General features: G+C 70.3%; 42 protein-coding genes, 1 tRNA gene and 1 pseudogene (1 of these 44 running past the window's edge). 26 read left to right on the forward strand and 18 right to left on the reverse strand.

Features of this window, described 5'->3' with window-relative positions:
• The 4 genes from CAP_RS15955 to CAP_RS15970 all read right to left on the reverse strand — a co-directional run.
• The coding region (locus CAP_RS15955) for an ABC transporter ATP-binding protein (protein WP_231511507.1) at positions 1-996 on the reverse strand (996 nt) is incomplete at its 3' end.
• Positions 993-2,375 carry an ABC transporter ATP-binding protein gene (locus CAP_RS15960; RefSeq protein ID WP_063748701.1) on the reverse strand — a complete coding sequence of 461 codons (1,383 nt, stop codon included), beginning with the start codon at positions 2,373-2,375 and terminating at the stop codon, positions 993-995. The genes CAP_RS15960 and CAP_RS15955, both read right to left, overlap by 4 nt.
• Positions 2,372-3,391, reverse strand: coding sequence for a hypothetical protein (locus tag CAP_RS54975; RefSeq protein ID WP_156040852.1), 1,020 nt, complete (start codon positions 3,389-3,391; stop codon positions 2,372-2,374). The genes CAP_RS15960 and CAP_RS54975 overlap by 4 nt, the downstream gene beginning before the upstream one ends.
• Positions 3,392-3,460: 69 nt before the next feature.
• Complete coding sequence (locus CAP_RS15970) at positions 3,461-4,087, reverse strand: DNRLRE domain-containing protein (protein ID WP_044241530.1); 627 nt, start codon at positions 4,085-4,087, stop codon at positions 3,461-3,463.
• A 540-nt stretch (positions 4,088-4,627) separates the two neighbouring features.
• On the opposite strand from CAP_RS15970, the gene CAP_RS15975 reads away from it, so the two are divergent.
• The gene (locus CAP_RS15975) at positions 4,628-5,443 is read left to right on the forward strand and encodes an MOSC domain-containing protein (RefSeq protein ID WP_044241532.1); all 816 of its coding nucleotides are present in this window, start codon (positions 4,628-4,630) and stop codon (positions 5,441-5,443) included.
• Here the strand turns inward: CAP_RS15975 and CAP_RS15980 are convergent.
• Entirely contained in the window at positions 5,433-6,716 is a 1,284-nt protein-coding gene (locus CAP_RS15980; protein WP_044241535.1) for a hypothetical protein, read from the reverse strand. The genes CAP_RS15975 and CAP_RS15980 overlap by 11 nt on opposite strands.
• Positions 6,717-6,953: 237 nt before the next feature.
• Between CAP_RS15980 and CAP_RS15985 the strand changes: the two genes are divergently transcribed.
• From CAP_RS15985 to CAP_RS15995, 3 genes are all read left to right on the forward strand, one after another.
• On the forward strand, positions 6,954-7,313 hold the full coding sequence (locus tag CAP_RS15985; protein ID WP_052375357.1) for a hypothetical protein: 360 nt from the start codon (positions 6,954-6,956) through the stop codon (positions 7,311-7,313).
• A 238-nt stretch (positions 7,314-7,551) separates the two neighbouring features.
• On the forward strand, positions 7,552-8,349 hold the full coding sequence (locus tag CAP_RS15990; protein ID WP_044241538.1) for a lysophospholipid acyltransferase family protein: 798 nt from the start codon (positions 7,552-7,554) through the stop codon (positions 8,347-8,349).
• Between the two features lie 253 nt (positions 8,350-8,602).
• Positions 8,603-9,706: an SH3 domain-containing protein gene (locus CAP_RS15995; protein WP_044241540.1), complete on the forward strand. Its 1,104-nt coding sequence runs from the start codon at positions 8,603-8,605 to the stop codon at positions 9,704-9,706.
• A gap of 83 nt (positions 9,707-9,789) precedes the next feature.
• Here CAP_RS15995 and CAP_RS16000 read toward each other — a convergent pair whose 3' ends face one another.
• Entirely contained in the window at positions 9,790-10,875 is a 1,086-nt protein-coding gene (locus tag CAP_RS16000) for an NHL repeat-containing protein (RefSeq protein WP_156040854.1), read from the reverse strand.
• Positions 10,876-11,012: 137 nt separating this feature from the next.
• Positions 11,013-11,858: an aldo/keto reductase gene (locus CAP_RS16005; RefSeq protein ID WP_044241542.1), complete on the reverse strand. Its 846-nt coding sequence runs from the start codon at positions 11,856-11,858 to the stop codon at positions 11,013-11,015.
• A 117-nt stretch (positions 11,859-11,975) separates the two neighbouring features.
• On the opposite strand from CAP_RS16005, the gene CAP_RS16010 reads away from it, so the two are divergent.
• The gene (locus tag CAP_RS16010) at positions 11,976-12,611 is read left to right on the forward strand and encodes a glutathione S-transferase family protein (protein WP_044241544.1); all 636 of its coding nucleotides are present in this window, start codon (positions 11,976-11,978) and stop codon (positions 12,609-12,611) included.
• A 1,185-nt stretch (positions 12,612-13,796) separates the two neighbouring features.
• Here the strand turns inward: CAP_RS16010 and CAP_RS50460 are convergent.
• A complete protein-coding gene (locus CAP_RS50460; protein ID WP_156040855.1) occupies positions 13,797-14,435 on the reverse strand; it encodes a hypothetical protein in 639 nt (212 codons plus the stop codon).
• 37 nt (positions 14,436-14,472) lie between these two features.
• Here CAP_RS50460 and CAP_RS50465 point away from each other — a divergent pair, with 37 nt between their 5' ends.
• Entirely contained in the window at positions 14,473-16,740 is a 2,268-nt protein-coding gene (locus CAP_RS50465; RefSeq protein WP_156040856.1) for an ADP-ribosylation family protein, read from the forward strand.
• Between the two features lie 87 nt (positions 16,741-16,827).
• Here CAP_RS50465 and CAP_RS16025 read toward each other — a convergent pair whose 3' ends face one another.
• Positions 16,828-18,417, reverse strand: coding sequence for a phytoene desaturase family protein (locus CAP_RS16025; protein WP_052375362.1), 1,590 nt, complete (start codon positions 18,415-18,417; stop codon positions 16,828-16,830).
• 541 nt (positions 18,418-18,958) lie between these two features.
• On the opposite strand from CAP_RS16025, the gene CAP_RS16030 reads away from it, so the two are divergent.
• From CAP_RS16030 to CAP_RS16045, 4 genes are all read left to right on the forward strand, one after another.
• Entirely contained in the window at positions 18,959-20,395 is a 1,437-nt protein-coding gene (locus CAP_RS16030; RefSeq protein WP_231511508.1) for a L,D-transpeptidase, read from the forward strand.
• A gap of 71 nt (positions 20,396-20,466) precedes the next feature.
• Entirely contained in the window at positions 20,467-21,846 is a 1,380-nt protein-coding gene (locus CAP_RS44730) for an HTTM domain-containing protein (protein ID WP_156040857.1), read from the forward strand.
• Between the two features lie 54 nt (positions 21,847-21,900).
• Positions 21,901-23,211, forward strand: coding sequence for a pyridoxal phosphate-dependent aminotransferase (locus tag CAP_RS16040; RefSeq protein ID WP_052375364.1), 1,311 nt, complete (start codon positions 21,901-21,903; stop codon positions 23,209-23,211).
• 46 nt (positions 23,212-23,257) lie between these two features.
• Positions 23,258-23,821, forward strand: a complete 564-nt coding sequence (locus tag CAP_RS16045; RefSeq protein WP_044241549.1) for a PH domain-containing protein — start codon at positions 23,258-23,260, stop codon at positions 23,819-23,821.
• A 351-nt stretch (positions 23,822-24,172) separates the two neighbouring features.
• Here CAP_RS16045 and CAP_RS16050 read toward each other — a convergent pair whose 3' ends face one another.
• Complete coding sequence (locus tag CAP_RS16050) at positions 24,173-24,943, reverse strand: hypothetical protein (protein WP_044241551.1); 771 nt, start codon at positions 24,941-24,943, stop codon at positions 24,173-24,175.
• A gap of 109 nt (positions 24,944-25,052) precedes the next feature.
• Between CAP_RS16050 and CAP_RS16055 the strand changes: the two genes are divergently transcribed.
• A complete protein-coding gene (locus CAP_RS16055) occupies positions 25,053-25,847 on the forward strand; it encodes a BtpA/SgcQ family protein (RefSeq protein WP_044241553.1) in 795 nt (264 codons plus the stop codon).
• A gap of 54 nt (positions 25,848-25,901) precedes the next feature.
• Here the strand turns inward: CAP_RS16055 and CAP_RS16060 are convergent, their stop codons facing one another.
• Positions 25,902-27,779: a DUF8728 domain-containing protein gene (locus tag CAP_RS16060; RefSeq protein ID WP_052375365.1), complete on the reverse strand. Its 1,878-nt coding sequence runs from the start codon at positions 27,777-27,779 to the stop codon at positions 25,902-25,904.
• A gap of 143 nt (positions 27,780-27,922) precedes the next feature.
• Here CAP_RS16060 and CAP_RS16065 point away from each other — a divergent pair, with 143 nt between their 5' ends.
• The 3 genes from CAP_RS16065 (at position 27,923) to CAP_RS16075 (ending at position 34,854) form a co-directional block, all read left to right on the forward strand.
• Positions 27,923-29,305, forward strand: coding sequence for a hypothetical protein (locus CAP_RS16065; RefSeq protein WP_052375366.1), 1,383 nt, complete (start codon positions 27,923-27,925; stop codon positions 29,303-29,305).
• Positions 29,306-29,380: 75 nt separating this feature from the next.
• Positions 29,381-33,385, forward strand: coding sequence for a DUF4215 domain-containing protein (locus CAP_RS16070; RefSeq protein WP_052375367.1), 4,005 nt, complete (start codon positions 29,381-29,383; stop codon positions 33,383-33,385).
• A 14-nt stretch (positions 33,386-33,399) separates the two neighbouring features.
• A complete protein-coding gene (locus CAP_RS16075) occupies positions 33,400-34,854 on the forward strand; it encodes a cyclic nucleotide-binding domain-containing protein (protein WP_044241555.1) in 1,455 nt (484 codons plus the stop codon).
• A 131-nt stretch (positions 34,855-34,985) separates the two neighbouring features.
• Here CAP_RS16075 and CAP_RS16080 read toward each other — a convergent pair whose 3' ends face one another.
• Positions 34,986-35,561: a hypothetical protein gene (locus tag CAP_RS16080; RefSeq protein WP_231511509.1), complete on the reverse strand. Its 576-nt coding sequence runs from the start codon at positions 35,559-35,561 to the stop codon at positions 34,986-34,988.
• 306 nt (positions 35,562-35,867) lie between these two features.
• Between CAP_RS16080 and CAP_RS44735 the strand changes: the two genes are divergently transcribed.
• Positions 35,868-36,608, forward strand: coding sequence for a hypothetical protein (locus CAP_RS44735; protein WP_052375368.1), 741 nt, complete (start codon positions 35,868-35,870; stop codon positions 36,606-36,608).
• Positions 36,609-36,617: 9 nt separating this feature from the next.
• Here the strand turns inward: CAP_RS44735 and CAP_RS16090 are convergent, their stop codons facing one another.
• The 4 genes from CAP_RS16090 to CAP_RS44740 form a co-directional block, all read right to left on the reverse strand.
• On the reverse strand, positions 36,618-37,712 hold the full coding sequence (locus CAP_RS16090) for a hypothetical protein (protein ID WP_044241557.1): 1,095 nt from the start codon (positions 37,710-37,712) through the stop codon (positions 36,618-36,620).
• Between the two features lie 45 nt (positions 37,713-37,757).
• A complete protein-coding gene (locus CAP_RS16095) occupies positions 37,758-38,702 on the reverse strand; it encodes a hypothetical protein (RefSeq protein WP_044241558.1) in 945 nt (314 codons plus the stop codon).
• Between the two features lie 20 nt (positions 38,703-38,722).
• Positions 38,723-40,246: an RNA polymerase factor sigma-54 gene (rpoN, locus tag CAP_RS16100; RefSeq protein ID WP_044241560.1), complete on the reverse strand. Its 1,524-nt coding sequence runs from the start codon at positions 40,244-40,246 to the stop codon at positions 38,723-38,725.
• Between the two features lie 551 nt (positions 40,247-40,797).
• On the reverse strand, positions 40,798-41,415 hold the full coding sequence (locus CAP_RS44740; protein WP_052375369.1) for a response regulator: 618 nt from the start codon (positions 41,413-41,415) through the stop codon (positions 40,798-40,800).
• A 529-nt stretch (positions 41,416-41,944) separates the two neighbouring features.
• On the opposite strand from CAP_RS44740, the gene CAP_RS16110 reads away from it, so the two are divergent.
• The 6 genes and pseudogenes from CAP_RS16110 (at position 41,945) to CAP_RS16130 (ending at position 46,914) form a co-directional block, all read left to right on the forward strand.
• A tRNA-Leu gene (locus CAP_RS16110) sits at positions 41,945-42,026 on the forward strand.
• A gap of 180 nt (positions 42,027-42,206) precedes the next feature.
• Positions 42,207-44,237, forward strand: a pseudogene (gene secA / locus CAP_RS16115) (preprotein translocase subunit SecA); the annotation flags it as partial.
• A 357-nt stretch (positions 44,238-44,594) separates the two neighbouring features.
• Complete coding sequence (locus CAP_RS56030; protein WP_442340131.1) at positions 44,595-45,254, forward strand: SEC-C metal-binding domain-containing protein; 660 nt, start codon at positions 44,595-44,597, stop codon at positions 45,252-45,254.
• A gap of 17 nt (positions 45,255-45,271) precedes the next feature.
• On the forward strand, positions 45,272-45,928 hold the full coding sequence (gene fsa / locus CAP_RS16120) for a fructose-6-phosphate aldolase (protein ID WP_044241564.1): 657 nt from the start codon (positions 45,272-45,274) through the stop codon (positions 45,926-45,928).
• Between the two features lie 5 nt (positions 45,929-45,933).
• Positions 45,934-46,452, forward strand: a complete 519-nt coding sequence (gene ybeY, locus CAP_RS16125; protein WP_231511510.1) for an rRNA maturation RNase YbeY — start codon at positions 45,934-45,936, stop codon at positions 46,450-46,452.
• A gap of 159 nt (positions 46,453-46,611) precedes the next feature.
• Complete coding sequence (locus CAP_RS16130; protein ID WP_044241566.1) at positions 46,612-46,914, forward strand: HU family DNA-binding protein; 303 nt, start codon at positions 46,612-46,614, stop codon at positions 46,912-46,914.
• 316 nt (positions 46,915-47,230) lie between these two features.
• Here CAP_RS16130 and CAP_RS16135 read toward each other — a convergent pair whose 3' ends face one another.
• Positions 47,231-48,187: a hypothetical protein gene (locus tag CAP_RS16135; RefSeq protein ID WP_156040858.1), complete on the reverse strand. Its 957-nt coding sequence runs from the start codon at positions 48,185-48,187 to the stop codon at positions 47,231-47,233.
• Between the two features lie 422 nt (positions 48,188-48,609).
• Here CAP_RS16135 and CAP_RS16140 point away from each other — a divergent pair, with 422 nt between their 5' ends.
• From CAP_RS16140 to CAP_RS44745, 3 genes are all read left to right on the forward strand, one after another.
• The gene (locus tag CAP_RS16140; RefSeq protein ID WP_044241569.1) at positions 48,610-49,806 is read left to right on the forward strand and encodes a class I SAM-dependent rRNA methyltransferase; all 1,197 of its coding nucleotides are present in this window, start codon (positions 48,610-48,612) and stop codon (positions 49,804-49,806) included.
• Positions 49,803-50,603 carry an HAD hydrolase family protein gene (locus tag CAP_RS16145; protein WP_044241571.1) on the forward strand — a complete coding sequence of 267 codons (801 nt, stop codon included), beginning with the start codon at positions 49,803-49,805 and terminating at the stop codon, positions 50,601-50,603. Before CAP_RS16140 ends, CAP_RS16145 begins: the two co-directional genes overlap by 4 nt.
• A 293-nt stretch (positions 50,604-50,896) precedes the next feature.
• Positions 50,897-52,804, forward strand: coding sequence for a serine/threonine-protein kinase (locus CAP_RS44745; RefSeq protein ID WP_081864942.1), 1,908 nt, complete (start codon positions 50,897-50,899; stop codon positions 52,802-52,804).
• 149 nt (positions 52,805-52,953) lie between these two features.
• On the opposite strand, the gene CAP_RS44750 is transcribed toward CAP_RS44745, so the two are convergent.
• A complete protein-coding gene (locus tag CAP_RS44750) occupies positions 52,954-54,216 on the reverse strand; it encodes a CxxC-x17-CxxC domain-containing protein (protein WP_052375372.1) in 1,263 nt (420 codons plus the stop codon).
• A gap of 347 nt (positions 54,217-54,563) precedes the next feature.
• Here CAP_RS44750 and CAP_RS16160 point away from each other — a divergent pair, with 347 nt between their 5' ends.
• Positions 54,564-56,129, forward strand: coding sequence for a KOW motif-containing protein (locus CAP_RS16160; RefSeq protein WP_044241573.1), 1,566 nt, complete (start codon positions 54,564-54,566; stop codon positions 56,127-56,129).
• A gap of 19 nt (positions 56,130-56,148) precedes the next feature.
• Positions 56,149-57,671 carry the 5' portion of an ABC transporter ATP-binding protein gene (locus CAP_RS16165; RefSeq protein ID WP_044241575.1) on the forward strand. Its footprint extends 289 nt past the window's final position, so only the first 1,523 of its 1,812 coding nucleotides appear in the window; it begins with the start codon at positions 56,149-56,151; its stop codon lies off the right edge, out of view.

Here is a 57,671-nt window from a genome sequence, read left to right on the forward strand (position 1 = left end):
GGGAGCGCCGGGGGCGGCGGGGAGGGCGGGAGCGCCGGGGGCGGCGAGAGTGACAGGGGGGCGGGGGCCTTCGGCGGCGGCGAGGGTGGGCATGGCCGCGAAGAGGGCGCGGGTATAGGGGTGGTAGCGCCGCTCGGAGACGTCCTGGGTGGGGCCCATCTCGACGATGCGGCCGAGGACCATCACCGCCATGCGGTGGCTCACGTACTGGATGACCCGCAGGTCGTGGGAGATGAACAGGTAGCTGACTCCGAGCTCGTCCTGCAGGGCTTCGAGCAGGTTGATGATCTGCGCCTGCACGGAGAGGTCGAGGGCGCTGACGGGCTCGTCGCAGACGATGAAGTCGGGCCGCACGGCGAGGGCGCGGGCGATGCCGACGCGCTGGCGCATGCCGCCGGACAGCTCGTGGGGGAAGCGGTCCATGAGGTCGGGGCGGAGGCCGACCTTCTGGAGCACGTCGGCGACCTGGGCGTCGGCGTCGCTCGGGTTTGCGGCGAGGCGGTGGATGGTGAGGCCCTCGCCCACGATCTCGCGCACGGTCATGCGCGGGTTCAGGGAGCCGTAGGGGTCCTGGAAGATGAGCTGCATCCGGCGGCGGGTCTTGCGCAGCTCGGACTCGGTCATGGTGGTCAGGTCGCGGCCGTCGAACATGACCCGGCCGAGGGTGGGCTCGACGAGGCGCAGGACGGTGCGGCCGAGGGTGGACTTGCCGCAGCCGGACTCGCCGACGAGGCCGAAGGTCTCGCCCTTGCGCACGTAGAAGGTCACGCCCTCGACGGCGTGCACGAACTGGGTCTTGCCGAAGAGGCCGCGGCGCACAGGGTAGAGCTTGGAGAGCTTCTCGGCGTGCAGGATGGGGCGCTCCCGGCGGGCGCGGCCGACGGAGGGGACCGGCTCGTCGTGCTGGGCGTCGTCGCTCGCCGTGTCCGAGAGGTCGCGGGAGCGCTTCGTGCTCTTCACGCTCGACGGCGGTGTGCTGTCCGCAGGAGGGCTCACCGGGAGTCCTCCGGGCGAGGAAGCGTCACGGGACGGGGGGCGCCGACCAGGATGCAGCGGGCCTCGTGTGGCGTGCCCGCGTGGGAGGCGTTGTCTGCGTGGGAGGCGTTGTCTGCGTGGGAGGCGTTGCTTGCGTCGGCGCCGCTGCGCGCGCGGGTGGCGGTGAGCGCGGGGGGATTGGTGCGGCAGGGGTCGGTGACCTCGGGGCAGCGCTCCTGGAAGCGGCAGCCCGGGAGCGGGGCGCTCAGGTTGGGGGGCGCGCCGCCGAGGGTGGGGAGCGGCGGGCGGCGCTGCCGCCGGGCGCGGTAGGTGCCGGTCGGGGGGATGCTGCGGAGCAAGGCCTGGGTGTAGGGGTGCACGGGGGCGGTGAGCACGTCGTGGGCGGGGCCGCGCTCGACGACGGCGCCGGCGTAGAGCACCACGATCTCGTCGGCCAGCTCGGAGACCAGCGCGAGGTCGTGGGCGATGAGGAGCATGCTCATGCGGAGGTCGGCACGGAGGGCGCCGAGGAGCGCGAGGATCTGCGCCTGGGTGGTCATGTCGAGGGCGCTGGTGGGCTCGTCGGCGATGAGCAGGGAGGGGCCGGCGGCGAGGGCGATGGCGATCATCACCCGCTGGCGCATGCCGCCGGACAGCTCGTGGGGGTAGCTGTCGACCTGGCGCTCCGGCTCGGGGAGGCCGACCTTGCGGAGCCAGTCGATGGCCTGCTTGCGCGCGGCGCTGCGGGAGACGGGCGCATGGAGGCGGATGGCCTCGGCGATGTGCGCGCCGGCGGTGTAGACGGGGTTGAGCGAGGTGCTCGGCTCCTGGAAGACCATGCCGATCTGGCCGCCGCGCAGGGGGCGCATCTCGCGCTCGGAGAGGGCGAGGAGGTTCTTGCCACCGAGGTCGATCTCGCCCGTCTCCACCGTGGCGAGCGGGGGCAAGAGGCCGAGGATGCTGAGCGCGGTGAGGCTCTTGCCGCTGCCGGACTCGCCGACGAGGGCCACGGTGGTGCCGCGGGGGACGTCGAGCGAGACGTGATCGAGCACGGTGCGCCGGACGCCCTGCTCGGTGAAGGTGACGGTGAGGTCGCGGACGCGGAGGAGCGGCTCCGTGGGCGTCACCCCGCGCTGGGCCACCCCGCGCGCGGGGCGGACCAGGGGGATGGGAAGCGAGGTGCGGCGAGGATCGCTGGGATGGGGATCGCTGTACCGGGGGTCGCTTCGGCGGGGGTCGCTGGGGCGGGGGTCGCTGGGGCGGGGGTCGCTGGGCAGCGGCTCGCCGGAGGACGCGGGCGCGGGGGTCCGGGTGCTCGGCGGGATGGTCCGCTGCACGAGGGGAATGGGCAGGGATGTCGCCCGGTCAGGGTCGCTGCGCCGCGCGGGGTCGTCGCTCACCGGAGGTACACCTCGAGCCGGGGGCCGAGGCCGTCGGTGATGCCCATGGAGCAAGCGAGGCCCACGGGGTCGTCGCCGGGGGCGATGAGGGCGATGCCGTGATCGTCGTGGGCGCGCTCGGACCAGGCGCGCACCAGGCGGGTGACGTCGATGCGCACGGGGGCGAGGGGCCTCCTGCGCGCCACGGCCGCCAGCTCGGGGATGGTGTGCCGCGGCTGGCGGCCCCAGGTCGCCGTGTCGGAGAGCCAGGGCTCCAGGATGCGGGCGATCTCCAGGGGGACCTCGGCGGCAGCGGGGGGCGCGCCCGCGACGGGGTCGAGGACGAGGAAGGCCGAGGCGATGTCGGCGTCGTCGGGCCAGGGGGCCTCGAACCGGAACAGCAGGACGGTGTCGCCCGCGGATTCCGCGCCGAGGGCGACGGCCTCGGGCAAGCGCGCGCGGGCCGCGGCGAGGGACGAGGCAGGGTCCAGGGCGAGGTCGGAGGATGCGGCGGTGCTGGTCGGGGCCGCGGGGTCGGATAGGGGGGTGGCGCCGGAGAGGGTGGTAGCGCCGGAGAGGGTGGCGCTGGAGGGGGGGGTGGCGCCGGAGGGCGCGGCCGAGGAGGACGCTGAACCTCCAGGGGAGAGGGTCGCGGTGTTGGGGGAGGAGGTGGAGGCTCCGAAGAAGGGGGTTGCGGTGCCGGGGGAGGAGGTGGAGGCCCCCAGGGAAGTGGCGGGGGTTCCAGGGGAGGAGGTCGATGGTGCCAGGGAAGGGGCCGACGCCGCCGGGGAGAGGCCGGGGCCTCGGGGGAGCGCGCGGGCGCTCAGCACGGCGATGTCGGCGGGCTGGAGCACGAGGCGCTGGGCATCGAGGGGCGCGAGGGGGGCGGGGCTCGGGCGGCACCGGCCGACCATGCAGTGACCCACGCGGCACTGACCGGCGCCGGCGCAGACGGGCGGATCCGGGCTGGCAGCGCAGCTCGGGATCACGAGGGCGAGCAGCGAGGCGAGGCAGGCGGTGAGGGAAGGGCGCCGCACAGCGGCTCGGACGTTAGCAGAGCCGGGCCCGCCCGGGGGAGTGGCTCGGTTCGAGCCCCTCGTGGAGACTCAGTTCGAGCAGACGATGTCGCTCACGCCGGAGACCGCGCACCAGTTGCCCCAGTTGTACTGGATGCTCTGCTGGCTGTGGAACAGGTGGCAGTTGTTGAAGCCGGTGCAGGGGCCTTCCGCGCCGTAGGAGACCAGGTTCGCGTAGCCATTGATGTCGCAGTTGGGGCCGCCGCAACCGACGGCCGTCTCGCCGTCGACCCAGCCCTGCACGAGCCCGGTCACGTTGGCGGTGCGCACGCCGGAGCCGCTCGTCGCCTGGATGGTGGCGGCGACGGCGGGATCGAAGGCCGTGCCGACGTTGTTCCAGTGCGCGCCGCCCTCGGTCCAGGCCGCGGTGACGCGGTGCACGTTCACGGTGCTGCTCGTGGCCTTGTAGATCTGGGAGAGCTTGACGGTCGCCGAGTCGATGGTGGACCCGGCCGGGAGCGCGCTGAGGTCGAACTTGAGGACCGAGCGCTTCTCCTCGCCGCTGGAGAGGCCGGTATAGAGGACGTAGTAGGTGCCCGCGTTGTACGTCGGCGAGTGCTGCGAGAGGTAGGCATCCTCATTGGTCGAATCCTGGAGAAAAGAATGGAGTTCCGGCCTCCTCTCCGCATTCCGCCATGTGCACTGGCGAAGATTCACGGTGGGAGCTTGAGGCCCGATCGCGCTGGAGCGAAAACGATGGGTAATGGGGCGACGGCAACATCGCTTGCGTCACCACTCGGGTCAACGGGCATCGTTCGAATGTGATGAAACCGTAATGGCCGCAGCGCTCCGCGTCGATCGGCTGCGAAGACGGTTGATGGAGGCCCTGAGAACGGGGGTAACCTGGACTGTTTTGCTGGGGCTTGCCTGGAGAAACGAGCGCTCCGGGTGGGCGCTGGGCGATGGCCGAGGTGGGGCGCATGCCTGATACGCGGGCGGTCGCTACAGGAGCGCCGGGAGGGGCGGCTGGAGGTGCAACTGATTGCCTCCCCAGGTCCGCGTCGGCGCTGCGGGGGGGCTTGCAGGCACAACTGATTGACTCGTCGTGTCGAGGGGCCGTCTCTGTCGGGGCGTGACGGGGGTCGCAATGGTGTGATGGCGGGGGTGGGAGCGATGGGCGGTGCGCGGCTGGGGCGGGAGTGGTGCGCGGCGGGAGCGGTGGCGCGGTGCGGGAGGGAGCGGTGGTAGGGTGGACCGATGAGCGAGATCCGGGTGAGCAGCCTCCACGTCTACCCGGTCAAGTCCGCGCGCGGACTCACGGTGACCGAGGCGGAGGTCGAGGCGCGGGGCTTCGCCCACGACCGGCGGTTCATGGTGGTGGACGAGCGTGGCGCCTTCTTCACCCAGCGGGAGCTGCCGGCGATGGCGCTGATCGGGGTGGCCATCCAGGGCGAGACGCTGGTGCTCACAGTGCCCGGGCTCGGGCACGCGGAGGTTCCGCTCCGGCCGCAGGAAGGCGGCGCGCGGCGCGTGCGGGTGTGGGACGACGAGTGCGAGGCGGTGGCGGTGAGCCCGGAGGCGGCGGACCTCCTCGGGCGCCACCTGGGGAGGCGCTGCGAGCTGGTGTACATGCCGGAGAGCTCGCTGCGCCCTGTCAGGGATGGGCGGGAGGAACCGGGAGATCTGGTGAGCTTCGCGGACGCCTTCCCGTTCCTGATCGTCTCGCGTGCGTCGCTGGAGGGGCTGAATGCTCGGCTGGCGGAGCGGGAGCAGGGGGCGGTGCCGATGGACCGGTTCCGACCCAACCTGGTGGTGGAGGGGTGTGATCCGCACGCGGAGGATGGCTGGAGCGAGATCGCGATCGGCGCGGTGAGGTTTCAGGTGACCAAGCCGTGCGCGCGCTGCGCCCTGGTGACGGTGGATCAGGAGAGGGGCGTGGCCGGGAAAGAGCCGCTCGCCACGCTGGCGACGTACCGCAAGGACCAGGGGCAGGTGCTGTTCGGTCAGAACATGGTCCCCACGGGGCGGGGAGTGATCCGGGTGGGAGATCCGGTGCGCCCGGTCAGCCCTTAGGAGCCCTGGACGCCCTCTTCCCGGGAGCCCGGGTCGTCGCGGCTTTCCGCGCGGTTGCCCCGGCCTTCTGCGTAGCCGCCTTCGCTGAGGAGGACTTGCGGGTCGTGTCCTTCGGGGAGGCCTTGGGGGCCGCCGTCTTCGAGGAGGAGGCCTTCGGGGAGGTCTTGCGGACCGCCGTCTTCGAGGAGGAGGCCTTCGGGGAGGAGGCCTTCGGGGAGGAGGCTTTCGGGGAGGGCGTCGTTCTGGCGCTCCTGGAGGTCGCGGGGCGGGGGGGCGTCTCCGGGGCGGTCTTCCCTGCGTTCGTTTTCTTGTCGCGGGCTGGTTTTTCCCGAGGCGCGGTCGGAAGCGGCTCTGCTTGGTGCTCGGCGGCGCGCAGCAGGGCCTCGATGTCGGCGCGCAGCAGGGTCGCGCGCTGGCTCACGTCGGTGGCATCGGTGTCGGACATGGGCGTGATGGCCACCCACAGCCGGTGGCCGTCGCGCAGCTCCCAGGTGGCCGTGCACCCACCCCGGCGCAGGATGCGGGCGGCAGCGGCATCGATCCGTGGCTTCAGCGTGGCGAGGAGCGCTGCCGGGACAGGCGCGCCGAGCTGCACTTCGTGCTCGTGCGCCGGCAGCGTGACGAGGTTGGCGTTCACGAGGTCCGTGAGCTCGTCGAGGACGGCCTGCTCCAGGTCGAGGCGCGCCTCGGGGTCGGCGACCGTGAGCGAGAACGTCGCCTCCGAGAGAGAGAAGGTGGCCTCGCGCAGCTCGGGGTCGTAGGCGTTCAGCTTGCACCCCACGCCCTGCGCGGCGCGGTCGAGCGCTGCGCGCAGCGCCCGGGCAGGCGCGCGGTGCGCCACCATGGAGGCCAGGTAGCCGAGGGTGTCGAGCCGGAGACGCGCCGGGCCTTCCTCCGCGGCATCCGAGGTGCGCGGCGAGGCGCCGAGGCCCTCGCGCAGGGCCCGCAGGATCTCCTGGCTCACCTGCGCCTCGTCGGCGAAAGCGTCCTCCACGTGCTCGGACGAGAGCAGCGCCTGGGTCAGGGCCTGGATGAGGGTGTGCACGCGCTGATCCACGGTGCCTTGATCGTCGATCGTGTCCGTCACCTCGCCGTCGATGCCCTGGGAGGGCTCCAGCGTGGTCACGATGGCGTCGATGTCTCCGTCGAGGTGTTCCTCCAGCACGCGCGCCAGTGCAGCGGCGCCTCCGCGGACCACGGCGATGTGCCCGCGGGCCCGCAGCGCGTCGACGATGCTCGTGGAGAGCCGCTGGGGGAGGCTTCGCTCGTTCACGGGACGAGCTTAGACGGATTCTTCCGGTGAACGGAACGGCGCGCGCGTGGCCTCCGGGGACGTCTCTTGACGTGCATGGGGCGAGCGTTCCTCGGAACGGCGGTTGACACTCCATGTCCGTGCCCAGATACTCTCGCCTGGCTGCGCCCCATGAGCAGGACAAATCCGGGCAGTGGACCCCAACAGCGTCAGGGTGGCCTCAACGCTTCTCTGAAGTTCGAGAGTCCCGATCTTCTGGTGGCGTCCCTCGTTGGCGATCTCGATGCGGCAGACACCGCGCGGATCGCTGCCGAGGCGCGCCGTGTAGCATCAGGGCGCTCCTGGGCGCTCCTGCTCTGCGATATTGGTCGCATCGGTTCGCTCACCTCGGAGGCCCGCCGCACCGCGGTCGATGGCTTCCGCAGCGTTCCCATCCGGGGCATCGCCTTCTTCGGCGGCAGCCGGAACAGCCGTTCGCAGTCGACCCTCATGGCCAATGCCATGAGCCTGCTGAACAGCCGCCGCGACGAGAGCCCGATCCGCTTCTTCCTCACGGAGTCCGAGGCACGGGTGTGGCTCGTGCAGCGCCGCGACGAGCTGCGGCGCGGCGCCCGCTGATCCTCCTCGATCGCCGCCTGACCGTCGCCTGACCATCGCCTGACCGCTCTCCCACTGCTGGATCAGGGGGTTGCCGGTTCGGCACCCGCCCTGGGAAGTGTCACAAGTCCGTCAGGGCAAGGAGCCCGCCGGGCCGCAATGAGCGTGATTTCAAGGGCAACGCGGCGCGGCGGCGCGACGTGTCACGAAACACCCCCTTGGCCTGCGCGGGCAGGCTCGGTAGGTGATTGTCTCGCCAATGAAAGCCAGGCTCGTCTCGCTCTGGAACTGGGCCGAGATCATCGTGATCGTGGTGATCTCGACGTTCCTCGTCGCGCTGATCTATGCGCTCACGGTGCCGTTCGACCGGGTGCGCCGGGTCGTGGGCAGGTTCTTCCGCATCTGCGGCACCATGCTCATTCACCTGAACCCGCTCTGGAGCACGCGGATCACCTACAGCTTCCGCCCCCCCAAGGGCAGCGGGCCGTACATCGTGGTGGCCAACCACCAGTCCATCGCCGACATCCCGGCGCTGAGCTTCCTGCCCTGGGAGATGAAGTGGCTCTCGAAGGAGGCGAACTTCAAGGTGCCCGGGCTCGGGTGGATGATGCGCATGGCCGGGGACATCCCTCTCCGGCGGGGTGAGCGCGAGAGCGCCCAGTCCGCCATGGCAGCCTGCCGCTGGTATCTCGAGCGGGGCATGTCGGTGATGATCTTCCCCGAGGGCACCCGCAGCCACGACGGCGAGATCAAGCCCTTCAAGGACGGCGCGTTCCGGCTGGCCCTCGAGACGGGGTATCCCATCCTGCCGATCGCCGTCGCCGGCTCGCGCCACTCCATCCCGAAGAATAGCTGGATCTTCAGCACCAAGTGCCAGGTGCGCATCGAGGTGCTGCCCCCGGTGGAGGTGAAGGGCATGTCGAAGGACGATCTGCCGGAGCTGCGTGACGGCATCCGCCGCGACATCAGCCAGGCCTTCGAGCGGCTCGGCAAGTCCATGCCCGTCTTGCAGCCGTCGTCCGAGACAGTTCCCTCCGAGGTCCCCGCCGAAGCCTGATCGCGCGTCCCCACGGAAGCGCGGGACGCGCGGTGTCCTCGACGCCCTGGGCCTCATGAGGTCCATGGGTGGTCTTTCGTCCATCACCTCTGGCCGTTCACCGCATCACCGGGCGCTTTCCCCTCCAGAAGCGACGCGCGGAGAACACTGCGGATTTCTCCGCGTGGGCCAGAAGGAGCGAGGTTGGCGCACCCTGTGCACACTTCACGCACACACCCCCGCCATCATCGCCTCAGCCTCCGGAGGACCGTTCATGCTTCTGGCCTCGCCCCGTTCCGCGTTCGTGCGCATCGCCAGCGTCGCTGTCTTCGGGGCGTTCGCCTCGGTGGCGGCTTGCTCTGCCACGGACGATGAGGAGCCGTCCGACTCGGTGGTGCTGGAAGGGACGGCGGAGCCTGTCGACAGCAGCAACCACGCGGTGAGCGGAGACCTGTCCTCCGGCATGACCCTGGAGGCGACGACCAACGTGAACCTCCGCTCCGAGCCGTCCACGAGCGCCTCGGTGCTGCGCGTGGTGCCCGAAGGTTCGGCGGTGAAGGTGGTGGATGGGTCGCCCCAGGCCGGCTTCTACAAGGTCAACCACAATGGCCTCGTGGGCTGGAGCTATGGTCAGTACTACGACGTCGTGGCCACCAGCGGCGGCGGTGAGGCCGGGAGCGTGGCCGAGGGAGGCCAGCTCCAGGCGACGACCAACGTGAACCTGCGCTCCGGCCCGTCCACCGCGCAGTCGGTGCTGCTGGTGATCCAGGAGGGGTCGGTGGTGACGCTGGTGCAGCCCGAGGCCACGAACGGCTTCTACTACGTGGACCACCAGGGCACCCGCGGCTGGACCTACGGTGATTACTTCGTCGCGGCCACCCCGGGCGGGACCTCCACGAGCGGCGTGATCCAGACGGCGATGAGCAAGGCGCAGTCGGGCATGGGCTTCGGGTACTGGTGGGGTCACAGCAGGTTCCGCAACGAAGGCCCGACCAGCTCGAACAAGGGGAGCTGCAGCGGCTCCTGTCCGTCGTGCACCTACTCCGGCAGCTACGGCGGCGACTGCTCCGGCTTCGTCGCGAAGGTGTGGACGGTGCCGAGCAGCAACACCGACCTCACCGTGGACGCGCACCCCTACAGCACCGCGGACTTCAACGGGTCGAGCAGCCAGTGGTCCACCGTCTCGCGCGGCTCGGTGAAGAAGGGCGACGCGATGGTCTACCGGAGCGGCGGCGCGGGGCACGTCTTCATCTACAGCTCTGGCGACGGCTGGGGCTCGATGTACACCTACGAGTGCAAGGCTTGCGCGTACGGTTGCGTGTACGGCAGCCGCACCGCGGGCAGCTCCTACAAGGCCATCCGCCGCTCGGGCTGGTGACGGCTCGGTCCGAGAGCTGACCGGAAGCGCGCTTCGCGGAAGCGTCGCCGGTCAGCGCGTCACCAGCGCTGCCGGTCAGCGCGTCACTGGCAGTCGTACCGCTGGTACGTCGTGCCGGCCTCGCTCCGCAGCGCATGGACCACCCCGCCCTCGTCGAGCACGGCGAGGTCACGGAACGTCTCCTCCGGCAAGGTGTTCACGGGCAGCACCGCCCCGCCGATCGTCTGGCCGCGGCTCGGTTCGAGGCAGGTGAGCAGCACGGCTTCCTCGCCAGAGGGACTCCGGCCCTGCACCGCGAAGTAGATGACGCCGGCGCGGTCGCTGTCGAGGAGCAGGATCACGTCGAGGACCGCCTCGAAGCGCAGCTCGCGCGTGAAGCGGTTCTCCATTTTCGCGCGGTCGATGGCAGAGACGTAGGCCCGGCCTGCCTGGGCCTGGATGATGCCTGCGCTCAGGTAGAGCTGCCCGTCGCCGCTCGGGCGTCCCGGGATCTCCGCCCTGGTGCCGGCGGGCTTGCCCGTGGTGTCGCCGAGCTTGACCAGCGCGCCGTGCTCGCGCTCGGCGTAGACGTCCTTGCCGTCGACGAAGATGCCCGTCACGTGGCCCGGCTCCTCGATGCCCTCTCCGAGCAGGGGAAGCTCTCCGATCTGTCGGCCGGCATCGTCGAAGAGCACCACCGCCTTGTCGTGGACGCGTTCGAGGACCGCGAGCGTGCCGTCGGGGGCCACGGTCATGTCTTGCGCGGTGCGCAGCTCGGTGGGCAGCGCCCGCTCGGGCTTGCCGTCGGCGCCATAGCGCACGATGCGGTTGTTCACCTGGTCGAGCACGAGGACCCGCCCGTTGCGATCCACGGCGAGGCTCATCGGACCTTCGGGGTTGCCCTCCGTGGGTCGATCCCGCCCGAGCTGGTTGAGGTCACCGCCCCATGCCGCAGAGAAGAGCGTCTCGGGTCCGGCGTGGGTGCCACCCTCGGCTGCGGCGTCGGGGGCGCCAGCCTGGGGGGCCGGGTTCGGGCGAGGGCGTGGGCTCGCGACCGATGCGGCGGCGCTGCCGGGCACGGGGCTCCGGGTCTCCTCCAAGGAGGGCTTCTCCGCGTAGCGCTTGCCGAGCACCGCCGCGATCCCGAAGGCGAGCACCATCACACCTGCTGCCGCCCAGCGTCGATCCATGGGGCAACGGTCTACCCGAAGGTTTTGCTGGGCTCAATCGAGGGGCGCGGTCGGGCAGGGGTCGGACAGCGGTGGGGGCAGCAGAGGAAACCGCGTGAGGAGGGCGGTGGGATGTGCGCGTGCCCTCGCCGTGAGTATCAGAGCATGGGCAGCGATGCGGGGCGCATGCCGAGGGGGAAGGCCGTTTCGAGGCGGAGCTGCTCCTCGGGCGAGAGCGTGAGCGCCGCGGCCCGTGCATTGTCCTCGACGTGCTCGGGCCGGCTGGCCTTGGGGATGGCGAAGATGTGCGGTTCGCGGAGGAGGAAGGCCAGGGCCACCTGCCGGGCGGTGACCCCGCGTGCCTTTGCAATGGCATTCAGCTCCCTGCCGGCGCGGCTGTCGGAGTCCGGGAAATCGCCAGAGCCGAAGGGGCTGTAAGCGACGATGGGCACCTCGTGCGCCTCGCAAAAAGGTATCAGCGCGTGCTCGATGGCGCGCTCCTGCAGGTGATAAAGGACCTGATTGCAGGCGATGCGCCCCTTGCCGGCAATGGCGAGGGCCTGCTCGAGGTCACCCACGTCGAAATTGCTGACGCCCCAGTACCGAATCTTTCCAGCTTGCACGAGCTGCTCGAACGCCTCGATGGTCTCGGCGAGGGGGATCGCGCCGGGCCAGTGGAGCATGTAGAGGTCGAGGTGATCGGTGCGGAGGCGCTTCAAGCTCTGCTCGCAGGCGCGCCGCGTGCCCTCCCGGGAGGCGTTGTGGGGGAGCACCTTGGACGCGAGGAACACCTCGCCGCGGCGCCCGACGAGGGCCTCGCCCACGAGGCGCTCGACGGCCCCCGAGCCGTACATCTCCGCCGTGTCGACGTGGGTCAACCCGAGGTCGAGGCCGCGATGGATGGCGCGCTGGACCTTGGTCGGGTCGTCCATCTCCATCTGCCAGGTGCCCTGGCCGATGCTCGGGACGGGCTTTCGGGTCCAGCCGAACGTGCGGGTTTGCATGCGCGCGCATGTAGGTCCGGGTCACGCCCGAGAGAAGAGGGGCCGGCTCACGAGGGCGCAGAATCGTCGCTTCGGATGGCGCGGCGCCCGTCGGGAGGCGCGTGATACCGTGCTCCGATGCTCAAGCTCTACACGTTCGCGCCCTCTCCCAATGCCCTGAAGGCACGCTTCGCGCTCGCCGAGCTGAAGCTCCCTCACCAGGCGATTCAGGTGGACCTGCTCCGGGGCGAGCACCTCGAAGGCGAGCTGGCCTCGTTGAATCCGCACCGTAAAGTGCCGGTGCTGGTCGATGGCGCCCTGGTCCTGCGCGAGTCGGACGCCATCGTCGCCTACCTGGGCGACGCCTACGGCGGTGCGCTATGGCCCCGGGACCCGAAGGCGCGCGCCGAGGCGCTTCAATGGCTGTTCTTCGAGGCGTCCAACCTGGCCTATGCAGGGCGTGTCTGGTGGGCAGACATACTGACCCCCCGGACCGGTCGGACGGGTCCGAATGCCGGACCGGAGCTCGTGGCCCAGGTCGCGGCGGACGTGAGCCGGGCTCTCAAGGTGGTCGACCAGCACCTGCACGCCCGCGATTACCTGCTCGGGGACTTCTCGCTGGCGGATTGCGGGCTGGGTGTGATGCTGAACCTGCTCCAGGGGACGCGCCTGGATCGCCCGGAGGAGCTGCCCTCCCTGACGGCGTACCGCGATCGGATCCGTGCCCGCCCTTCGTGGGCAGCGGCGGGCGGCAATGCGATCCAGATGGTGTGACGGAAGGTGGCAGTGGCGCCGGGGAGGGGGGCGAGAGGTGCGGCAGGCGCGACGCAGCTTCGCCTTTGGACATCTTTTCATTCATCGACCATCTCGGCGGCCTCGAACAGGCCAACCAGACAAGCTACGTTGGTGCGCGCTGCTCAGGGAGCGACCCAGGCGGACGCCCCTGCAACGCTCGCAATTGCACCGGACAGGTGAAGACCTCCGGAGGACGAAAGCGGGCGCGGCGGTGTGAAGCAAGACAGATGACTGGTGTACCCTCGCGGCGCGGGGGCACCGGATGGTGGACGAGGCGGCGGCAATGAACACAGGCACGAGGGCAACCGCGAAGGACGCAGGAATGAAGGCAACGGCGAAAGAAGCAAGCAAGAAGGCGCCAGTGAAAGACGCAGGCGACGAGGTGGTCGCGCAAGACGCCGCAGGTCTCCAGGTCGCGCCGGACGCCGCAGGCTCCAAGGCAGCGGCGAAGGACAACGGTCCCCAGTCCGGTGGCTCCAGGGCAGCCACCCCGAAGGCCGCGGCGCGCAAGGCAGCCGCTCCGAAGGGTGCAGCGTCGAAGGCCGTGGCTCCCAGGACAGAGGCCAAGGCGGCTCCCTCGAAGACGGCAGCAGGCGACGCTGGCGTCGAGGAGGCAGCCTCGAAGGCGGGCTCTCCCAGGGCCGCCGAGCCCAAAGCGACGACCCCGAAGGCGAACGCGTCCAAGGCGGCTGCACCGAAGGCCGGCGCACCGAAGGCCGGTGCACCGAAGGCCGGTGCACCGAAGGCCGGCGCGCCCAAGGCCGGCGCACCGAAGGCCGGCGCACCGAAGGCCGGCGCACCGACGTCAGCAACTCCGAAGGGGGCCACGCCGAAGGCGGGGGCCACCGCGGAGGCATCGCAGGGGGCAGCCCCGAAGGCGGGCGCCACGGCGGCGGCGTCGAAGGGGGCAGCCCCGAAGGCGGGCGCCACGGCGGCTGCGTCGAAGGGGGCAGCATCGAAGTCAGCCGCACCCAAGGGGGCGGCGTCGAAGGCAGGTGCCGCGGCGGCAACCGCGAAAGCGTCAGCTCCAAACGAGGTCACCTTGAAGGAGACGGGAGGCGAGGCCAGCAAGGGGGCAGCTCCCAGGACGCAGAACGATTCCACCCGGAAGGCAGCGACTCCGAGGACCCCAGCGCCGAAGCCAGAGGCGCCGAAGGCCGTCACTCAGAAAACGGCGACTCCGAAAGCCACGACTCCGGCTGCTTCCGCGCCGAAGGCCTCCGCGTCTGGAACGGCGACTCCAAAGGCCTCTGCGCCGAAGACCGCGGCTCCGAAGGCCTCCGCGCCGAAAGCGGCGACTCCGAAGGCCTCTGCGCCGAAGACCGCGGCTCCGAAAGCATCCACGCCCGGGGCGGCGACTCCGAAAGCAGCGGCCCCGAAAGCAGCGGCCCCGAAAGCGGCGGCTCCGAAAGCGGCGGCTCCGAAAGCAGCGGCTCCGAAAGCAGCGGCCCCGAAAGCGGCGGCTCCGAAAGGAGGAGCGTCGAAAGCGGCCGCTCCGGAGTCAGAGGCGCCGAAGGGAGGAGCCTCGAAAGCCGCCGCTGCGAAGACGCCTGCTCCTAGGGCCGCAGCGCCGACAGCGCCATCTCCGAAGGCCTCTGCGCCGAGTACGGCAGCTTCGAAGGAGGTGACTCCGCAATCCTCCGCCCCGAAGAAAGCCGCTTCGAAGGGCGCGGCGCCGAAATCCGCCACCTCGAAGGCCGTGACTCCCCCCACCGCACAGGCTGCGACGACCACGAGCTCCGCCCCCGCCCGGAAAGCACCGGCGGCCAGGGCAGCGGCCAAGACCGCGGGGACCTCTTCCAATGCAGCCCCCGCGTCCGGATCGGCCGGGAAGGGGGCCATGGACAAGACGGCAGCGAAGGCAGCCCCGTCCAGGAAGGCTGCTCCCAAGGCGCCCTCCACCACGGCAGCGGCGACAGATGCCGCTCCCCAGGCAGCTCCGCAGGGCGCGGCGACGAAAGCGACTGCCGCGAAGGCAGCACCCGGGAGGGCAGCACCCAGAGCGGGAGCGAAGGCCGTTCGCCCCGAGCAGGAGACGCCCGCGGCTGCAACCAAGCAGACAGCAAAGAAGGCAGCTCCGGATGCTGCGACGCCTGGCGTGGCGACCTCCGGTGCCTCCGCATCCAAACCGGGAGCGGCCAAGGCTGCCGTAGCGACGGAGGCGAAGGCGCCTGCCTCTGGCAGGGGCGCGTCCAAGGCAGCGGTGAAGGCAGCCGCGCCCAGGGCAGCTACCCCCAGGGCAGCTACCCCCAGGGCAGGGAGCCGGCAAGCCATTCCGCAGGCGGCTGATCGCGAGGGCACGAGCGACGCAATCGCGGCTGGATCCGCGCCGAAGGGCGCCACCCCCAAGGCCGGCGCTCCCGGAGCCACCACGTCCAGGTCCACGCCGAAAGCCTCCACGCCGAAAGCCTCCACGCCGAAAGCCTCCACGCCGAAAGCCTCCACGCCGAGCGCCGCAGCGAAGCCGACCACGAAAGCCTCCAAGCCTGGCATCGGGGCGGGGTCGGTCCCCGCGAAGGTGAAGACGAAGCCCCTCCCCAAGGTGGAGGCGATTCCCGCGCCGGAGTCGAGGGAGGTCGCGGCGGAATCAGCAGAGAAGGACTCCTCGGGGCGGGGTGGTCCGAAGGGCGCCACACCGAAGTCAGGCGCAAAGAGCGCCGGGAAAGAGGGGCCTTCGAAGGCCCCGGCCACGCGCGCTCCGGTGCAGGCGCCGCGGCAGGCGCCGGCGTCCCGTGAAGCGCCCGCTTCAAAGAAGGGGGCAGGCGGGAAGCAGGGGGCGGCCCGTGCCGGAACCCCCGCAGCGGCATCGACCCAGGCGGCAGCTCCGGAGGCCGCGGCGAGGCGAGCGCCCTCCAGCCGGGCTGCGACGAGCAAGCCTGCTCCCGCCAAGGCGCCTGCCCGGGCAACCAGCCAGAAGACGCCTTCGAAAGCGCCGCCGGCTCCCCCGCAATCGACGAGAACACCGGCTGCACCCAAGGCGGCGCCCCAGGCACCGGCGGCACGTGCACGCGCCGTAGAGCCGCTCTCGTTCAGCGCCGGGCCGCCCTCCTGGCGCTCCGCGCGCTCTCCCCGCCCCGCGTCCGAGACGCTCGAAGCGCTGGAGAGGGCGAACACCCTCGAGGAGGCGACCGCGGTCGTTCACGTCTCGCTCCCTCGCGTCGACATGAACCAGGCCTCGGCGTGGCGCGAGCACGTGCTTTCCCAGATGCAGGAGCGCTTCCACGAGGTCTCCGACCACATGCGCGAGACCTTCGGGCTCTCGCTGCCCAGGCACGTCGCGGTGGCCGCGGCCTTCTTCCAGGCCGGTGACGACCACGAGCAGAAGGCGCTCGCGCGGCTCGGGCGCCGCCCGGGGCTGGTGCTGCGGTGGTTCGAGGAAGGCGGGCTCGCGCGCAAGATCAAGCCCGGCCTCAACGAGCGCCTGCAGGACCGCTACCGCCGCGATCCCCCCGAGTTCGTCACGGCGCTGCTCGGCAATGCCGAGGGCCTCCACTACGGCCTCTGGTACGACGATCCGGCGCAGCTCCCCTCCACGGTCGCGCGGATCCAGTCCTTCGGCTCGGGCGAGGTGTCGGGAGGTCAGCACCGGACGCTCCTCTCGGTGCTGCGCGCCGACGTGGAGCAAGGCCTGCGGGATGCGTGGGAGACCGGTCGGTCCGACTTCCTGGACCGGGCGCGCAAGTACCTGCCGCTGCTCGACACCCTCCGCTGGTTCGAGCCGCACGACGACGCGGCTGTGGCCCAGGACAAGCTGCCGGCATTCACGCCGCGGCCGGACATCAACGGCGGTCTCGGGCCGCTGATCCCGCGCTCGGCCGGCGACGCGCAGTCCCACCCGAGCGAGCGGGAGTCGCGGTGGCAGGCGCTGCAGTCCGGCAAGAGTGAGGCGCTCATCTCCGAGGCGCGGCGGGCCACAGTCTCGGGCAAGTCGGCGTTCCCGCTGGTGCTCGGGAGGGAGCTCCTGTTCCTCGACGACGAGGCGCTGCGCCCGGTGGCGCTGCAGCTCCTGAAGAGTGCTTACGAGGGCCTGCGCCGCAAGGCGCTCGCGGAGATCGCCCAGGTGGTGCTCACCCACCGGGACCAGGAGACCGTGAGCGTCTACGAATGACGGTTCGGGTGGAGGGCGCCCCGCGCTCTCCACGCAACAGGTGACGGGGGCGCGCCGACCGCCGCCCCCTTCAACCGCACCCCATCCTCACGCGGCGACGCTGTGCTGTGGCAGCGCAGCCACGCGCCGTGCGGCATCGAGGGAAGGCACCCACTCCTCAGGGCGATCGGCGGGGACCACCCGCAGCGAGCCGTCGGGCGCGCCGAGGCAGTCCTCCGGGCGCCCCAGCCCGAGGGCGCGCTGGGCGGCGATGAGCCCTGCGCGCGCAGCCGCTGCCAGCCCCTGGCTACAGGCCCCAGTTCGGTAGGCGTGAAGGCGCTCCACCGGAAAGGCTGCCGGCACCGGCCGAGGAATCCCCTGGAACAGCGCATCGGTGGCGCTCTGCACGGCGCCGAGGAGCACCTCTCCGCCATCGCCTGGCGCGACGGCCTCGCCCACCTCCACCTGGAGAAGCCGCGCTGCCCGGCGGATGCCAGGGATCACGTGCTCGGCGGCGGAAAGCATGCGGCCGCCCAGGTCACGACCCCAGTGCGGGAGCTGGGACGCGGGGATGCGGCTGATCATCTCCACCGTGTGCAGCCCGTCGCGCCGGTGGGTCGGGTCCTTCAGTGTGGTGACGGACACGAAGAGGTTGTCGATGTCGTCGCCGCCCTCCGTGCCGCGACGCGCGGCCTCGCCCACCGCGAGGGCGGCGTTGCGCGAGCGATACCACCACGTATTGCCGGAGTCGAAGCCCTGCGCGCGCAGGTCGAGGTCGACCGTGCACGAGGCACGCACGGACCGGAGCGCCCCTGTTGGCCCGACGGTGCTCTCGGGGCGCGCGAGAGGACGCACCACGCTGGCCCTGGGGAGCAGCGATGTCCCGCAGATCACCCGCGCCGCGCGGATGCGCTCTCCCAGTGACGTCTCCACCCCCACCGCGCGGTTGCGGTCGACGAGCACCCGCGCGACCCGGGTCCGGACGCGCACCTCGCCACCCCGGCGGCGAATGGCCCGGACGAGCGCCTGCGCGATGCGCCTGGCTCCGCCGCGCGGGTAGTAGCTGCCCTGCGCGTAGTGGGCCGACAGCGCTGCGGCCAGCGGGAGCGGGGCGCGCCCCGCGGCGTGCTTGTGGCCCCGCGCGGCGAGCGTGGCGCGCAGCAGTGGATCGCGGATGCAGCGATCGAGGAGGGCCGTGAGCGGCAGCAGGCCCCACCGGCACAGCGTGGGTGCGACGAGCGGCATCTTCAGCAGGTCCGTGCCTCGCAGCGTGGCGCACCGCTCCCGCTCCTCGTGCAGCCGGCGCAGGATCGCGAAGTACCCGGCGATGCCTGCCCGCTCGTGGGGGAAGCGCGCCACGAGCCGCGCCATCCACCGATCGAGGCCCTTGGGCTGGTCGAAGCGCTCTGCGCCGATGAGCAGGTGATCGAACCCGTCCGGGTTGATCTCGCAGAAGGTGAGCTCGGCCCCGACTCCGAGCCCCTCGAAGATCCTCCGCAGGCCGCCGCCTTCGTGCAGATCCCCCACGATCTGGGCCACCGGATCGAATGCGCGGTCACTCGCCGCAAAGCTGCCCGCGGGTCCCCAGGGTGCGTCGCGCTCCTCCAGGACCAGGACCCGGTGTCCTGCGCGTGCGAGCGCGGCTCCTGCCGTCAGGCCTGCGGGTCCCGAGCCGATCACGACAGAATCCCAGGTCATTCGTGCTCCCTTGCTCCCTCTCCGATGCAGGCAGGGTGTGATCCGTGGGCCCAGCCCGAGCGCGCAGCTCAGCGGAGAAGCAACCGCGATGCCGGACCGCCACGGGCGAACCATGCCCGCCCCTGGGCGTACGGCATGCTTGCGCTCCAGCCCGACCTCGAAGGCGGGGCAGCCGCGACCTGGGTGCGCCTCATGGCCGCGTGCCGTCGCTTTGTTGGCCAGTGTGCGGGGGCCGCGATACGCGGGCCAGATGACAGGTCGTGCTCGCCGACCGCGATCACCCCAGCCCTCGTATCCCCCGCTGCGACCCATGCTGCGAACCATCGGGCGACCTGCCCTGGAGATCGCCCTCGCGGCCACCCTGCTGAGCTGTGCAGGCGCATCTCCGGAGCGTGCTGCGCCGGTCGGAGACGTCTCGCCCCCTCCTCAGGCTCTGGTGAGCCCCGGGCCCGCGGAAGGTGCGCCAGCCCTCCAGGCAGCGGCCGCGTCTCCTCTCTCAGCGGCGGGTGCCGCCTTGGTGCCTTCGGCGCCTCCGCTGACCTTGGCACCCTCGGCGCCTGCTTCCACCCCGCAGGCCGAGCCTGCAGCCGCCGTGGACGCCCGCCCTCGCCTCGGCGCGATCGATCATTTCGCCTACATCTATCGGAAGGCCGCCAAGGAGGGACTCGCCCTTGGCTACATCCGCCTCGGCACCAGCGTCCCCCTCCTGTCCGACGAGGCCGTCCCCGGACCGGGCTGCCCCCGCGGCTTCTACCGCGTTGCGCCGCGCGGCTACGCCTGCCTCGACTACCGCACCACCCGGGACCTCGCGGACCCCACCTTCGTGGCGCTGAACCGGAGGAGTCCCGATCCCGAGGCTGTGTGGCCCTATGCGTACGCCTTCTCCAACGGCGCCCCCATGTACAGCCGCCTCCCCACGGCCGAGGAGCAGGAGAAAGCCGAGCAGAGGCTCGGGCCTCCCGGCTCCTTCGTCCAGCTCGCCGAGTGGTCCCGCGGCCACGAAGAGCTGCTCTCCACCGAGCCGATCCCGGCCACCCACCCCTTCCCCACCGACATCTTCGAGGAGCACGGGCGCAAGGTCGGCAGCGGTCTGCGCAACCCGAAGACCCTGGTGTGGCGGACCATTCCCAACGGCTCGATGCTGGCTTACGCCGAGGCCTTCGAGGCCGGGGGGCGCGTCTGGCTGCTCACCCCCGACCTGATGATCGTGCCCGCCGACCGGGTGCGCGCCGTGAAGCGTTCCCAGTTCAAGGGCGTCACGCTGGGCAAGGGCCTGGAACTCCCGCTCGCCTGGAACCGCACCCACCACCCCCGGCCCAAGTACCGCCGCGGCGAGGGTCAGGACCTGGTGGAGGCCGGCACGATCCCCGGCAAGTCTCCCGTGGCCATCCACGAGGCGCGGGTCGTCATCGGCAAGCGCATCTTCTTCGAGCTGCGCAATGAGCCCGGCGTGCTCGTGGAGGAAGCCGATGTCACCGTGAGCCGGGCGCGCGCCGAGGTCCCGCGCGGCGTGAGCCCAGGTGGCAAGTGGGTCGAGGTCAAGATCCTCCCCGGGACCCTCACCGCCTACGAAGGCACCCGCCCCGTCTACGCGACGCTGTTCTCTCCCGGCAAGGGCGGCGTCCCCGTGCCCGGGCTCGACCACACCCGATACGCCACGACGGCCATGGGCTTCTTCCCCATCGAATGGAAAGAGCGCGCGGCCACCATGTCGAACGAGAAGTACGGTGAGCCGAAGGTCCTGTGGTTCACGGACGTCCCCGCCATCCAGTACCTCAAGGCGCCGCTCGCCATGCACGTTGCTTACTGGCACGAGGACTTCGGCAATCCCAAGAGCGCGGAGTGCGTCAACGTCTCGGCGCTCGATGGCAACTGGCTCTTCCGCTGGACCGATCCCACCTTGCCCGAGGGCTGGGGCGCGATGCGTCCCGGCGGGGGTAACGGCCCGTCCACGCCGGTGATCGTCAGCGCGATGTGACTCCGGTCCGAGCCTCCGTCGCGCGGCTCACGCGCATGTGCCGCGTGCGCCGTGTGCGCCGTGTGCGCCGCGTGTGCGCAGCAGTCCGCGGGCGCTTCGCCCTCGACCCCCGCAGCCTCACCGCGCTGCGGGTCGGCCTCGGCGCCCTCACCCTCGCCGACCTCGCCGCGCGCGCTGCGGACCTCGATCGCTTCTACACGGACACCGGCGTGCTGCCGCGCGCGGCGCTCCTCGATCCGGAGGCCACTCTCCCGCCGCTCTCGCTCCACCTCGCCTTCGGTGCGTCGACGGGCGTCCTCACCCTCTTCGTGCTCGCGGGGCTCTTCGCTGCCGCCCTCGTTGCCGGCGTGTGGCCGCGCCTTGCCGCGTTTCTCTCGTGGCTGCTGGCCATCTCCCTCCAGCACAGAAATCCCGCGCTCCTCTCGGGAGGAGATCAGCTCCTCGCGCTCCTGCTCCTGTGGTGCGCCTTCGCGCCGCTCGACGGCCGCGGTGCGCGCGCGGTCTCCTTGCGTGGCACCGCGGCCTTGCCCCTGGTCTCGGTGGGGACTGCGGCCCTCGTTGCGCAGGTGACCCTCGTTCACCTGTGCGCAGGTCTCCTCAAGCTGCGCGAGAGCCCCGCCTGGCGCGATGGCACAGCCCTGGGCCTCGCGCTCCAGGACGTCTCGGTATCGCGCTGGGGCGAGGCTTTGCGCGCGCACCCGACGCTCCTCGCGGGCCTCACCTGGAGCGTGCTCGCCCTGGAGATCGCGGGGCCGTTGGTCCTCCTGCTCGCGCCTCTGCGTGCCGGTGCGCTGCGCGCCTTCGGCGTCTTTGCCCTGCTGGCGCTGCACGCTGGTATCGCCCTCTGCCTGGAGGTGGGCATCTTCCCCGCAGTCTCTGCCGTTGGCCTCCTGGCGCTCCTTCCCTCGTGCTTCTGGGATCGCCTGCGCGTCCCGGCCGTACCCCGCGTGCGCGCTGCGGCTCCAGCGCGCTGGCGCGAGGCGCTCTGCATCCTCCTCGCCACGTGCTCGTTCGCCACCAGCCTCGGAAGCACCTGGCCGCCCGCCCAGCTCCCTCCCCGCGTCGTCGCCGCGCTGGGCTGGCTCGGCCTCGATCAGGGATGGTCCATGTACATCGACCTGCGCGAGCCGAGCGGGTGGTTCACCGTGCGCGGCGTGCGCACGGATGGCGCAGACATTCTGCTGCTGACTGAAGGCGCGCCTCGGGCTGACGCGCGGCGTTACCTGAACCTGCGCTGGCACGGCTACATGGGGGCGCTGGCACGCAGCGCGTCGATGCGCCATCTGCTCGCGTCGAGCCTCTGCCGCGAGCAGTTGCTGCAGCGCATCGAGATCACCTTCTCGTGCCTTCACTTCTGCGGTGATGACGCCGATGTTCCTCCTCCTCCGCCTCTCGAAATCATTCTCTGCGCAGCAGAACCTGCAGGTTCTCCCGACCTCTCGCTGCCGTGATCCGGCTCCGGAATTGGTGGAGCCCGCGGGTGCGGTTCGGGCTATAGACCGGGCATGAGCACCTCACCCGTCACTCCCCCGCTCGGCGACGCCGAGGTCGTCGATGCCGGCCTGTCTGCGCTCGCACGGGGCGTCATCGGCTCGGAGATCCTGAAGATCGCTGCCGAGATCCGCGCGATGAAAGCGCGGGGGGCGGACGTGTGCAACCTGACCGTGGGCGACTTCGATCCGGCGCAGTTCCAGGTTCCGCGCGAGCTGGTGGAGGGGACCCGCGCCGCGCTCGATGACGGGCAGACCAACTACCCTCCCTCCGACGGCGTGCTGCCGCTGCGCGAGGCGCTGGTGCGCTACTATGAGCGCGAGCTCGGCCTCCGCTATCCGGTGGACGCGGTGCTCGTCGCGAGCGGCGCGCGCCCCTTGCTCTACGCCACGTACCGGACGCTGATCGACCCGGGTGACGCCGCGGTGTACCCGGTGCCCTCGTGGAACAACAACCACTACGCGTACCTCTCCGGCGCGCGCCCCGTCCCGCTGCCGGTGAACGCCGGGACGAACTTCTTTCCGACTGCCGACCTCCTGCGCCCCCTCATCGGCGAGGCGCGGACGGTGCTCCTGAACTCGCCGCTCAACCCCACCGGCACGGTGATGGATCCGGCCGAGATGCGCCGCATCGCCGAGCTGGTCGTCGAGGAGAACACCCGCCGCGCACGCGACGGTGAGCGCCCCGTCTACCTCATCTTCGACCAGGTCTACTGGGCGCTCACCTTCGGCGAGGCGACGCACGCGACTCCGGTCTCGCTGGTGCCTGAAGTCGCCCCCTACACCATCCTGCTCGATGCCATCTCCAAGTCCTTCTGCGCCACTGGCCTGCGCGTCGGCTGGGGCTTCATGCCGCCCGCTGTGCGGCGCAGGATGGCAGACATCCTCGGCCACATCGGGGCCTGGGCCCCCAAGGCAGAGCAGATCGCCACGGCGACGCTGCTCGACCGCCCCGAGGCGATCCGCGCCTTCCAGGAGCCGATGAAGCAGCGCGTCCGCGAGCGCCTCGATGCTCTCTTCAACGGTTTCAAGGCCATGAAGAGCGAGGGCTTGCCGGTCGACGCCATCGCGCCGCAGGGCGCGATTTACCTCTCCGTGCGCTTCGACCTGGTGGGCGCCACGGTGCGTGGGCGCGCTCTCCAGAGCAACGAGGATATCCGGCGCGTGCTGCTCGAAGGCGCAGGCCTCGCGGCCGTCCCCTTCCAGGCCTTCGGCCTGAAGGAAGACACGGGCTGGTTCCGCCTCTCCGTCGGCGCGGTCTCGACGGCGACCATCGAGGGGGTGATGCCCCGCCTGCGCGAGCTGCTCGTCGGCGCCAAGCGCTGAGCGGCCCGCCGCCTGCACTGCGCACACTGGTGGTACGCTCCCCCGGGTGAAGCCCTGTCCTTTCTGTGCGGAGTCGATCCAGGACGCCGCGATCAAGTGCCGGTTCTGCGGCAGCATGCTCGATGGCTCCAGCGGTGCCCCCGCCGGCAACGCCCTGGTGCAAGCCGGCGGTGGTCACGGCGCCTCGACCGCGCTCGGAGCCCCGCGCGTCGTCTACGAGGGCACACCGAGCTGGAAGGCGTGGTTCTGGTCGTACGTGGCGGCGGGCATCCTGTCGCTGGTGGTCGTCGGCCTGATCTGGATGGCCGTGCTCCACTGGAAGCGAAAGAGCATCCATTACAAGATCACCGACCGCACCATCGACTACGAGGCGGGTCTCCTGTCACGTCGCGTCGAGACCCTGCAGCTCTGGCGCGTGCAGGACCTGGACATGCAGCAGACGTTCATGGAGCGGCTCCTCGGCGTCGCCCAGATCCGCGTCTTCACCAAGGACACCACCGATCCGGAGCTCGTGCTCCGCGGCCTCCCGGCCTCGCGGGACATCTTCGAGGCGCTGAAGGGCGCAGCAGAGCTATCAAGGCAGCAGAGGGTGGTCGGCCTCGTGGAGTGAACGGGGCGTTGTGATCAGGGCCGTCCCGCAGCGCCCGGCCGTGTCACGAGGGACATGCTTGCGGCTTTTCAGCCGTGCAGTTCAGATGTGAACAGGGGCCGTGACCCCTCCTTGCAACCCATCGAATTCAGGAAGCAAAGGGTGGCACGGGGAGTGCAATAAGGGGAGCCAGCGCTGCGCGGAGACCTCGATCCCCCCCCCGAGGCCTGCGCGGCGCGCTTACTCGCACGCTGCCTGACCTCATTCCCCCCCCCTGAGGCTTGCAGCGTGCTTTTTTTTGTCTGCGAACTCGGTGGGTTTCGGGGAGAGCACAATCGCGAGGGCAACCGCCTGCGTCGGCGGCCGCAGCCGTCAGGTGGCTCGCCCTGCCGTGCGCACCGACGACTTGCCGCCTGAACGGGGCGCCTCGTCCTCTGTCGCCTCGTCCTCCTCGTCGCCCTCGGCGCCGTTCTCATCGTCGTCGTCGTCATCGAAGAAGAGTGACGGTCCGCCCTCGGCGCCGTGCTCGGCGAAGATGCTGTCGGCGGCCGTGATCAGCGCGTAGAGACGGTCCGCGTCGACCGGGCCATGGATGGCGAGCGCCATCGTCGTCTGGTCCACCACGAGCCAGGCGTAGGGCAGATCGCGGAGGCTGTCGCGCACGCGGCTGGTGAGCCACTTCGAGACGCGCTTCGCCTCGGTGCCGTCGATCTGGAAGCTGTCGGTGAACGACGCGTCCTTCTTGAGCTTGATGCCCGTGTTGGGGACGCGCTGCCCGTCGATGAGGGCCAGCGGGCTCACGCGAAAGGACGGCGCCTTCCTGTCGAGCCGCGCGAGCACCACCTGGTACTCGCTGCTGTTGTGGAAGTCGGGGCCCATGATCGCGACGTACGCCAGCTTGTGGTGCAGCTCGAAGGCGGAGAGCATCGGACCGCCGCCGAGGCCCTCGAGCAGGCGCGATAGCTCGGCGGGGATCTGCCGCGTGGGCTGGGGGCCATCGATCTCGCCAGGCTCCTCGGGCCGCATCAGCTCGCGGAAGCGGGCGACCTCGCGGTCCCGCCGCCGCTCGTGCCTGCCGGGGAGGCCGGTGAGGAAGTAGAGGACGATCACCACGATCGGCGCGACGTACCAGAGCCAGGGCATGGGGCCGCGAGGCTAGCAGAGTCGGGCTGGGGGAGGGGCGCGGTCGACGAGGACCAGGCAGGAGGGATGCGCGGCGTCGGGCTGACGGAGTAGGCTGCGCGGCCCCACCATGCACGAAGCCCTCCCTTCGCTCATCGGCGTCATCCACCTCCCCCCGCTTCCCGGCAGCCCTCGCTTCGGAGGGAGCCTGCAGGCGATCCTCGACCAGACCGCGGCCGATGCGCGGGCCCTGGAAGCTGCGGGCTTCGAGGGCATCATCCTGGAGAACTTCGGGGACGCCCCCTTCTTCCCGGAGCGCGTCCCGCCGGTGACGGTGGCCGCGATGACGGCGGCCGCGATGACGGCGCGGGCGGCGGCGCCGACGGTGGCACTCGGCGTGAACGTCCTGCGCAACGACGCCGAGGCTGCCCTCGCGGTGGCCGTGGCCTGCGGCGCCAGCATGATCCGGGTGAACGTCCACGTGGGCGCCCGGATCACGGATCAGGGGATGGTGCAAGGGCGGGCCCACGAGACGCTGCGGCTCCGTCGCGAGTTGCAGGCTTCCGCCGTGCGCCTGCTCTGTGACGTCGACGTGAAGCACTCGGCGCCCCTGACCCCGCGCCCTCTCGGCGAGGAGGCCGAGGAGACCGCGGGTCGTGGCCTCGCCGACGCGATCCTGGTGACGGGCACAGGGACGGGGCGGGCCGCTGCCCGCGAGCACCTCGAAACGGTGCACGCCGCGGTGCACGTGCCCGTGCTGATCGCGAGCGGGGTGACGGAGACCTCGTTGCCCTCGTTCCGCGGAGCCCACGGGGTGATCGTGGGCTCCTGCCTGAGGGCGAGCGGGCGCGCGGGTGATCCCGTGGATGCCGTCACCGCTGCGCGCTTCGTGGAAGCGTTCAGGAAGGTGTGGCGGACCGGATGAGCGGGCGCGCGACGCGCCGTCAGGGCGGGCGTCGAGCCAGCACGGGGGGGTGCGTCAGAGTTCGGTGTCGGCGGTGTCAGGGGTCGGCGTGGGCGTGGTCTCGGGAGCGGGTGCAGCAGGAGCCGCGGGCGTAGGCGCACCGGGCGCTGCGGGAGCTGCCTCAGGCGCGGGTGCAGCGGGGATCGTGGGCAGGGAGGCGCGGTGCCTGGTGAGATCGGGGCGCTCGAAGATGCACCAGTACCCACCCTTGCTGTGTCGGACGCGGCCGGCGACCTGGTACGCCCGCTGGAAGCGGCGGTCGCGGCGCAGCTTCTCCTGCGCCGGGAAGGGGAGCTTGTCGCAGGTGTCCGCGCTGCCGACGAAGACGAAGTAGCGGGGCATCTTGTCGAAGACGCGCCTCACGTAGCCGTCGCCGATCTTCTGGGTGTACCCGCCGGGGAGCCGCGAGATCACCGGGTCGACGAGGCCGAGCAGGTCGAGGATGGGGTAGTCGGTCGCGTAGCCGATGTACCCGATGTCGCCGACCCCGATCTCGCCCGGCTGTCCGTTCTTCTCGAACCAGGCGGCGACGCCGCCGGCGGCGCTGTCCCAGAACACCTTGTCGTCGTGCAGGATGCGCCGGCTGGCGCGGCCGAGGGAGATGCTGCGGTGGGCGCCGGTGCCGACCAGCGCGGCGGACGCGAGAAAGAGCACGGCGAAGGGCATGGCGGCCGAGAGCGTCGAGCGCCGCTCCTTCGTGGCGTGCGTCGCGTGTGTCGCGTGTCGTAGCTGCGCCGTCCAGGTGAGCGTGGCGTCGAGGATCGCCCGCCCGCCCATGCCGGCCAGCGCGAAGGCGTACGGCTCGAAGGGCGCGACGAAGCGGTGCCCCGGCATCCAGTCACCGCCGACCAGGAGGACGTAGCCGAGCACGGCGAGGGCCACGGCGCCGAGGCAGAGGGCGCGGCGGTGACGGAGCATGATCGCCAGACAGAACCCGTAGAGCGCGAGCGCGAGCGCGGGCCAAGCGTGCGCGGCGTAGGCGGACAGGTAGCGCACGCCGCCGTGGAGCTGCGCGGTGAGGTTGCCGGTCTTGGCGCTGAGCGTGTTGGGGAGCCAGGTGCCGTAGTAGCCGTGGCGCCAGAGCATGTGCAGCCCCACAGGCAGGACGAACAGCGCGCCGCGCAGGAGGTTCTGCACCCCGAAGAAGCGCAGCCCGAGGAAGAGCATGGGGATGCCGAGGAACATCGGCGCCTCGGGGCGCGTCAGGCCGGCGAGCCCGAAGAGGAGGCCCGAAAAGGGGAATGCGCCGAGGCGGCGTCGGAGCGTGCCGGGCTGCGCGCGGGCTTCGCCCTGGGCGCCGGCGTCGGCGTCGTCCATGCCCCTGGCGGCGTGCTCGCGGTCGCTCTCGCGAAAGAGCAGCTCGGTACCTGCGAGGACGAGGAAGATGAAGAGGGAGGTCTCCAGTCCGAAGACTGCGTATCCCGCCTGCGCGATGGAACTCGCGAGGAGCCACGGGGCGAGGCAAGGGATGCTGCGCAGGGGCAGGAGGCGCCGTTCGAGGAGGTAGGTGATCCAGAGGGTGCCGCAGGCGGCTGCGGCGCCGAGGACCTTGGCGACGACATCCGGGTCGAAGCCGACCCGCACGCCGGCGGCGAGCAGGATGGTCCAGAGGAAGTTGGTGTAGCCCTCGATCTGCTCGCCCGCGTTGTAGACGAGGCCCAGGCCACGCGCGAAGTTGCGGGCGTAGCGGTAGGAAATGTACGCGTCGTCGATCGTGAACGGGCTGAGGCGCGCGACGTTCAGGAGGAGGACCGTGAGGGGCAGGATGAGGCCGAGGACCAGGTGCCAGCGCTCGGGCAGTGGGGCTCCGCGCAGCCATGCGCCGAAGGAGGTGGCAGGCAGTTGGACCTGGGGTTCGCCGGCCTCGGGGACCGGTTCGCGCGGCTCGGACACGACCCGGCTCGTATCACAGCTCGGCAGGTGCGTACGCTGGCACGAGGGACGCCGGCACGAGGGGCGCTGGCAGAGGACGGAGGGCACGCCCGGTGGCAGCCGGAGATTCGCCGGGGTGGTCTCGCCGGTGGTAGCGTCGAGCCATGAAGCAGGACCTCGGGGCGCGTGGGGCAGGTGGTGTGGGGTCCGCGGCCCTCTCGGCCCGGCGGTGCGCCGCTGCTGCGGTCCGCGCCCTGGGGGTCGCGGCGGTGGTGTGCGCCGTGTCGCTCGCGCACGCAGCGCCCGGTGTGCCGTGCGGGTTCTATGGCGTCGCTGCGCCACTGCCTCTCGATGCGGCGCTCGCCACGGAGGTCGCCAGCACCGGCGTGGGCGCCGTGCGCGTCGAGATGGTCGCAGGCGCCGGAGGCATCTTCGATGACGCGCAGCTCGCCGGGTACGACGCCCTCTTCGACATCATGGAGGCGGCGGGGCTCAGGCCCGTCGGCGTGCTCGGGACGCTCGTGGTGCCGACCACGCAGGCGGCGTGGAACGACGACGCCGATGGCGACGGCAACAACGCCTTCGTCGAAGCGTTCGCGACCACCTCGGCAGGGCTCGTGGAGCGGTTCGCCACCCGCGTGTCCCGCTGGGAGGTGTGGGGCGGCCCGAACTGCTGGACGAGCCCGGACTACCTGACCAACCCGCAAGGGGCTGGCTGCACCTACCTGCTGCCCCGGGTGTTCGGGCGGATGATGAGCGAGGTGTACCTGCGGACCCGGGTGCTCGTGGACGTGGGCGCCGTCTCGCTCACGGCCGGGGGGCTCGCGACGGATGACGGGGGACCCTTCTACACGGCGGAGACTTACCTCGACGAGCTCTATGCCCAGCCGATGTGGGACGATCTCGAGGCGGACACCGGGCGGCGCTACCCCTGGGATCTCCTCGGCGTGCAGCTTTACCTGGCCCAGGCCACCCAGGTCGACGAGGGGACGATCTCGGACCACCTCGACGCGATCCGGACGATCGTGGCGGCGCGCACCGATGCCTCGTCGTTCGCCATCACGGAGGTGGGCTGGTCCTCGTTGACCGTAGGTGAGGACCTCCAGGCAGCGAACCTGAGCACGACCTTCGACGCGCTGGCCTCGCGCGACGACGTGGCGTCGGCGAGCTGGTCCCTCTACCGCGACATCCCGCCGTCGGATCTGTATTACGGGCTCGTCAGTGAGACAGGCGACGAGAAGGCAGCCGCGGAGGCGATGCAGGCAGCCGCGGAGGGCTGTACGCCCGGTGAAGACCCGGGAGGGGAAGGAGGCGGGACGTCGGTGAGTGGCAGCGGACCCTCGGGCGGTGGTTTTTCCACGACCGGCGGGGGGACGGCGCCTCCGCTCGGCGGCCCGCGCGACGAGACGAGCTGCAGTTGCCGCGCTGCAGGATCGGGCGTGCGGTCCTGGGGAACAGGCGCGTTGATCCTGATGCTGGGGGGCGTCATGGCGGCGCGTCGGCGACGTCGCTCACCGGAGGCTCGTGACAGGCGCGTCACGCCCTGAAGTCATTGCGCGTCAAACCGCATCACGGCGCAATTCGGTCATCCTGGGATCGGGGAGTTCGCCTAGAGTGCCAACATGCGTTCTGGTCCTCCTCGGAGCCTCGCCGCACGCCCCACGGCTCCGGTCTCGCCTTCTACCCCTCCTCTCCTTCTGCTCTGGCTGACCCTGCTGGGGACGCTGTTCTTCAGCGGCTGTAGCTGTAGCTCGACGGGCGCATGCGGGGATGGTCGCCTCGACGCTGTCGAACAGTGTGACGACGGCAACACCAACTCCGGGGACGGCTGTTCGGCCACCTGCGCGAGCGAGACGGCGCGCTGCGGAGATGGAAACATCGGGCCGGGCGAGGAGTGCGACGACAGCAACACCGTGGCTGGCGACGGGTGTTCGCCGACCTGTCAGATCGACGAGATCGTGACGGTGTGCGGCAACGGGACGGTCGAGGAGGGCGAGGAGTGCGACGACAGCAACGCCGCGTCGGGCGACGGTTGCTCGGCGACGTGCCAGAACGAGGGGCCGGCCGTCTGCGGCGACGGCGTGCTGGACCTCGGTGAGGAGTGCGACGACAACAACACGGAGGACGGCGACGGCTGCGAGTCCGACTGCACGCACTCGCCGGCGACGGAGGTGGTGTGCGAGGAACTCGTGCCCCTTCCGGACGGCGCGGTGTGCGAGGTGGGCACGGGTGACGCGCAGCGGTTCATCCGCGGCCGGGTGCTGACGCCGGGGGTTGTGTACGTCGGGGGCCGGGTGGTCGTCGACGCGGCCGGGATGATCACCTGCGTGGGTTGCGACTGCGACGAGCCGGACGGCGCGACGCGCATCACCTGCCCGAGCGGCGTCGTGTCGCCGGGCCTGATCAATCCCCACGATCACATCACCTACACCCAGAACTGGCCGTACACGCCCACCGACGAGCGGTACGAGCACCGGCACGACTGGCGCCGGGGCAACAACGGCCACACCGAGCTCAACACGCCCGGCAACGCGAGCGCGAACCAGATCCGCTGGGGCGAGCTGCGGTTCCTGATGGGCGGCGCGACCTCGACCGTCGGCTCGGGGAGCGCGACGGGGCTCCTGCGCAACCTGGACCGGGCGGCCCAGGAGGGGTTGAACCACGCGCAGGCCCAGTTCGACACCTTCCCGCTCGGCGACACCAGCGGGGTGGAGCGGACCTCGGGCTGCAACTACCCCGACATCGTCAGCGAGGCGGACATCGCCGGAGAGTCGGCGTACCTCCCGCACGTGGCGGAGGGCATCGAGACCTCGGCGCGCAACGAGTTCATCTGCCTGAACACGGACCCCAACAACCTGGTCCAGCCGCAGAGCGCGTTCATCCACGGCGTGGGCCTGGTGGCGGCCGACTACGCGGCGATGGCCGCGAACGGGACCTCGCTGATCTGGTCGCCGCGCTCGAACATCACCCTCTACGGTGACACGGCGGTGGTGACCGCCGCGGCCCGGCTCGGCGTGCAGATCGCCCTCGGCACCGACTGGATGCCGACCGGCTCGATGAACCTGCTGCGTGAGCTGCGCTGCGCCGACAGCTTGAACCAGACCTACTACGGCAAGTTCTTCAGCGACGAGGCGCTGTGGAGGATGGTCACCTCCAACGCGGCGGCCGTCACCGGGACCGACGACGTCCTTGGCGTGCTCGCCGTCGGCAAGGTCGGCGACATCGCCATCTTCGACGGCCGGGTGCGGCAGAACCACCGCGCCATCATCGACGCCGAGCCCGAGGATGTGACCCTGGTGCTCCGCGGCGGCAAGGCGCTCTACGGCGACGCGGCCGTGATCTCGGCCGTCGGCGGGAGCGGGACCTGTGACGCCCTCGACGTCTGCGGCTCTGCCAAGCAGGTGTGCCTCTCGGGCGACATCCAGCTCTCGTACGAGGCGCTCCAGACGAGCGCCGGCGCTTCGATCTACCCGGCGTTCTTCTGCGACGTGCCCGAGCGCGAACCGCTCTGCACCCCGCAGCGCAACGCGACGAGCGCCTCGGTGAACGGGTCGAGCAGGTACTCGGGGGAGGCCTCGCCCACGGACACCGACGGCGACGGGGTGCCCGACGCAGACGACAACTGCCCGACGGTGTTCAACCCGGTGCGCCCCCTGGACGGCGGTGCCCAGGCGGATCACGACAGCGACGGACAGGGCGACGCCTGCGACGTGTGCCCGATCGACGCGGGCACGACGGCGTGCACGCCCCCGAACCCGGACGACTCCGACGGCGACGGGATCCCGAACGCCTCCGACAACTGCCCGACCGAGCCGAACCCCGATCAAGCGGACCAGGACGGCGACGGCAGGGGTGACGCCTGCGATCTCTGCCCGACGGTGGCGAACCCGGCAGGCGCGGGGTGCCCGGTCACCATCTACGACATCAAGAGCGGCACCGCGCCCATCGGTGCGACCGTGGCGCTGAACAACGTGCTCGTGACTGCCCGCAACAACAGCGGGTTCTTCGTGCAGGTGAAGCCGGGCGACACCGGCTACATGGGCCCGGAGCGCTCGGGCCTCTACGTGTTCGGCGGCGCGACCGGGGTCGCGGTGGGCGACCGGGTGTCGATCACGAGCGGCGTGGTGACCGACTACTTCGGCCAGATCCAGCTCGGGTCGCCGACGGTGGCGGTCCAGGCCTCGATGAACGAAGCATTGCCGGCGCCGGTCGTGCAGACGCCCGCGGCGCTCGCCTCCGGCGCGACGGCGCAGGCACTCGAAGGCGTGCTCGTCGAGGTGCACGACGTCGCCGTGACGGGGCTCGACACGATGTACAACGAGTTCATCGTCACCGGGAACCTGCGGGTGAACGATCTGCTGTACCTGGTGACCCCGTTCCCGACGGTGGGCGAGAGCTTCACGGCGATCCGCGGGATCCTCAACTACCGCAACAGCGCCTTCAAGATCGAGGTGCGCGGCCCGGACGACCTGGTGCGCGGCGCGCCTTCGCTCGTGGGCTTCGGTCCGCAGCTCTCGTACGTGTACCAGGGCGACATGGGCGTACCGACCACGCCGATGCCGCTCACGGTGACGCTGTCGCACGCGCCCACCACGGACACGCCGGTGACGGTGACCTCGGCGAACCCCGCCGTGGTCGTGGTGGGCGGTGGAGTGGTCGTCCCCGCCGGGTCGACCACCGCGGTGGTGCTGGTGGACGGGGTGAGCGTCTCGCCGATGGTGACCCTGACCGCGACGCTCGGCGCGGTGTCGCTCACGGCTGACGTGCGGGTGCTCGGTCCCTCCGACCAGCCCATGCTGACCTCGCTGACGCCGCCCACGGCGTCGGTGGCTCCGGGCGGGTCGGTGACCCTGCAGATCACCCTGGACCTGCCGGCTCCGGCGGGCGGGATCGCGGTGCCGGTGACGGTGACGCCGGCCGGGGCCGGGACGGTCCCCGCGACGGTGATGGTACCCGCGGGTCAGGTGGTGGCGACCTTCGACTACGTCGATGGCGGGGTGGAGCCGTCGGTCACGGTGACGGCGAGCCTGGACGCGATGACGTTCTCGTCCGCCATCACCGTGGTGGCGTCGGTGGGCGGCCTGGTGATCAACGAGGTGGACTACGACCAGGTCGGCGCCGATGGCGCAGAGTTCGTCGAGATCTACAACGGCACCTCGGCGCCGATCGACCTGACGCCGTACTCCCTGGTGCTGGTCAACGGCTCGAACAACAGCGTGTACACCACGGTGAGCCTCGCGCCGGCCGGCACGCTGCAGCCGGGGCAGTACCTCGTGGTGGGCAGCACGGCGGTGACGGTCCCGGCGACCGCGCTCAAGATCAACTTCACGGGTGCGCAGACCGACAAGATCCAGAACGGCGCGCCCGACGGCGTCGCGCTGGTGAATACTGTCGCGGGGACGCTCGTGGACGCGCTCTCCTACGAGGGGAGCATCACCGCAGTGAACATCCCCAACGTGGGGTCGGTCAGCCTCGTCGAGGGGACCGTGCTGCCGCCGGCGGTGGCCGACAGCAACACCGCGGCGGGGTCGTTGTGCCGGATGCCGGATGGAACCGACACCGACAACGCGGCCTCGGACTGGACGTTCTCGGCTACCATCACGCCCGGGGCAGCCAACGTGCCCTGATTGCGAGAGAGACGATGAGCGTAGGGTTCGAGTTCCTCACCCAGGATGACGAGCGGCTCCTCCTCGAGCGCGCGGTCCGGACACGGTACAAGCCCGGTGAGCTGATCCTCGAAGAAGGGTCGCGGCGTCAGGCCGTGTTCGTGATCAAGAGCGGCCTCGCCGGCGTCGAGGTCGCTCACCTGGGGCGAGGCGTCGGCATCCGGCAGCTCGGGCCTGGCGCGGTGTTCGGTGAGGTGTCGTTCCTGGAGAGCGCGGCCGCGAGTGCGTCGGTGGTCGCGCGCGAGGAGGCCGAGGTCGACATCATCGAGGGCCCCTACGTGCACTCGCTGCTGGGATCGGTCCCGGGGCTCGCGGCGCGCTTCTACCAGTCGCTGGCGGTGATGCTCGCGAAGCGGCTGCGCGAGAACACCGCCATGCTGCCTCCGCTCCTCGTGGAGGACGTGCCGCAGGTCAAGCGCTTCCACGGCGTGCGCACCGGTCAGGGCGGCACGAGCGACCTGCCGCCGAAGCTGGTGGACGCCGTCGAGGAGTTCAAGACGGAGATGATGGGCGCCGACCGCCTGGTGAAGGACAGCAAGGTGGGCGAGGCCGAGATCCAGACCAAGGTCAGCGCCGCGTGCACGAGCATGATGAGCCGGCTGCGCGATCAGATCGTGGCCGACCGTCACCTGGAGAAGGGGATCGGCGCGTACGTCTTCCGGGAGACCTTCTCGTTCTTCATGCTGAGCCGCCTGCTCGAGCGGGCGTACATGAAGCCGCGCGGGTACGCCGGGGACTTCTTCACGATCGAGATGATCTACAACGACGAGCCAGCCGGCGACGGGCGGCTCGGCCGCTTCATCGATCGCTGGGCGCTCGACATCGCCGCGTGTCAGGCGGTGAAGAACCGGCGCGGGGTGCTGAGCGGCGTCATCCGGGAAGCGCTGAACACGCACCAGGGGACCACGCTCTCGGTGACGAGCCTCGCGAGCGGCCCCGCGCGGGAGCTGTTCGACCTGTTCTCGGCGCAGCCGCAGCCGGACCTGAAGGCGACGTGCATCGACATCGACAACCAGGCGCTCACCTACGCGGCCGGGATCGCCGACGTGCTCTCCGTGAAAGAGCACTTCAGCTTCACCCAGGACAACGTGGTGCGGCTGGCGCACGGGCGCGGGAACACGATGCTGCAACCGCAGCACCTCATCTACAGCATCGGCCTCACCGACTACCTGCGCGAGGAGCTGGTGGTGAAGATGATCAACTGGATCTACGACCGCCTGCTCCCGGGCGGGATGGCGGTGATCGGCAACTTCGAGAGCTCGAACCCGAACAAGGCGTTCATGGATCATGTCGTCGAGTGGGAGCTGATCCACCGGACGGCGGACGACATGCGCGCCATGTTCGCGCGCTCGAAGTTCCAGGGCTCGCCGCTCACCGTGCGCGCCGAGGACGCGGGTGTGAACCTGTTCGCCGTCGCTCAACGAACGTGAACGCAACGTGAACGCAACGTGAACGCAACGTGAACGCAACGTGAACGCAACGTGAACGCAACGTGAGCGCAACGTGAGCGCAACGTGAGCGCGACCTGAACGCCTCGCTCAGCGGGACCTGAGCGTCTCGCTCAGCGGGACCAGCTCACGTCGTACTCGCACACCGGGTGCCGCTCGAAGCGGCACTTCACGTGGATGCTCTGGCCGCCGTAGCCTCCGGAGAGGCGGATCGCGTTCTCCTGCCAGCCGGTAACGGCTTCCCGGCACGTGAGCCGGCCAGGATCGTTGGCCGGATCGGTGCCGAGGTGCAGGACCATGCGGAAGCGCCGGTCACTGATCTGGTGGGCGATGAGGTCGCCCCCGTTGAAGTACGTGCTCCAGAAGACGCTCCCCTGGCGCATCACCAGGGCCGGCGTGCCGAGCTTGAGGAGGACCTTGTGGGCGAGGGTCAGGTCCTGCTGGGAGACGTACTGGGCAATGTCGCGGACGATGCCCGCGCCGCTCTTGCCGGGCCAGCGCGCCGCCTCGTCGACCACGGCGTTCCAGACCGACACGGGATACCACCCGAAGCTCGTCAGACGATCCGAACCGAAGATCTCCCGGGAAGAAGGTGGCAGTTTGGCCATGAGCGCCGTGGTCAGCTCGGAGCCCCAGCTCTTGTTGAGATAATTGCGGGTATGGATGAGGGCCGAGCCCTTGATCTTCATGGGAGCCGCTGCTGACGGAGCATAAAACTATCCTGATGCTGCGGACCAGTCTTCAGCCGCAGCCCGTGTGGCGTCAGCACCCTGGGCAGTGTGGCTGCCCCTAACGGAGCGTCGACCGGGGATCGTGAGGGGTGGAGAGCACCTGTGGGGCTTGCGGGTTCCACCGTGAGGGTGGCGAGGATACTCCCTCACGCCAGCTCGTCCATGCCGTTCGGCGCTCGTCGTAGCGCCGGCCTGCGCTACTGTTGAAGGATGGGGAGCATTGCCAGAAGCCTGGTCCGGCGGTGGAGGCACGCTGCGTCTGCCGTGAAGGAAGTGGAGCTCCGGGTGGCCGTGCTGCGGCGAGACGTGCTCGATACCCAGGCCGAGGAGCTGGCGCAGGCCCTCGATACGGTCTGTGGAGCGGCAGAGCAGGCCGATCCTGTGGCACGGGAAATCCTGGGGGCGGTGATGCCGACGCTGACCGACGTCACCCTGGTCGAGCGGTTCGATGCGCTGCGGGCCATCGCGTCGGCCGAGGCGCTGCTCCCGCTTGGGAGGCTGCTGCGCCGGCCCCGGAGCAGCCCCGAGGTGCGGGAGCGGTCGTCGACGGACGAGCGGCTGCTCGCCACATCGCGCTCGGGCCGGGTGCTCACCCTGGGGGAGCGGCGGGCACTGGCCCGACGCCCGAGCCGCGCGGCGCTGGACGCGCTGATGCGCGACCCGCATCCCCTGGTGATCCGGAACCTCCTCGGCAACCCCCGAGTGACGGAGGACGACGTCATCCGCATGGCTGCGCGTCGCCCCGTTGCCACCGAGGTGAGCGTCGAGATCGCGCGCCACCCCCGGTGGTCGCAGCGGTCGCGGGTGCGCATGGCGCTGGTGCAGAACCCCGGCTCGCCCCCGGAGATCGCGGTGCCTCTCGTGCGGCTCCTCATCCGGCCGGAGCTTCTGCAGGTCGCGGCGGCGCCGGACGTGCCGCGGCAGGTGAGGGCGGCTGCGGCCGAGCTGCTGGAGCGACGTCCCCCGCTCGCCGGCAAGGGCAAGACCGCCTCCCTGCCGCAGTGAACCCCGCGGTCAGCGCTCGCGGCTGAGCAGCCGGCGCAAGAGATCGAGGGGATGGAAGCCGAGGACGGCTGCCACGTCCTCGCGGCGGCTCCACTCCAGCGCCGAGCGCATGGCCTCCGACATGGGCGGGGTGTGCTGCCGGAGCCAGCTCCGCTCCCAGGCTCCCGCCACGACACCCGTGGGGTCGACGCGCTCGGCGACGGTCCGGAGGGCGGCCACGGCGGCGCGCCCGGCGTCGATGCCGAGAGGGATGCCGAGGACCGGCGTGACCGGCGAGAGGATGACGTCGCGCACGGTGACGGCGCGTGCCCAGGCCCCGGGGCTCGGGTCCACCTCCAGGCTGCGGAAGGTGCTGGCCTCCGCGAAGCACCCGAGTGAGAGCGGGCCAGCGCGGTGCTCGACGGCGCGGCCGAGATGCCGGTAATCACGGCGCCAGTCCCCGGCGAGCAGTCCCATGTCCTCGCGGATCTCGTCGGGCCCGAGGATGAGGTTGAATCCACGCGAGCCGCGGCGGAGCGCGATGCAGGTCCACAGCTCACCCTTCTCGAAGAGGCCGAGCAACATGGTCTTGCCGACGGGGCACACAACATCGAGGGTCCCCCGCACCACCTTCCCCTGCGTCGGCATGGGCACGCCGGGGAGCCGCGGCCAGATGTCGATCTTCCCGTCTTGGTGCTCCTTGAGGGCGAGCTGCACGAGGAGGAGCGCCTGCGCGGTGAGGTCATCGCCGCGGCGCGCCTGGGCTCCGAACTGCTCCATGATCGCTTCGAGCGTCCCCATCTCCAGAGAGAGCGCCCAGGTGGCGTGGTGGCGCTCGGCCAGGCTCTCGGCAGAGAGGGGGGAGCGCGGCTGGAGGGGCGCGAGCTGCTCCGTGCTCGTCTCGGGAGCAGGGGTGGGGACCTCGGGCTCCTCGATCTGCAGCCGGCCCGCCTGGGTGTGGACGAGCTTGCGCAGGCGCCCTTCAGCATGGATGGCAACCACGCCGCCCGGTGGTCGGAGGCGGGAGCGCTCGGCGTCGGGGGCTTGCCTCGGCTGGAACAGCGAAAGTACGCGGAGCCAGTCGGTCGCCGTGAACCCCTCGAAGCGGACGTCGGGCGCGAGCACGCGCGGAGCCTAGCGTCGGGAAAGCAGCGGGCGCCAGAGGAACCGCTAGGTTCCCCACCAGAGCATCTCGTGTGTCTGGGGCTGCCCGTCGATGGAGACGATGACCCGCAGCAGGTCGCCCTCGGTCTGCACCAGGTGCTCGGGGAAGCTGTCGGCCGGGTAGAACGCTGCCTGGACGAACCCGCTCACGTCCAGCCAGAACAGGTGCACGCCTTGGTTCCCGGGGCCGTGGATGAGGAGCATGCGTCCTCCCCCGAGAAGCGTGAAATCCAGCCAGCGAAAGCCCATCTCGTCGAAGCGCTCGGGGGACGGAAAATCGTCGCCCACGCTACGAAGCTCGGGGAGGTGTGCGCGCAGGTGCTTGTAGAGCAGGTCGTAGCGGACCTTGGCGAGCCGCGGCAGCCGCCGGTCCGGTGGCGCGATGACGGCGAGCCGCTCTGGCTCGAAGGTCGGGATCTCCACGTGCGTCCGGTAACGGTCGGCGAGCCGCCCGCGATCGATCTCGTCGTCGGAGAGCGCCTTCAGCCACCAGTGAAAGAGCGCGAGATCCGCCGTGCCCGCGCGCGAGTCGAGCCGGACCTGGGACTCCCAGAGCGGCCGCCGCACTTGCCAGCGTCCTCCGTGGTTCTTCACCACGCACGCGCCCACGTAGAGCGCGCCGTGGATCACCAGCGTCACCAGCAGCGGCGGTTGATCCGGCTCAGGGGGTTCGAGCCACCGATCTCGCCGCTCCCGGGTCAGCGCTGCGGCGAGCCGGTGCACAGAGGCATCGGAGAAATCGAGCGCGAGGTCCGGGGTGGCGAGCGCCGCGGGCGCGAGCCGGGCGAAGATCGCGGCGGCCTCGTCGAGCTGGGCCAGGAGGGCAGGGTTCCCGGCGGGGTTCGCGTCGGTGGCGCGGGCCCGGGCGAGATCCGCGAGCGCGTCCGGTGGGTAGAGGGGCGCGAAGAAGCGCTCGAAGAGCGCAGCGGGCGTGAACGGAGCGCTGGTCATGGAGCGGGCCCGCGGTGGGCTCAGAACATCTTCTTGCGCTTTGAGGAGCTGAGGATCCCGAGCATCTCGCGGTATTTCGCGACCGTGCGCCGCGCGATGCGGATGCCGTCCTGATCCTCGAGGATCTTGACGATCGCCTGATCGCTGTGCGGGTTGCCCTTGTCCTCGGCGGCGATGATCTTCTTGATCGCCTGCTTCACGCTCTCCGAGGCGATGTCCTCGTCGGAGACGCGGTGGATGGAGGAGTTGAAGAAGTACTTCAGCTCGAACAGCCCCTGCGGCGTGTGCACGTACTTGTTCGAGGTGACGCGGGAGATGGTCGACTCGTGCATCCCCACCGACTCCGCGACGTCGCGCAGGATCATCGGCTTCAGGTAGGCGACGCCGCGCTCCAGGAACTCGCGCTGCTTCTCGACGATGCACTCGGTCACCTTGATGATGGTGCGTCGCCGCTGCTCGATGGCGCGGATCAGCCACTGCGCGCTGCGCAGCTTCTCGCTGATGAACTCCTTCGCCTTCGGGTCCTTCAGCATCTTCTGGGCGAGGTTCTCGTTGATGTAGAGCCTCTGCAGCCCCTTGTCGTTGTCGGTGACCACGAACTGGTCGCCGTCCTTGATCACGTAGACGTCGGGCGTGATGGAGATCGTCTTCTCGTCGACCTCGGCGAAGTTCCTCGCCGGGACGCTCTCGAGCTTCTGGATCTCCTGGACCGACTCGTACACCTCTTCGAGCGAGATCTTGAGGGCCTTGGCGATGGCCCCGAAGTTGCGCCGCTCCACGTTGTGGAGGTGGTCCTTGATGATCGACAGCTCGATGACGTCGTACCCGAGGACCTCGGCCTGCACGCGGAGACACTCGGAGAGATCGCGCGCCGCCACGCCGATGGGATCGAAGCGCTGGATCATCGCCAGCACCTCCTCGGCGTCCTCGGGGTTCAGCCCTGCCTCCTGGGCAAGGTCGGCGACGGTCATGTCGGGCCCCTTGGTGCCGTCCGCCCCCTCTCCGCCCTTCAGGTCCAGGTAGCCGCGCTCGTCCAGGTTGCCGATCACGAACAGGGCGAACATCCGCTCGTTGTCGACGAAGTCGCTGAGCTGGAGCTGCCACATCAGGTGGTCCTGCAGCGAGCTGGCCTTGGTGAGGTTCTGCTCGATGGGCGGCATCTCCTCGAAGCCACCGCGCGACGTCGGCAGGGCCTGCTGGAGCTGCCGGTTCTCGAGGAACTGCTCCCAGTCGGTCTCCTTCGCGCGCCGCTCTGCGTCCCTGAGTGCAGTGTCCGAGCGCTCGAAGCGTTCACCCTCGGCGTCGAGCCGGCCATCCGCGGAGAAATCCGCGACCGTGGTCGGCGTATCGGTGACGACCGCCTTCTCCTTGGGCTTCGGGTCCGTCCCGTCGTCGGCCAAGACCGGGTTGCCGTCGAGCTCCTTCCTGATCTCATCGACCAGCTCAAGCCGCGAGAGCTGCAGCAGCCGGATCGCTTGTACCAGCTGCGGTGTCATCACCAGCTGCTGGGACAGCTTGAACTGGAGCTTCATCTCCATGCCCATGACGAGCTCCTCCCCTTCAGTTCGCGCTGCGCAGCCCGACCCACCTGGGCCTAGGGGGCGGGGCTATGAGCGAAGTTCGTGCCATCGGTTGCTTCATCGCTTCCTTCCCTCAACGTAGCACCGAACTCGGTTTCGGCCCGAGTCTTGCTTTGTGCCGGAACACAAAACGGGAGCGAATCCTTCCGGACCCACCTGGCGCCGGGCTCAGCTTAGCCCTGCGCTCCCTCCCCGACCGTGTCGAACTCCTCGTTGCCATTCTGGAATCGGGCCAACGGTGACGGCGCGGATCGCCTCTGGAGGGCGACCCGTCAGATCAGTAGATGCCGGACGAAGGGGAACGGAGCGGGCGAAAACTGGAGGAACGACTCAATGAAGTCGCGGTGGGCGGGAAAGCGCCTCGGCATCGCGCGCCGAGAGGCTCGCTCTTCTCTGGGAGGTATTTGACGGTCTCACGGGGTGAGGAAGAACACCGTGTCAGAAGGTCTGCTGACGTCTGTTGGCGTCAGAACATCCGCGGACCTCTGGCTTCGTTCACTCCCCGCGAATGCGGGTCAGCCAGGACGCCGGCGGCCCCTGGCGACCCGGGGCGGCGGCGCAGGTGACCTGACCACACGGCCCGACGTCCTGCGCGTGCGCGCGGTGCTGCGCGTGCCGACGGCGAGAGGGGTCGCGGTGCTCGTGCGCCGCTCGGTCCGCTTCTGAGCACTGGCGCGCTGTCGCGGACGCGAGGTCCCTCCCACAGTCGCGGTGGGCGTGCGCCGAGGCACCCTGGCGGTCGCGCGGCCCGGTACGCGCGGCTCGCTCTGAGGTGCAGGGCGACCGAAGACGGCCGCGACCAGCCGATCGAAGGCGTAGGGTTTGAGCAGCACCTCGGTGCCATCGGTAGCGTCGTCGACATCGGCGGGGGTGTCCGTGCACAGCACGACCCGCGCGGGCGTGAGGCCTTCCTGCCGCAGCTTGTCCATCAGCTCTCGCGCTGCAGGCATCGTCTCGGAGCGATCGATGAGCAGGACGTCGTAGGGCGCCTCGTGCGCGAGGGCGATGGCTTCGTCCAGCGTGGCGGCTGGACTTACCGCCCCCGCTCCTCGGCTGGAGAGCAGCACCGCCGTCATTTTGCGGAGCATGTCGTCCTGATCGAGCAGGAGGATGGTGGGCGTACGGGTGGTCATGATGGATGCTCCTCAGGGGGCTCGCGGTGAACCCGCTCGGCGTTCAGCGCCGTTCTTTCAGCTGCGTGGCTCCTGGCCCGCCGTGCTGGGTCGGGGGTAGCGAGGATCGTCCGCGCGTCCCCCCGTCTGTGGAGCAGCAATCGGCAACGAACATGCCGCTCTCCGGCGGGCTTGCTGAGCGCGGCGGTCGCCCGTTGGTGCGCTGATCGTGCGCAGGCCCTTCGGAGAAGCCCGTCAGAGCTGTTGGCGGGCTCGCAATGGCCCGAGGGGCGCCGCGCGTCCCCTCGGACCGGGGTGGGCACGAGATGCAGGCCGCCCTGGATCCAGGAGGCGCATGAAGGGGACGCGCGAGGGCTCTGCTGGCGACGGGAGCGTCGCGTCAAGGTGGCCGTCAAGGCGGTCTTCAAGGCGGTCTTCAAGGCCGCGAAGAAGGCGGCCGCTCCCGCGTTCCCGAGGGGTGGTCCAGACGGACCTGGCCGGCGACTTTCTCTTGATGACGCCGACGGGGGATGTCACAAGCGTCTCGCGCGCACGAGTGGCGGAACTGGCATACGCACCGGGTTTAGGTTCCGGCGCCGCAAGGCATGGGGGTTCAACTCCCCCCTCGTGCACCCCAGCTCTCGAATCTTCCTGCCCGGGGAACACCCCGTCTCCCTGTTGGTTTTCAGGTCCAGCGGGGACTGGCCCCATTGCCCGAGGCGCTCACCGCGGCTAGGTTCGCCGTCTCCGCGAGACCCCTCCCCACTCCACCACCCACGCGGACACCGCCGTGGGCGCAAGGCACGACGGACATGTTGACCTGGGCGATGAAGAGGATCTTCGGCACCTCGCACGAGCGGACCATCCGTCGCATGCGGCCAAAGGTCGAAGCCATCAACAGACTCGAGTCCGAGCTGAAGCAGCTCTCGGACGACCGGCTGCAAGCGAAGACCGCCGAGTTCAAGGAGAAGCTCCGCAACGGCATCGCGCTCGACGACCTCCTGGTCCCGGCCTTTGCCGTCTGCCGCGAGGCCTCCCGGCGCGTGATGAAGATGCGCCACTACGACGTGCAGCTCGTCGGCGGCATGGTGCTCCACAGCGGATCCATCGCCGAGATGCGCACGGGCGAGGGCAAGACGCTGGTCGCCACCTTGCCGGCCTACCTCAACGCTCTTGAGGGCAAGGGGGTGCACATCGTCACCGTGAACGACTACCTGGCCCGCCGCGACGCGGAGTGGATGGGGAGGGTCTACAACTTCCTCGGCATGGAGGTGGGGACGGTCGTCAACCAGCAGGGCGATCCGGAGAAGCGCGCGGCCTACCGGGCAGACATCACGTACGGCCAGAACAACGAGTTCGGCTTCGACTACCTGCGCGACAACATGAAGTTCTCGGCGCTGGAGTACGCGCAGCGCCCGCTCAACTACGCCATCGTCGACGAGGTCGACTCGATCCTCATCGACGAGGCGCGCACCCCGCTCATCATCAGCGGCCAGGGGGAGAAGTCGAGCGACAAGTACCGGCTGATCAACGAGATCGTCCCGCAGCTCCGGAACGAGGAGCACTACAACCTCGACGAGAAGGCGCACTCCGTCACGATGACCGACGAGGGCATCGAGACCGCCGAGCGCTTGCTCAACGCCATGAAGGTGCTCAAGGGATCGAACCTCTACGATCCGGCGAACCTCGAGACGCTGCACATCCTCAACCAGTGCCTCCGCGCGCACACCCTCTACAAGCGCGACGTGCAGTACATGGTGCGGGAGGGGAAGATCATGATCATCGACGAGTTCACCGGCCGCGTGCTGGCGGGGCGTCGCTGGTCGGACGGCCTGCACCAGGCCGTGGAGGCGAAGGAGAACGTCCGCATCCAGGAGGAGAGCCGGACGAACGCCACGATCACCTTCCAGAACCTCTTCAGGATCTACAAGAAGCTCTCGGGCATGACGGGTACGGCGGACACCGAGGCCTCCGAGTTCCACGGCACCTACAAGCTCGACGTCACCATCATCCCCACGAACAAGCCGATCCTCCGCGTCGACCACGAGGACGTCGTCTACAAGACGGAGCGGGAGAAGTTCACCGCGGTCGTGAACGAGATCATGGAGCGGCACGAGGCGGGGCAGCCGATCCTGGTCGGGACGACCAACGTGGAGAAGAGCTCCGCCATCAGCCGCATCCTCAAGAAGAAGGGCGTGGCGCACGAGGTGCTGAACGCGAAGCACCACGAGAACGAGGCGTACATCGTCGCCCAGGCAGGCCGTAAGGGCGCGATCACCGTGTCCACCAACATGGCAGGCCGCGGCACCGACATCGTGCTCGGGGGCAACCCCGAGATGCTCGCCAAGCTCAAGTTCAAGGAGCAGAACCGGATCCCCGAGGCGGAGCCCGAGGAGTTCGAGAAGCTCGTCGAGGAGCTCACCCTCTCCTGCAAGCAGGAGGGTGACGAGGTCCGCGCGCTCGGTGGCCTGTTCATCCTCGGAACCGAGCGGCACGAGTCCCGCCGCATCGACAACCAGCTCCGTGGTCGCGCGGGTCGCCAGGGCGATCCGGGCACCTCCCGGTTCTACCTCTCGCTCGAAGACGACCTGATGCGCATCTTCGCCGGTGATCGGGTGAAGAACCTGATGGAGCGCATGGGCATGCCCGACGACGAGCCCATCGAGCACCCGTGGGTGACCAAGAGCGTCGAGAACGCCCAGAAGAAGGTGGAGGAGCGGAACTTCGACATCCGCAAGAACCTCCTCGAGTACGACGACGTGATGAACGCGCAGCGCAAGACGATCTACGAGATGCGTCAGTCGCTGCTCCAGGGCCGGTACTCCCCCGAGATCGTCGACGACGAGGGTAAGCCCACCGGCGAGAAGCGGAAGATCAAGCCCATGGCCTCGGTGGTGGAGCAGCTCAGGCCCGACGTCGGCTACCTGCTCGGCATGTTCGGCAGCGACCCGATCATGCCCGTGGACAAGGAGGGAGAGCGCCGCGAGATCACCCGCGCCGACTTCGAGAAGCTCGAGCATTTCGTCGAGCTCGAGAACCTCCAGCGCGAGGTGTACACCCGCTGGGGGGTGAAGCTCGAGGTCGAGGAGCGGGACGAGGACGTGCTCGGCATCTACGACGAAGCCATCGAGCGCGTGCCCCTGTCTCTCACGGAGCAACGAGAGCGCCTGCTCGACCTCATCGACCGCATCATCGGCGCGATGGTGGAAGAGTCCTGCCCTGCGCGGAAGCCCCCGGAGGACTGGGACTGGGGCGGGATCTTCCAGGGCTTCAAGGAGCTCTTCGGCGTCGACCTGCCCGACGAGGTCTCTCACGTCGGCGACCAGGAGCTGCTGGCCCGCGATCTCTATGCGCGCGCCGAGAAGCTGTACGAGAAGCGCGAGAAGGAGATGGGGCTGGAGCTCTCGCTCCGGATCTTCCGGCACCTCTACCTCGAACAGCTCGACAAGTCCTGGATCGACCACCTCACCGACATGGACCACCTGCGCGACGGGATCGGCCTCCGCGGTTACGGCCAGAAGGACCCGAAGCAGGAGTACAAGAAGGAGGGGTACAACCTCTTCGTCAACATGGTGGCGCGCGTCTCCTCGAACGTGATCAGCAAGCTCTTCTCGGTGAGCGTGCGCCGGGCCGAGGAAGAGGAGCGCCGCATCGAGGCCGAGGAAGCGGCCTGGCACGAACAGGAGATGCGCGGGGCCGTGGCCAAGCACGAGGATCCGACGTCGCTCGGCGCGCAACCTGAGCCGCCGCCGCCGCCTGAGCCGCCGCCGCCTGCCGTGACGGCCGAAATGGAGTGCCCCTGTGGCAGCGGCAAGCCATTCTCTCGTTGCCACGGTGCCGAGGACGAGGCGACGGCGTAACTTCGCTGGAGGCAGTCATGCAGATTTTCATCGACTCGGGAGACATCGCAGAGATCAAGGAAGCGCAGTCGATGGGGGTCATCGACGGCGTCACCACCAACCCCTCGCTCCTGTCGAAGGGCGGGAAGCCAACCTCGGAAGTCATCGCCGCGATCGCCGCGATCGTCGACGGGCCGATCTCGGCGGAGGTGGTCGGGGTCGAGGCGGAGGAGATCCTCCGCGAGGGGCGCGAGCTGGCCAAGATCCACAAGAACGTGGTGGTCAAGGTCCCGCTCCTCGAAGAGGGGCTGAAGGCCGTGCGGATCTTCACCAAGGAGGGGATCCGCACCAACGTCACCCTCTGCTTCTCGCCCTCCCAGGCGCTCCTCGCGGCCAAGGCCGGGGCCACGTACATCTCTCCGTTCGTCGGTCGCGTCGACGACATCTCCGGCGACGGCATCGAGCTCGTCCAGCAGATCGTCCAGATCTACAGGAACTACGATCTCAAGACGCAGGTGCTGGCCGCGAGCATTCGCCACCCGCTGCACTTCGTCCAGGCAGCGACGATCGGCGCGCACGTGGCCACCTTGCCGCTCAAGGTCATCAAGCAGCTCCTCAAGCACCCGCTCACGGACTCGGGGCTCGCGCAGTTCCTGGCTGACGCGAAGAAGATCCCGACCGGTTCTCGCTCCTGAAGCTCGTGGCAAGACGACCAGCGGGCTCGGTGGTCAGCGTGACCACGCGGGGAGGGCCCTTCGAGGGGCCCTCGCCTGCGACCATGCAGCGACGCGCGGAGAAGATGCTCTCGCACCTGAAGCTCCGGTCCGTGGAGCTGTCCGTCGCCCTCGTGGATGACGCCACCATCCACACCCTGAACCGGGACTACCGCCACAAAGACAAGCCGACCGACGTGCTGGCGTTCCCGCTCGACGAGGAAGGTGGACCCTCTCCGCAGGGCCGCAGGCTGCTCGGAGACGTCATCCTTTCCGTGGACACTGCACGCAGGCAAGCGCGCCAACGACGACGGCCACTCCTCGACGAGATGACCATGCTGCTCGGGCACGGGCTGCTCCACCTCATCGGCTACGACCACCAGACGGACGCGGAAGAGCAGGAAATGACAGCCCTCACCCGCGAGCTCGAAGCGGTCGCAGCGCGTCGTATGACAGCCCAGCCCGCTGTGACACCGGCTTCGCGCCGCGCCCGCCGGACCCCCTGAACCGAGATTCTGCGGGATTCTTCGCCGCGCAGTGGCCGGTTTCCCTTGCGATGGGCAACCCTGCTTGTTAAACGGACCGCCCTTTCAAACTCTGGGTTGTCGCGGGAAAAAGCCACGCGCGACCCCTTCGCCCAACCGCCTCACCCACCTGGAGGAGACATGCCCGGGAGCAAATTGACCAAGGCGCAGCTCATCGTCGCTCTCGCTGAGAGCTCTGGCCTCGACAAGAAGTCCGTGAACGGCGTGATGGACGCCCTCGCCGACCTGGTGAAGAAGCAGCTCGGGTCCGATGGCCCCGGCGAGGTCACCGTGCCGGGGATCGCCAAGTTCAAGGCGAAGGAAGTGCCCGCCACGCAGGACCGCGAGGGCACCAACCCCTTCACCAAGCAGCCGATGACCATCAAGGGCAAGCCGGCCAGCCGGAAGATCCGCATCACGCCCGTGAAGGCGCTCAAGGACTGAAGCGCTGGCGGGAGGGGCGCCGCGAGCACCCTGCGTCACGGGAGGCTGCCTGAAAGGCCCCCGGTGGTCTCAAGAGAGGCCGAGCGCTGACGCAGGACACGCAGCAGCTCTTCCGAACGGTCAGGTGCCCAGAGAAGGCCCCGGGGGGGGCACCACTCACCTCGACGATCCACGTCGCCTCACCGGCACGCACGGGAGGCAGCTTCGCCTCGCCCCTACCTGCGGAGGCGAGTTCCAGGCGCGCCAGGTGTCTGCGTGTGGTTCGAGGAGGAGGGGGTGACCACCAGCGGTGGGCCGGTGGTCTTCTGGTCGTGCTCTACCAGTAGAACGAGATGCCGCCCCGGAAGAGGCCACCGCCCGACACGTTCGTCGTGCGGCCCGTCTCCGGATCCACGAACTCCGGGTACTGCGTCGCGCGCTCGTCGGTCCGATTGCGGATGAACGCGAGCCCATCGATGTTCAGCGCCACGCGCCGCGAGAGCCGGAACTCCAGGCCGATGCCACCGTGGCCGCCGAAGTACTCGTACTCCTCGTTCACTGTGGAGAGCGTGCCGGCGACCTGGGGGTCGTCCGAGGCCAGGATGACTTCACGCTCCACGTCCGCGTACGACATGTTCACGCCGCCCATGAGGTAGAACTGGACCCGGCTCCGCGGGTTCAAGAAGATCATCCCGCTCAGCGAGAGCGGGATCTCGGTGCGCTTGAACCCGTTGTAGTCGATGCCCCCGAGCACATCGACGCCGAGGTCGATCGCGAAGGCCGGCACCGGGCGGTAGCGCAAGCTGAGACCGAGACCCCCCATCGCAGCGTCCGCCGCCACGCCCTCGGCGCTGCCGAAGCTCGCGCCTTCCAGGCGCAGGTTGAGACCCCACTCCGAGCGCCACCGGCGCGGCGGGGGCGGGGGCGGCGGTGCGGGAGGTACCGCTGGGGTCGAGCGGACCACCACCCGGGGAGGCGGCTGGCCACCTGGGGTCACGATGACCACCTGGGGAGCCTGTCCCTGGTTCGGCGGCTGGTACACGACGACGGGGGGAGGGGCTCCGTGCCTTGTCCCGCGGGGGGGGCGCGGTGCCCGTCGTCTCCCGGCCGGGCGCTCCTCGGGAGCGGGAAGCTCCTCCTCGACGTCGGCCTCTGGAGCTTGCGCGGCGCCCCCATCCGGGAGGGCTTCCTCCGGGACCTCTTCACAGAACCACGAGCCCGGAGGACAGCCCGCGTCCTGTGCGAAGGCGGGCACGGAGGTGAGCATCGCCACCGCGGGAAGTGCATGGATCAAGCAACGGCGCATCGGGCGACTCCTGTTCGGTGCCGTGAAGCTAGCAACCGTGATGCCATCCGCTGACTCGCCGGAACACTGGCTCTCCGGCCGTCCCATCCGGGGGCGTGCATCGCGCGCCACGCCGCGCTGTGGCGGAAGGTTCACACGCAAAGTGCCCCCAAGAGTACTAGGTCTGCGGCCAAAGTCACGACGGGCGGCAGCCTGGATCAAGACAGCCCCCCCGGCAGCGCCTTGACCGCGACCTCCGGAATGCCCGAAGACCACCTCCGCCTGTCGGGCGACTCCTGGCATCGACGCGACCGACGCGACCGACGCGACCGACGCGAATTGACGCGAATTGACGCGAATTGACGCGAATTGACGACACCGGCGGCGGTTTACGCACCGCACGCGCTGAACGTACCGAACGAAAGCCCACCATGCCCACCGTCACGCTGAAACCTGGCCATGTGAGACCCGTCTGGTCCGGTCACCCCTGGATCTTCGCCCAGGCGATCGCCCGCATCGAGGGCGGCGCGGTCGCTGGCGACGAGGTGACCGTCGTCGATCCCCAGGGGAATGTGCTCGGCCGGGGTCTGTACACCCCTGGCTCGGCGATCCCTGTCCGCCTCTACACCCGCTCCGACGCCCCCGTGGACGCCGCCCTCTTCCGGCGCCGCATCGAGCAGGCCGTCGCCCACCGGCGCGACCTGGGCCTCCCCGGCCGGACAGCCGGGCATGAAACCGACGCCTTCCGCCTCGTCCACGCCGAGGGCGACCACCTGCCCGGCCTCATCGTCGACGTCTTCGGCGACGTCGTCGCCGTGCAGCTCGGCACCATCGGCGCCAAGCTCCGGGAAGGTGTCATCTTCGACGCCCTGCAGGCGACGGTGGCTCCCCGCGCCATCCTCGACCGCACCCCTGCGTCCGCCGCCCGCCTCGAAGGCTTCACCCCTGGCACCGGCGTGGTTCGCGGCGACCCCTCGCTCACGCAGCTCCGCTTCACCGAGCGCGGCCTCCGCTACACCATCCCCCTCTCCCTCGGCCAGAAGACCGGCTTCTACCTCGATCAGCGCCCCCTGCGTGCCCGCGTGGAGCAGCTCGCCCACGGCGCCCGGGTCCTCGACCTCTACTCGTTCGTCGGCACCTTCGCGATGGCCGCTGCGCGAGGCGGCGCGCGCGAGGTCGTCGCGGTGGACGAGAGCGCCGTCGCCCTGGAAGTGGCGGCCGAGTGCGCGCGCGAGAATGGCCTCTTCGAGCGCATCTCCTTCGTCCGCGACGACGCCCGCAAGGCGGTGGCGCGGGCCTCCAAGGAGCCCTTCGACCTCGTCATCTGTGACCCTCCCAAGCTCGCCGCCACCCGCGCCCAGAAGGAGGGGGCCCTGCCGGCCTACCGCGCCCTCGCCGCCGCCGCGTGCCGCGCCACCCGGCCTGGTGGCGTACTCGTCCTCTGTTCCTGCTCCGGTGCCATCAGCCTCGACGACCTCACCCGCGCGCTCGCCCTGGGAGCCCGCGATGCGAACATGCAGGCCACCGTCTTCGATCGCCACTTCCAGGGCGCCGACCACCCCGTGCCTTCGTCCTTCCCCGAAGGCCTCTACCTCAAGAGCCTCATCGCCCGCGTCGAGACGCTGTGAAGCCGCTGGCGCAGGTCCCGGCCGAGCTGGCGCGTGCCCTCCAGGGGGTCATCTTCGATCTGGACGACACCGTCCTTGATCATGGCGCCCTCGCCGAGGCCACCTACGCCGCCCTGTTCCGGCTCCGTGAAGCGGGACTTCGGCTCATCGCCTGCACGGGCAGACCTGCGGGCTGGGGTGAGGTCCTTCAGCGTCAGTGGCCTCTCGATGCGACCCTCGTCGAGAACGGCGCCATCGCGCTCGTGCCTGCGTCCCCGGCGGCCACCCGCATCGTCGCCCTCGATCCCCTGGAGCCCTCCGCCCGGCGCGCGCGTCGGGCCGAGCTGCTCGCCCTTGCCGATACCCTCCTCCAGAGTGTCCCGTCGACGGCCCTCGCCGACGACAACAGCGCCCGCGTCACCGACGTGACCCTCGACATCGGCGAGCACCGCAAGGTGCCCCCGGCAGACATCGACCGCCTCAGACATCTCGCCCACCAGCACGGCGTCCGCACCCTTGTGTCGAGCGTTCACCTCCACCTCACCCACGAAGTGGAGGACAAAGCAACCGGGGCCCTCCGCCTCCTCTCGACGCGCTTCGGTGAGGATCCGACGCGGGCGCGGCTCCGGTACGCCTTCATCGGTGACAGCGGCAACGATGGCGCCGCCTTTGCCGCCTTCCTGCCGACGTTCGGCGTGGCCAACGTCCACGAGCATCTCGGGCGGATGTCCGTGCCACCGCGCTTCGTGGCGCCCTCGCCCATGGGCCGAGGATTCGTCGAGATCGCCCTCCGGCTTGCCGCGCTGCGGGCGACTTGACGTCCTCCCCGCGCCAGGGACTGTGCTGCCCCGTGCGGGCAGCCGCCAGCCGAGCCACCCCTCGACGCCGGTCCACGAGGTGCCCTGGAACACCTGGCAAGCGCGCCTGCCGCGCCCGCGGATGCGCACCGAACGGCTCGGGCGGTGGCGCCGTACAGGCGGGTCTCCCTCGTGGATTGGCAGCGGGAGCGCTACCCTGTCCAGGGCGACTGGGGAGCCAAATGATGGCGGGACTTTACATTGGCACGGGTTCCCGGGACCATGAGTGCGGCTCTCTCTCCCGCTGTTAGCAGATGGCGTATCGACCCCCGACTCCCGGTCTGCTCGTGGACGGCAAGTACCGCCTCGCAGAGCGTATCGGCGGGGGCGGCATGGGAGACGTGTTCCGCGCGGAGCACGCGCTCGCCGGCCGCAGCGTCGCCATCAAGTTCCTCCACCCCGAGCTCGCCGACAGCCGCGAGTTCTCGGCCCGCTTCTTCCAGGAAGCCCAGGCGGTCAACCGGATCCGCCACCCCAACATCGTCGACGTGATCGACGCCGGGGTCGGCGACCAGGGCCCCTACATCGTCATGGAGCACCTCGACGGCGAGTCGCTCGGCATGGCGCTCGCGCGCTTCGGGCGGCTCGAGGTCGACGCCGCGGTGGGCGTTGCCATCCCCGTGCTCGAGGCGCTCGACGCCGCGCACCGCGCCGGCATCGTGCACCGCGATCTCAAGCCCGAGAACATCTTCATCGCCTTCGACCCTGGCAAGAACCAGGCTGTCGTGCGCCTGCTCGACTTCGGCATCGCCAAGATGATGGACGCCGAGGGCCCCTCGCTCACGCGCACCGGCGTCGTCTTCGGGACCCCGGACTACCTGTCGCCCGAGCAGGCGATGGGCGATCAGCCGATCGATGGTCGCAGCGACCTGTTCTCGCTCGGGGTGCTCCTCTACGAGGTCCTCACCGGCACGCGCCCCTTCCGCGCGCCCACCGCGGTGGCCACCGCATACCGCGTGGTGAACGCGGAGGTCCCGCGGCTCGCCGCCGCCGGCGTCACCGTCGACAGCAAGCTCGAAGCGATCGTCCACAAGCTCCTCAACAAGGAGCCCGGCAAACGATTCCAGCTCGCCTCCGACGTCGTCCGCGAGCTGGACCGCACGATCCCTGACGCCACGAGGCGCGCCTCCGCGCTCGGCCGCATCATCAACGTGCAGCGCCGCATGGCGCTCAGCATGAACAGCGCGAGTGCGAGTGGTCAGAGCAGCCACGGCGCTGACGCCGAGCGGCTCTCCTCGTCGCGCGACAGGCTGAGGCACGGCGGTCCTCTCGACCTGCCGGCCGTCGTGCGCGTCCAGTCCTCCCTTCTCGGCAGCAGCGGTCGCCAGAGCGACGCCGCGCCCGCGCGCACCCCCGAGCCCCCGCGGCCTGCGCCGGGCGCCGCGCTCTCCGACGCCTTGCGCGCCCGGAGCGAATCTGCGGTGCAGATCCCGCCGATGCCGCCCATCCCCCGCATGGACCCGGTCCCCACCCAGCGCAGCGCCGACCTCCGCGTGTCGGAGCCGACGAAGCGCAGCGCCGACATCAGCTCCCGCATCAAGAAGGAGATCCGCCGCCCCAGCAACGCCACCGTGCGCCCCTTCCCGGCGCGGTTCCGCAACCAGTACCAGGTGCGCGGCCCGGTGCTGCGCAGCGTCGACCGCGCCATCATCGAGGAGTACGGCAAGAGCGCCCGCGACGAGGTCGTGACGCACATGCCCGGCCAGTACGCCGAGGACTTCCGGCAGGACTCCATCAACGCGCTGGTTCCTTACGAGCTCGAAGCGCTCGACGCCTACATGGAGCTCGCGACCTCGCTCGTGCTGCGCGATCTCGAGCGCTGGCGCGACCTCGGCCGGAACGCCGTGATGGGCGAGCTTCAGAGCCTGGTCCGGCCCCTCATCTCCCGTCCGTCGAACGACGTGACGAACATCGTGCGCCGCGGCATCAACACCTGGTCCCGCCTCTTCACCTTCGGCTCATGGCGGGTGGCGACGGGCCCGACAGGCCGCGTGTCCCTGCACATCGGCGACTTCGATCCCGCCTCGCTCCCGCTGCGCCTCTGGCTCGTGGGCATGGTCGAGGAGACGACCCGCAAGGCAGCCGGCGGCGGCGTGCGCGTCACCATCACCGCCGGCGAGATCGGGTTCACCTCTGACCTCGCCTGCGAAATCGTCCTCTGAGTCTCCACGAGGGAACCCGTGTCCCCTCGCCCCGTCGGGGGTGAATCCCGACGGGGCCCACTCCCCTCGAACCGCTCTCGCCAGCCGCCACGCAGTGCCCTTGGCAAAGCGTCGCGCCCTGAGTTTCACTTGGAGTGAGCGACGCGGCGTCAGCTCTGCGTGCTCTCGCCGCCCGTGGTGCTCCCGGCAGTGCTCTCGCTCCCGGTGGTGCTCTCGCTCCCCGTGACGCTCCCGGCAGTGCTTTCGGCAGCGCGGCTGTCTCCAGCGTCCGCGCCGCCCGCGCCGCCGCCACCGTCCGCAGTGCTCCCGGCACCTTCAGCACCCTGCTTGCGAGCCCTGAAGCACTCCTGACAGAGCACCTCACGCCCCTCGACGGGCTTGAACGGCACCTCCGCCGCCTTCGCGCACTGGGCGCAGGTGATCGCGAACATCGGCCGCGGCGCACCGCCGCCTCCCTTGCGCTTTCCTTCTCCACGCTGCGGTGACGCGGACCGCTGCGGCTTTCCCCCGCCCTGCGGACGACCGCGCAACGGCTGGCGCGCTTCCCCGTGCCGCGCTTCCCCGTGCCGCGCTTCGCCTGGACGCGCCTCGACCTCGCGACCCGACGCCATCGGACTCCGGTACTCGCCGGAAGCCGGAGCGCGCCCCGCAACCATCGGGCTGCGGTACTCCCCGCCCCGCCCCGCGACCATCGGGCTACGGTATTCCCCGCGGCCACCCGCGCGCCCTGCGACCATCGGGCTGCGGTACTCCCCGCGCCCCCCAGGCCCACCTCCCGTACGGCCCGTACCCATCGGGCTCCGGTAGCCGCTCGGGTCTCCCGTGACGCCGCGACCTCCCTCCGGATCTCCCGGCTGCCCCACGGTCATCGGCCGGCGGTACTCCTCGGCGCTCCCCGTGCGCTCCTCGGCCATCGGGCTGCGGTACTCGTTCGGGTTCCCCGTGCCCCGGGGCGCACGCCCCTGCTGCGGCGCGCGTCCGTCCTGCGCGCCCTCCCGTGCTGCACCTCCGGACCGCACGTTCCCCCGGTCCTCGTCCTCGTCCTCCGTGACGACGGTCGTCGCGCGCTTCGCCCTCGCGACGGCAGCCATCGCCTTGGCCTCTGCCCTCGCGTCGGCCTCCGCGTCGGCCTTCTCCTGAGCGAGGCGGGCGCGCTCCTCGGCGTCCTCTGCGGTCGCCGCCTCTCCAGGCGCTGCCGCTCCCGGCATCGCCGTTCCTTCGTGCGCTGCGGCTCCTCCGAGCGCTGCGGCTCCTCCGAGCGCTGCGGTGCTTTCCTGGTCTCGGGCGCTTTCCTGGTCTGCGGTCCCGCGACCTGCCGCGTCGAGCGGCGCCACCTCGTGACGCGCCGCTTCGGGGTTCGACGCGCCTTTGTGGGATGCGTCGTGCTCTACCACTTCTTCGTGCTCTGCCATGGCCTCTCGGCGTCGTGACGTGGGGACGGCGACTCTTTTGAAACATCCGCGCGGCGATCCGCGCGACCCGGGGGGAACGCTCGCTGGGTCACCTGCAGCGGAGCCCGGTCCTCGAACCGCGGCTACGGTGACACGCTCGCTCCGGGGGTCAAGAGCCGGTCAGACCGCAGGCAGGCTTTGATTTCACGAGAGCACAAGCTACCATCCGCGCCCTTCCCGCGGCCTTTGCAGCGGGGCTTTCAGCCTCTTCGGGACGAGGGAGCTCACCGGCAAGTCGGCGCGCTCTCACGCCTCGGCCAGCCGCGGGGAGCTTCGGCCGCGCGTCTCTCGACACGCGGCCCCTTGCCATGACGTCTTTCACCTTGCGACTCACCGCCGGCGACTTCGACGCTTACTCGCCGACCAAGGCCACGTCGAAGGCGTATTCACGCCCCCGCATGGAGATCAAGCAGCGCGTCCTCGCCTGGGCGCGCGGCATGGCGGCGCGGCTCGCCGAGCACGGCATCTCCGTCGACGTGCACGGCTCGGACGAGCACCCCTCGCTCCGCAACCGCTACCGGGTCGACTGCCAGTGGGTGTTCTTCTGGCGCGACGAGAAGGCCCGCGACGACCTGGACCGCCTCCTCGCGCGTGGCCGCACCATCTCGGCCGAGCTCGACGACGTGAGCCCCTACCGGCGGCACGCCTTCCTCGCCCTGCGCCTCGCCGAGAACGAGGTCGAGGTCTGCTTCGCCGTGCACCCCGACGCCAAGGTCGACATCGAGAACCTCCGCGCCCGCCTCGAAGCCGAGGACTCCCCCCTGCCCGCAGAGCTGTCGACCGCGCTGCACGCGCTCCCCGAGCAGTTCACCTTCGGCGCGGGCGACGAGCGCGTCCCCTGCAGCAGCGCGACGCCCGAGGCCATCCTCACCGCGCTCCGCAGCGCCGCCGCCGGACAGGTCCCCCTCTGGATCGGCTGGTCCCTGCCGCGCGACACCGCCCTCGAGCACGCCGACATCCTCGACGAGCAGCTCGAGGACGCGCTCGCCGCGCTCTCCCCCATCTACCGGCTCGTCGCCTGGTCGCGCGAGAACGACCACCTCGCGCTCGACAGCCGCCTCGAAGGCATCGAGCAGGAGCGCGCCCGCACCCACGCCGAGCTCGAAGCCGAGAACGAGCGCTGGCGCGCGGAGCAGACCGCGGCCCGCGAGCGATCCATGGAGCAAGCGCGCGTGCGCCTCGACGAAGCGCTCCCCGCGCGTCGCCCCACGCTGGAGACGCTCTTCCGCTCCCTCGGTCCGCGCCCCGGCCAGGGCGCTCCCGCGAACAAGCCCACCGCGCCCCGCCCCCCCGGACCTGCGGGATCCCCCGGGCCGCGTCGCCCGGACGACGCATCGAGCGGTCCTCGCAAAGCCCCCGGGCGCCCTGCGCACCCGGCGCAACATGCTGGCGGGAGGCCTGCTCCCGGAGCCCCGCACGACCGTGGCCGCGAGCGCGATGGGCGCGACGGCCGCGACACGCACGTTCGCGACGACCGCTTCCGTGATCGCGAGCGCCGCGATCCCGCGCCGCAGCCCGGCGCTCACGCCGCGCCGTCCGCGCAGCCGACGCAGTCCGCGCCGCCGACGCAGCCCGCGCACGACCAGGCCGGCGCCCACACCTCACCCGCGCCGGGCGCTGCCGAGCCTCGCGTGCACACCGGTGGCCCGCTCGACAAGGGCGCCAGCGTGCGTGTCCTGCGCGGACCCTTCGAGGGCAAGCTCGGCACCATCGGCGATCTCGACGGCAAGGGTGGCGCGCGCGTCTTGCTCGGCCTCCTGTCCACCCGCCTGGACCTCTCCGATCTCGAACCCGTAAGCGAAGCGCAGGGACGACCTTCGCCTGCCGCCCCTCTGCGCAAGCCGCAGGGCGCCGATCCGCGCAAAGCCCGATGAGCGACCCGCCCCGGAGATCATGAGCGACGACAGCGATCCTGCGTGTTATCCGACGTCTCTCTCCGCGCAGTTCCGCCGCAACCTGCACCTCTACCTGAGCGGTGCAGGCCTCCTCGCGGTGCAGCAACTGCTCATGGCCAAGCGCGACTTCCTCGTCAGAGACGCAGTCGACGCTGCCACCCAGAAGTTCCCGGACGCCGCCGCCCAGGCCGCGCTCCTCATGCTGCTCGTCAGCGTGGGCGCCGCCGTGGTGCGCGTCCTCTCGCGCATCACCATGTTCTCCGGCGGACGCAACGTCGAGTACGAGCTGCGCGCGGTCCTCCTCCACCGCCTCCACCAGCTCGGCCCCTCCTTCTTTCGCCGCATGCCCACCGGCGAGATCATGAGCCGCGCCACCAACGACCTCGGCCAGGTCCGCCTCCTCCTCGGCTTCGGCGTCCTCAACGTGATCGGCTCGGTCTTCGCCTTCGCGAGCGCGCTCTACGTCATGCTCCACCTCTCGGTGAAGCTCACCCTCGCCGCCATGGTCAGCATGCCCCTCCTCATGCTGATCACCCGCTGGACCTCCTCGCGCATGTTCACCCGCACCCGCGAGAACCAGGAGGCCCTCGGCAAGATGAGCGACCGCGTCCTCGCCAGCCTCGCCGGCGTGCGCGTCGTCCGCTCCTTCGCCCTCGAAGAGGCCGAGCTGCGCTCCTTCAACACCTTCAACCAGGCCTACCTGGACAAGAGCCTCAGCCTCGCCCGCCTGCGCGGATCCATGGGCCCCATGGCTGGCGCCAGCGTCTCCGTCGGCATCCTCGTGGTCTTCTGGTTCGGCGGCCGGCTCGTCCTTGGTGGCGAGATGTCGAAGGGCGACTTCGTCTCCTTCTGGCTCGCCCTCCTCCGCCTCACCTGGCCCATGCTCGCCCTTGGCTTCGTCGCCAGCATCGTGCAGCGCGGCCGCGCCGGCTACGCCCGCCTCCGCGCCATCTACGAGGCCGAGCCCGAGGTGGTCAGCGGCACGCTCCCCCGCCCCGAGCACGTCCACGGCGCCCTCTCCGTGCGCGACCTCTCCTTCGCCTACGGCGCCCGCACCGTCGTCGATGGCGTGAGCTTCGACGTCCCCGCGGGCGGCTCCCTCGCCCTCGTCGGCCGCACCGGATCCGGCAAGAGCACCATCGCCATCCTGCTCGCCCGCCTCATGCCCACCCCGAAGGGCGCCGTCTTCCTCGACGGCGCCGACATCTGCGACCTCCCTCTCGAGACGGTCCGCGAGAGCATCGGCTACGCCCAGCAGGACGCCTTCCTCTTCTCCACCACCGCCGCCCGCAACATCGGCTTCGCGCTCGACGACCCCGACACCCCCGAGGCCCACGCCCGCATCGAGCACGCCGCCGAGGAAGCCCAGGTCCTCTCCGAGATCCACGGCTTGCCCGAGCAGTTCGACACCGTGGTCGGCGAGCGCGGCGTGCAGCTCTCTGGCGGCCAGCGGCAACGCCTCGCCCTCGCCCGCGCCCTCGTCCGCGAGCCGCCGATCCTCGTGCTCGACGACCCGCTCTC

The sequence above is a fragment of the Chondromyces apiculatus DSM 436 genome (assembly GCF_000601485.1).
Classification (GTDB): domain Bacteria; phylum Myxococcota_A; class Polyangia; order Polyangiales; family Polyangiaceae; genus Chondromyces; species Chondromyces apiculatus.

Excerpts from the sequence above, each read along its gene's own strand:
- CAP_RS15975 (WP_044241532.1), top strand. The coding sequence starts at position 4,628 with ATGAGCGAGATCCGGGTGAGCAGCCTCCACGTCTACCCGGTCAAGTCC.
- CAP_RS15990 (WP_044241538.1), top strand. The coding sequence starts at position 7,552 with ATGAAAGCCAGGCTCGTCTCGCTCTGGAACTGGGCCGAGATCATCGTG.
- CAP_RS15995 (WP_044241540.1), top strand. The coding sequence starts at position 8,603 with ATGCTTCTGGCCTCGCCCCGTTCCGCGTTCGTGCGCATCGCCAGCGTC.
- CAP_RS16000 (WP_156040854.1), bottom strand. The coding sequence starts at position 10,875 with ATGGATCGACGCTGGGCGGCAGCAGGTGTGATGGTGCTCGCCTTCGGG.
- CAP_RS16005 (WP_044241542.1), bottom strand. The coding sequence starts at position 11,858 with ATGCAAACCCGCACGTTCGGCTGGACCCGAAAGCCCGTCCCGAGCATC.
- CAP_RS16010 (WP_044241544.1), top strand. The coding sequence starts at position 11,976 with ATGCTCAAGCTCTACACGTTCGCGCCCTCTCCCAATGCCCTGAAGGCA.
- CAP_RS50465 (WP_156040856.1), top strand. The coding sequence starts at position 14,473 with ATGGACAAGACGGCAGCGAAGGCAGCCCCGTCCAGGAAGGCTGCTCCC.
- CAP_RS16025 (WP_052375362.1), bottom strand. The coding sequence starts at position 18,417 with ATGACCTGGGATTCTGTCGTGATCGGCTCGGGACCCGCAGGCCTGACG.
- CAP_RS16040 (WP_052375364.1), top strand. The coding sequence starts at position 21,901 with ATGAGCACCTCACCCGTCACTCCCCCGCTCGGCGACGCCGAGGTCGTC.
- CAP_RS16050 (WP_044241551.1), bottom strand. The coding sequence starts at position 24,943 with ATGCCCTGGCTCTGGTACGTCGCGCCGATCGTGGTGATCGTCCTCTAC.
- CAP_RS16055 (WP_044241553.1), top strand. The coding sequence starts at position 25,053 with ATGCACGAAGCCCTCCCTTCGCTCATCGGCGTCATCCACCTCCCCCCG.
- CAP_RS16065 (WP_052375366.1), top strand. The coding sequence starts at position 27,923 with ATGAAGCAGGACCTCGGGGCGCGTGGGGCAGGTGGTGTGGGGTCCGCG.
- CAP_RS16070 (WP_052375367.1), top strand. The coding sequence starts at position 29,381 with ATGCGTTCTGGTCCTCCTCGGAGCCTCGCCGCACGCCCCACGGCTCCG.
- CAP_RS16075 (WP_044241555.1), top strand. The coding sequence starts at position 33,400 with ATGAGCGTAGGGTTCGAGTTCCTCACCCAGGATGACGAGCGGCTCCTC.
- CAP_RS16080 (WP_231511509.1), bottom strand. The coding sequence starts at position 35,561 with ATGAAGATCAAGGGCTCGGCCCTCATCCATACCCGCAATTATCTCAAC.
- CAP_RS16095 (WP_044241558.1), bottom strand. The coding sequence starts at position 38,702 with ATGACCAGCGCTCCGTTCACGCCCGCTGCGCTCTTCGAGCGCTTCTTC.
- rpoN (WP_044241560.1), bottom strand. The coding sequence starts at position 40,246 with ATGGGCATGGAGATGAAGCTCCAGTTCAAGCTGTCCCAGCAGCTGGTG.
- CAP_RS44740 (WP_052375369.1), bottom strand. The coding sequence starts at position 41,415 with ATGACCACCCGTACGCCCACCATCCTCCTGCTCGATCAGGACGACATG.
- CAP_RS56030 (WP_442340131.1), top strand. The coding sequence starts at position 44,595 with ATGGTGGAAGAGTCCTGCCCTGCGCGGAAGCCCCCGGAGGACTGGGAC.
- fsa (WP_044241564.1), top strand. The coding sequence starts at position 45,272 with ATGCAGATTTTCATCGACTCGGGAGACATCGCAGAGATCAAGGAAGCG.
- CAP_RS16130 (WP_044241566.1), top strand. The coding sequence starts at position 46,612 with ATGCCCGGGAGCAAATTGACCAAGGCGCAGCTCATCGTCGCTCTCGCT.
- CAP_RS16140 (WP_044241569.1), top strand. The coding sequence starts at position 48,610 with ATGCCCACCGTCACGCTGAAACCTGGCCATGTGAGACCCGTCTGGTCC.
- CAP_RS44745 (WP_081864942.1), top strand. The coding sequence starts at position 50,897 with ATGGCGTATCGACCCCCGACTCCCGGTCTGCTCGTGGACGGCAAGTAC.
- CAP_RS44750 (WP_052375372.1), bottom strand. The coding sequence starts at position 54,216 with ATGGCAGAGCACGAAGAAGTGGTAGAGCACGACGCATCCCACAAAGGC.
- CAP_RS16160 (WP_044241573.1), top strand. The coding sequence starts at position 54,564 with ATGACGTCTTTCACCTTGCGACTCACCGCCGGCGACTTCGACGCTTAC.